The organism is Brachybacterium sp. (genome assembly GCF_052095815.1).
Taxonomy (GTDB): Bacteria; Actinomycetota; Actinomycetes; order Actinomycetales; family Dermabacteraceae; genus Brachybacterium.
In genome coordinates, this window is record NZ_JBQDLF010000002.1 from 1 (window position 1) to 56689 (window position 56689).

52 protein-coding genes and 2 tRNA genes (1 of these 54 cut by a window edge) are annotated in these 56689 nt (G+C 67.4%); 27 read left to right on the forward strand and 27 right to left on the reverse strand.

Features of this window, described 5'->3' with window-relative positions; all coding sequences use genetic code 11:
* Positions 1-190 precede the first annotated feature (190 nt).
* The 9 genes from ACTH43_RS00965 (at position 191) to ACTH43_RS01005 (ending at position 5089) form a co-directional block, all read left to right on the forward strand.
* Entirely contained in the window at positions 191-604 is a 414-nt protein-coding gene (locus ACTH43_RS00965) for a (R)-mandelonitrile lyase (protein WP_441443059.1), read from the forward strand.
* Positions 605-1139: 535 nt separating this feature from the next.
* Positions 1140-1601, forward strand: a complete 462-nt coding sequence (locus tag ACTH43_RS00970) for a VOC family protein (protein ID WP_441443060.1) — start codon at positions 1140-1142, stop codon at positions 1599-1601.
* 203 nt (positions 1602-1804) lie between these two features.
* Positions 1805-2203 (forward strand): GntR family transcriptional regulator, encoded by a 399-nt coding sequence (locus ACTH43_RS00975; RefSeq protein WP_441443061.1) that lies wholly within the window; start codon positions 1805-1807, stop codon positions 2201-2203.
* Position 2204: 1 nt separating this feature from the next.
* A complete protein-coding gene (locus ACTH43_RS00980) occupies positions 2205-2921 on the forward strand; it encodes an ABC transporter ATP-binding protein (RefSeq protein ID WP_441443062.1) in 717 nt (238 codons plus the stop codon).
* Entirely contained in the window at positions 2918-3742 is an 825-nt protein-coding gene (locus ACTH43_RS00985; protein ID WP_441443063.1) for a hypothetical protein, read from the forward strand. The genes ACTH43_RS00980 and ACTH43_RS00985 overlap by 4 nt, the downstream gene beginning before the upstream one ends.
* Positions 3743-3864: 122 nt before the next feature.
* Positions 3865-4065: an SDR family NAD(P)-dependent oxidoreductase gene (locus ACTH43_RS00990; RefSeq protein ID WP_441443064.1), complete on the forward strand. Its 201-nt coding sequence runs from the start codon at positions 3865-3867 to the stop codon at positions 4063-4065.
* The gene (locus ACTH43_RS00995; protein ID WP_441443065.1) at positions 4062-4325 is read left to right on the forward strand and encodes an SDR family NAD(P)-dependent oxidoreductase; all 264 of its coding nucleotides are present in this window, start codon (positions 4062-4064) and stop codon (positions 4323-4325) included. The genes ACTH43_RS00990 and ACTH43_RS00995 overlap by 4 nt, the downstream gene beginning before the upstream one ends.
* Before the next feature lie 6 nt (positions 4326-4331).
* Complete coding sequence (locus ACTH43_RS01000; protein WP_441443066.1) at positions 4332-4547, forward strand: hypothetical protein; 216 nt, start codon at positions 4332-4334, stop codon at positions 4545-4547.
* A 206-nt stretch (positions 4548-4753) separates the two neighbouring features.
* Positions 4754-5089 (forward strand): MazG-like family protein, encoded by a 336-nt coding sequence (locus tag ACTH43_RS01005; RefSeq protein WP_441443067.1) that lies wholly within the window; start codon positions 4754-4756, stop codon positions 5087-5089.
* On the opposite strand, the gene ACTH43_RS01010 is transcribed toward ACTH43_RS01005, so the two are convergent.
* The 5 genes from ACTH43_RS01010 to ACTH43_RS01030 form a co-directional block, all read right to left on the reverse strand.
* Positions 5086-6705, reverse strand: coding sequence for a hypothetical protein (locus tag ACTH43_RS01010; RefSeq protein WP_441443068.1), 1620 nt, complete (start codon positions 6703-6705; stop codon positions 5086-5088). The two genes, ACTH43_RS01005 and ACTH43_RS01010, sit on opposite strands and share 4 nt — an antisense overlap.
* 182 nt (positions 6706-6887) lie before the next feature.
* Positions 6888-6955, reverse strand: a tRNA-Lys gene (locus tag ACTH43_RS01015).
* 103 nt (positions 6956-7058) lie between these two features.
* Entirely contained in the window at positions 7059-8747 is a 1689-nt protein-coding gene (locus ACTH43_RS01020; protein WP_441443069.1) for an ATP-dependent nuclease, read from the reverse strand.
* A gap of 172 nt (positions 8748-8919) precedes the next feature.
* Positions 8920-13779 carry a DEAD/DEAH box helicase gene (locus tag ACTH43_RS01025; RefSeq protein ID WP_441443070.1) on the reverse strand — a complete coding sequence of 1620 codons (4860 nt, stop codon included), beginning with the start codon at positions 13777-13779 and terminating at the stop codon, positions 8920-8922.
* 53 nt (positions 13780-13832) lie between these two features.
* A complete protein-coding gene (locus ACTH43_RS01030; protein WP_441443071.1) occupies positions 13833-14573 on the reverse strand; it encodes a hypothetical protein in 741 nt (246 codons plus the stop codon).
* 97 nt (positions 14574-14670) lie between these two features.
* Here ACTH43_RS01030 and ACTH43_RS01035 point away from each other — a divergent pair, with 97 nt between their 5' ends.
* From ACTH43_RS01035 to ACTH43_RS01065, 7 genes are all read left to right on the forward strand, one after another.
* A complete protein-coding gene (locus ACTH43_RS01035) occupies positions 14671-15090 on the forward strand; it encodes a plasmid replication, integration and excision activator (RefSeq protein WP_441443072.1) in 420 nt (139 codons plus the stop codon).
* 107 nt (positions 15091-15197) lie between these two features.
* Positions 15198-16637 carry a hypothetical protein gene (locus tag ACTH43_RS01040; RefSeq protein ID WP_441443073.1) on the forward strand — a complete coding sequence of 480 codons (1440 nt, stop codon included), beginning with the start codon at positions 15198-15200 and terminating at the stop codon, positions 16635-16637.
* Positions 16634-18109 (forward strand): replication initiator, encoded by a 1476-nt coding sequence (locus tag ACTH43_RS01045; RefSeq protein WP_441443074.1) that lies wholly within the window; start codon positions 16634-16636, stop codon positions 18107-18109. Before ACTH43_RS01040 ends, ACTH43_RS01045 begins: the two co-directional genes overlap by 4 nt.
* Positions 18084-18269, forward strand: a complete 186-nt coding sequence (locus ACTH43_RS01050; RefSeq protein ID WP_441443075.1) for a helix-turn-helix domain-containing protein — start codon at positions 18084-18086, stop codon at positions 18267-18269. Before ACTH43_RS01045 ends, ACTH43_RS01050 begins: the two co-directional genes overlap by 26 nt.
* The gene (locus ACTH43_RS01055) at positions 18266-19390 is read left to right on the forward strand and encodes a tyrosine-type recombinase/integrase (protein WP_441443076.1); all 1125 of its coding nucleotides are present in this window, start codon (positions 18266-18268) and stop codon (positions 19388-19390) included. Before ACTH43_RS01050 ends, ACTH43_RS01055 begins: the two co-directional genes overlap by 4 nt.
* Positions 19391-19446: 56 nt before the next feature.
* A complete protein-coding gene (locus tag ACTH43_RS01060) occupies positions 19447-19860 on the forward strand; it encodes a hypothetical protein (RefSeq protein WP_441443077.1) in 414 nt (137 codons plus the stop codon).
* A 10-nt stretch (positions 19861-19870) separates the two neighbouring features.
* Complete coding sequence (locus ACTH43_RS01065; protein ID WP_441443078.1) at positions 19871-20338, forward strand: HD domain-containing protein; 468 nt, start codon at positions 19871-19873, stop codon at positions 20336-20338.
* Between the two features lie 220 nt (positions 20339-20558).
* Here the strand turns inward: ACTH43_RS01065 and ACTH43_RS01070 are convergent.
* Together ACTH43_RS01070 and ACTH43_RS01075 are read right to left on the reverse strand one after the other, a co-directional pair.
* Positions 20559-20630, reverse strand: a tRNA-Lys gene (locus tag ACTH43_RS01070).
* A gap of 128 nt (positions 20631-20758) precedes the next feature.
* On the reverse strand, positions 20759-22267 hold the full coding sequence (locus tag ACTH43_RS01075) for an alanine/glycine:cation symporter family protein (RefSeq protein WP_441443079.1): 1509 nt from the start codon (positions 22265-22267) through the stop codon (positions 20759-20761).
* A gap of 275 nt (positions 22268-22542) precedes the next feature.
* Here ACTH43_RS01075 and ectA point away from each other — a divergent pair, with 275 nt between their 5' ends.
* The 3 genes from ectA (at position 22543) to ACTH43_RS01090 (ending at position 25079) form a co-directional block, all read left to right on the forward strand.
* The gene (ectA, locus tag ACTH43_RS01080; RefSeq protein WP_441443080.1) at positions 22543-23160 is read left to right on the forward strand and encodes a diaminobutyrate acetyltransferase; all 618 of its coding nucleotides are present in this window, start codon (positions 22543-22545) and stop codon (positions 23158-23160) included.
* A gap of 93 nt (positions 23161-23253) precedes the next feature.
* Positions 23254-24573 (forward strand): diaminobutyrate--2-oxoglutarate transaminase, encoded by a 1320-nt coding sequence (gene ectB, locus ACTH43_RS01085; RefSeq protein WP_441443081.1) that lies wholly within the window; start codon positions 23254-23256, stop codon positions 24571-24573.
* Between the two features lie 113 nt (positions 24574-24686).
* Positions 24687-25079, forward strand: a complete 393-nt coding sequence (locus ACTH43_RS01090; RefSeq protein ID WP_345076709.1) for an ectoine synthase — start codon at positions 24687-24689, stop codon at positions 25077-25079.
* A gap of 108 nt (positions 25080-25187) precedes the next feature.
* Here the strand turns inward: ACTH43_RS01090 and ACTH43_RS01095 are convergent, their stop codons facing one another.
* Both ACTH43_RS01095 and ACTH43_RS01100 read right to left on the reverse strand, forming a co-directional pair.
* Entirely contained in the window at positions 25188-25556 is a 369-nt protein-coding gene (locus ACTH43_RS01095) for a GRAM domain-containing protein (protein WP_441443082.1), read from the reverse strand.
* Complete coding sequence (locus ACTH43_RS01100) at positions 25553-26260, reverse strand: hypothetical protein (RefSeq protein WP_441443083.1); 708 nt, start codon at positions 26258-26260, stop codon at positions 25553-25555. The genes ACTH43_RS01095 and ACTH43_RS01100 overlap by 4 nt, the downstream gene beginning before the upstream one ends.
* A gap of 97 nt (positions 26261-26357) precedes the next feature.
* Here ACTH43_RS01100 and ACTH43_RS01105 point away from each other — a divergent pair, with 97 nt between their 5' ends.
* A complete protein-coding gene (locus ACTH43_RS01105; protein WP_441443084.1) occupies positions 26358-27011 on the forward strand; it encodes an IMPACT family protein in 654 nt (217 codons plus the stop codon).
* A 73-nt stretch (positions 27012-27084) separates the two neighbouring features.
* On the opposite strand, the gene ACTH43_RS01110 is transcribed toward ACTH43_RS01105, so the two are convergent.
* Positions 27085-27408 (reverse strand): hypothetical protein, encoded by a 324-nt coding sequence (locus tag ACTH43_RS01110; protein ID WP_441443085.1) that lies wholly within the window; start codon positions 27406-27408, stop codon positions 27085-27087.
* 223 nt (positions 27409-27631) lie between these two features.
* Positions 27632-27916 carry a GlsB/YeaQ/YmgE family stress response membrane protein gene (locus tag ACTH43_RS01115; RefSeq protein WP_441443086.1) on the reverse strand — a complete coding sequence of 95 codons (285 nt, stop codon included), beginning with the start codon at positions 27914-27916 and terminating at the stop codon, positions 27632-27634.
* A gap of 261 nt (positions 27917-28177) precedes the next feature.
* Between ACTH43_RS01115 and ACTH43_RS01120 the strand changes: the two genes are divergently transcribed.
* A complete protein-coding gene (locus ACTH43_RS01120) occupies positions 28178-32122 on the forward strand; it encodes a Pls/PosA family non-ribosomal peptide synthetase (RefSeq protein WP_441443087.1) in 3945 nt (1314 codons plus the stop codon).
* A 49-nt stretch (positions 32123-32171) separates the two neighbouring features.
* A complete protein-coding gene (locus ACTH43_RS01125) occupies positions 32172-33494 on the forward strand; it encodes a M1 family metallopeptidase (RefSeq protein ID WP_441443088.1) in 1323 nt (440 codons plus the stop codon).
* A gap of 134 nt (positions 33495-33628) precedes the next feature.
* Here the strand turns inward: ACTH43_RS01125 and ACTH43_RS01130 are convergent, their stop codons facing one another.
* On the reverse strand, positions 33629-34147 hold the full coding sequence (locus tag ACTH43_RS01130; protein ID WP_441443089.1) for a 4'-phosphopantetheinyl transferase family protein: 519 nt from the start codon (positions 34145-34147) through the stop codon (positions 33629-33631).
* A 117-nt stretch (positions 34148-34264) separates the two neighbouring features.
* Positions 34265-35233: a class 1b ribonucleoside-diphosphate reductase subunit beta gene (gene nrdF, locus ACTH43_RS01135; RefSeq protein ID WP_441443090.1), complete on the reverse strand. Its 969-nt coding sequence runs from the start codon at positions 35231-35233 to the stop codon at positions 34265-34267.
* 438 nt (positions 35234-35671) lie between these two features.
* Here nrdF and ACTH43_RS01140 point away from each other — a divergent pair, with 438 nt between their 5' ends.
* Positions 35672-37120, forward strand: coding sequence for a DUF418 domain-containing protein (locus ACTH43_RS01140; RefSeq protein WP_441443091.1), 1449 nt, complete (start codon positions 35672-35674; stop codon positions 37118-37120).
* A 24-nt stretch (positions 37121-37144) separates the two neighbouring features.
* Here ACTH43_RS01140 and ACTH43_RS01145 read toward each other — a convergent pair whose 3' ends face one another.
* From ACTH43_RS01145 to ACTH43_RS01155, 3 genes are all read right to left on the reverse strand, one after another.
* Entirely contained in the window at positions 37145-38551 is a 1407-nt protein-coding gene (locus tag ACTH43_RS01145) for a GntP family permease (protein WP_441443092.1), read from the reverse strand.
* 151 nt (positions 38552-38702) lie between these two features.
* Positions 38703-39482 carry an anaerobic ribonucleoside-triphosphate reductase activating protein gene (locus ACTH43_RS01150; RefSeq protein WP_441443093.1) on the reverse strand — a complete coding sequence of 260 codons (780 nt, stop codon included), beginning with the start codon at positions 39480-39482 and terminating at the stop codon, positions 38703-38705.
* Positions 39479-41386: a ribonucleoside triphosphate reductase gene (locus ACTH43_RS01155; protein WP_441443094.1), complete on the reverse strand. Its 1908-nt coding sequence runs from the start codon at positions 41384-41386 to the stop codon at positions 39479-39481. Before ACTH43_RS01155 ends, ACTH43_RS01150 begins: the two co-directional genes overlap by 4 nt.
* A 340-nt stretch (positions 41387-41726) precedes the next feature.
* Here ACTH43_RS01155 and ACTH43_RS01160 point away from each other — a divergent pair, with 340 nt between their 5' ends.
* Complete coding sequence (locus ACTH43_RS01160; protein WP_441443095.1) at positions 41727-42062, forward strand: PadR family transcriptional regulator; 336 nt, start codon at positions 41727-41729, stop codon at positions 42060-42062.
* Positions 42059-43078 (forward strand): permease prefix domain 1-containing protein, encoded by a 1020-nt coding sequence (locus ACTH43_RS01165; RefSeq protein WP_441443096.1) that lies wholly within the window; start codon positions 42059-42061, stop codon positions 43076-43078. The genes ACTH43_RS01160 and ACTH43_RS01165 overlap by 4 nt, the downstream gene beginning before the upstream one ends.
* A gap of 42 nt (positions 43079-43120) precedes the next feature.
* Here the strand turns inward: ACTH43_RS01165 and ACTH43_RS01170 are convergent, their stop codons facing one another.
* The 5 genes from ACTH43_RS01170 to ACTH43_RS01190 all read right to left on the reverse strand — a co-directional run bounded on the left by ACTH43_RS01170 (position 43121) and on the right by ACTH43_RS01190 (position 49220).
* Positions 43121-43885, reverse strand: a complete 765-nt coding sequence (locus tag ACTH43_RS01170; RefSeq protein WP_441443097.1) for a hypothetical protein — start codon at positions 43883-43885, stop codon at positions 43121-43123.
* Between the two features lie 130 nt (positions 43886-44015).
* Entirely contained in the window at positions 44016-46148 is a 2133-nt protein-coding gene (gene nrdE / locus ACTH43_RS01175) for a class 1b ribonucleoside-diphosphate reductase subunit alpha (RefSeq protein ID WP_441443098.1), read from the reverse strand.
* A gap of 5 nt (positions 46149-46153) precedes the next feature.
* Entirely contained in the window at positions 46154-46552 is a 399-nt protein-coding gene (gene nrdI, locus ACTH43_RS01180; RefSeq protein ID WP_441443099.1) for a class Ib ribonucleoside-diphosphate reductase assembly flavoprotein NrdI, read from the reverse strand.
* A 21-nt stretch (positions 46553-46573) separates the two neighbouring features.
* Positions 46574-46828: a glutaredoxin-like protein NrdH gene (gene nrdH / locus ACTH43_RS01185; RefSeq protein WP_345076650.1), complete on the reverse strand. Its 255-nt coding sequence runs from the start codon at positions 46826-46828 to the stop codon at positions 46574-46576.
* Positions 46829-47501: 673 nt separating this feature from the next.
* On the reverse strand, positions 47502-49220 hold the full coding sequence (locus ACTH43_RS01190) for a Gfo/Idh/MocA family oxidoreductase (RefSeq protein WP_441443100.1): 1719 nt from the start codon (positions 49218-49220) through the stop codon (positions 47502-47504).
* Between the two features lie 254 nt (positions 49221-49474).
* On the opposite strand from ACTH43_RS01190, the gene ACTH43_RS01195 reads away from it, so the two are divergent.
* Together ACTH43_RS01195 and ACTH43_RS01200 are read left to right on the forward strand one after the other, a co-directional pair.
* Positions 49475-50116 carry a lysophospholipid acyltransferase family protein gene (locus ACTH43_RS01195; protein WP_441443101.1) on the forward strand — a complete coding sequence of 214 codons (642 nt, stop codon included), beginning with the start codon at positions 49475-49477 and terminating at the stop codon, positions 50114-50116.
* Positions 50117-50344: 228 nt separating this feature from the next.
* Positions 50345-50728 (forward strand): universal stress protein, encoded by a 384-nt coding sequence (locus ACTH43_RS01200; protein ID WP_441443102.1) that lies wholly within the window; start codon positions 50345-50347, stop codon positions 50726-50728.
* A 187-nt stretch (positions 50729-50915) separates the two neighbouring features.
* Here ACTH43_RS01200 and ACTH43_RS01205 read toward each other — a convergent pair whose 3' ends face one another.
* From ACTH43_RS01205 to ACTH43_RS01230, 6 genes are all read right to left on the reverse strand, one after another.
* Positions 50916-52409 (reverse strand): catalase, encoded by a 1494-nt coding sequence (locus ACTH43_RS01205; RefSeq protein WP_441443103.1) that lies wholly within the window; start codon positions 52407-52409, stop codon positions 50916-50918.
* A gap of 94 nt (positions 52410-52503) precedes the next feature.
* Positions 52504-52989, reverse strand: coding sequence for a Fur family transcriptional regulator (locus ACTH43_RS01210; protein ID WP_441443104.1), 486 nt, complete (start codon positions 52987-52989; stop codon positions 52504-52506).
* A 105-nt stretch (positions 52990-53094) separates the two neighbouring features.
* Positions 53095-53913 carry a carbohydrate ABC transporter permease gene (locus ACTH43_RS01215; RefSeq protein WP_441443105.1) on the reverse strand — a complete coding sequence of 273 codons (819 nt, stop codon included), beginning with the start codon at positions 53911-53913 and terminating at the stop codon, positions 53095-53097.
* On the reverse strand, positions 53910-54857 hold the full coding sequence (locus ACTH43_RS01220) for a carbohydrate ABC transporter permease (RefSeq protein ID WP_441443106.1): 948 nt from the start codon (positions 54855-54857) through the stop codon (positions 53910-53912). Before ACTH43_RS01220 ends, ACTH43_RS01215 begins: the two co-directional genes overlap by 4 nt.
* A gap of 7 nt (positions 54858-54864) precedes the next feature.
* Positions 54865-56160 carry an ABC transporter substrate-binding protein gene (locus ACTH43_RS01225; protein ID WP_441443107.1) on the reverse strand — a complete coding sequence of 432 codons (1296 nt, stop codon included), beginning with the start codon at positions 56158-56160 and terminating at the stop codon, positions 54865-54867.
* Positions 56161-56277: 117 nt separating this feature from the next.
* Positions 56278-56689: the 3' portion of an SDR family NAD(P)-dependent oxidoreductase gene (locus ACTH43_RS01230; RefSeq protein WP_441443108.1), read on the reverse strand. Its footprint extends 362 nt past the window's final position; 412 of the gene's 774 nt are visible here — the last part of the coding sequence; its start codon lies beyond the right edge, outside the window; the stop codon is at positions 56278-56280.

Here is a 56689-nt window from a genome sequence, read left to right on the forward strand (position 1 = left end):
CGACGCGCCCACCCCGCGTTCCGCATCTACCCCCTCAGCTGCGAAGAGCCGGATAAATGGCCACTGTGGAGGAACGGTCGCAGGTTTTCACTCACCGCAAGTCCCTACTTGCCACTCGGCGAGGCCTTGCACTTCACGCCGCCCGGGTATCTGATGGGCACCACCACTCCCCCGCCAGCAGGAGGACCAGATGGATAAGCTCGACCGCCCGCCGACGACCACCGGCCCGGAGACGTCATTCACCGGCGAGGTCCTCCTGGATGCGATCCGCGGCCCGCGCGGTGAGTCGCGGGCAGCGATGAACCATGTGCATTTCGCTCCAGGCTCCCGGACCCACTGGCACTGGCATCCGGTGGGCCAGACGCTCTACGGGACCGACGGCACGGGTTTGGTGGTCACCCGCGCCGGGGAGGTGCTCACCCTCGAGCCCGGCCGCACCGTCTGGATCCCGCCGCGCGAGGAGCACTGGCATGGCGCGCTCAGCGCCTCCCCGATGTCCCACATCGCGGTGCAGGAAGCCGATCAGGACGACGAGACCGTGATCTGGCTCGAGCCGGTGAGCGACGAGGAGTTCGCTCGGGCGAACGCCGCCGTCGGCGCCTGACCTGACAGGCCCCGACCTCCCCCACGACCCCGGGCACATTTGTCGACCATCCGGTCTGCTCCCGCTGCGACCTGCACGAACACCCCGTAGGGGCCGTTCAGGCATGCTCGGAATAGCCGCTTCAGCACACGGTCACCTACGTTGGTAGCCCCCGTCGGAGACTCCGGTGGGTTGCCTCGACCGAAGGAGATCGCCATGCGCAAGGCCGTCCTTCCCATCAGCCTCACCACCATTCTGCTGATCATCATCATCCTGCTGCTCGTGCTCTGATCTGCACGTGCTCACGCAGCCTGAGCAGAGTCACCACCCCGCACAGGGCATCGGCAGCGCCGGTGCCCTGTGCGCTGTACCGGCAGACGGGCGACGGGCGCCGGGCGACGGGCGACGGGCGCCGGGCACTGTCTGCCCGCCGAGCCGACGCAGACTCTGCGGACAGGCCCTGTCCGCACAGCAGCGGACGATAGGGGCACAGCGGCACACTGCCACCCTTCACCAGCCGAGCACCCCACGGACCCACACCCCGGGAGAGCACCCCATGAGCGCCACCGTCCAGATCACGTTCGATGCCCGCGACCCGCGCACGCTCTCGCTGTTCTGGAGAGAGGTGCTCGGATACGTGCATCCGGGCCCTCCCGGCATCGCCCTGTCACCGGGCTCCGATCCACTGGCGGCGTGGGACGACTTCCTCGCGGCGAGCGGCGTGCCCGAGGAGCAGCGCAACAGCGCCTCCGCCCTCGAGGATCCCGACGGGGCCGGGCCGCGACTCTTCTTCCAGCAGGTCCCGGAGGGCAAGGTCGCCAAGAATCGGATGCACCTCGATGTGCGCACCGCACCGGACCTCCGCGAGGAGGAGCGGATGGCCGCGCTCGAGGAACGGTGCGAGCAGCTGCTCGCGCTCGGGGCCACGCGAGTGCAGCGCCACGAGCCCGAGCCGCCGATGAACATCGGATTCATCGTGATGGCCGATCCGGAGGGCAACGAGTTCTGCCTCGACTGACACGGCGGGACTGACACGGCTGAACTGCCTCGACTGGACTGACACGGCCGGACTGACCCGACTCGACTGACCCGGCTGGACCGACCCGTCTGAGCCGTCCCTCCACGCCGCCCCGGACTGCGCTCCCCGGTCCGGGTCTTGACCGCGCCCTACAACTGTCCTACTGTATTAGCCACCTAATACATTGAGACAGGGAGTCGCTGATGCAGTTCGACAGTTCACTCCCGATCTGGATGCAGCTGGTCACGGAATTCTCCCGACGGATCGTCGTCGGCCAGTGGCCCGCTGGAGTCAGGATCCCGGGTGTGCGGGGGCTCGCCGCCGAGCTCGGCGTCAACCCGAACACGATCCAACGGGCTCTGTCCGAGCTCGAGCGCGAGGGGCTCTGCCGCTCCGAACGCACCTCCGGCCGCTTCGTCACCGAGGACGCCGACCGGATCGACCGGCTGCGAGCCGACCTCGCCGAAGGCGCCGCAGACGACTTCATCCAGCACGCCCACGGCTTCGGCATGGGACGCGTGCAGGCCCAGCAGCTCCTCTCCGAGAGATGGGAACACCATGACCACGACAGCAACGGCAGACCCCAGACTGAGGGAGCCTGAGATGACCACCCCCGCACAGATGCGGCATCCTCTGATCTCCACCAAAGGGCTGACCAAGACCTTCGGCCGGATCACCGCGATCGACTCGCTGGATCTCGAGCTCACAGGCGGCCGGATCATCGGCCTGCTGGGCGAGAACGGATGCGGCAAGACCACGCTGATGAAGATCCTCGCCGGCGTGATCAGCGACTACCAGGGAGAGGCCCGTATCGCGGGCCTGGTCCCGGGCCCGGCCTCCAAGGCAAAGGTCTCCTTCCTCCCCGACACCAGCTTCCTGCCCGACGGGGCCCGAGCGCGCTACTGCGTGGACCTGTACAGCGACTTCTTCGAGGACTTCGACGCCGCGAAGGCCCACGAGCTCCTGCGGTTCTTCGGACTCGACGAGTCGATGCGCCTGAAGGCGATGTCCAAGGGCATGCGGGAGAAGGTCCAGATCGCGCTGGCGATGTCCCGCCGGGCCGAGGTGTTCCTGCTGGACGAGCCGATCAGCGGCGTCGACCCCGCCGCCCGCCAGATCATCCTCGACGGGATCCTGGGCACCCTCGAGGAGGACTCGCTGCTGCTGATCTCCACCCACCTGATCCACGACCTCGAGCCGATCCTCGACTCGGTGGTCATGATGCGGCACGGCTCCGTGGTCCTCGCCGGCGAGGCCGACGACCTCCGCGCCGCGCACGGGGCCAGCCTCGATGAGATCTTCAAGGAGACGTACCGATGATCACCACCCTCATGAAGCACGAATGGCTGCGCACCCGTGGGCTGCTCGGCACCATCGGCGCGATCGTCCTGCTGCTGGTCGCTGCGGGCACCGCGCTGACCGCCACCGGCTGGCCCGTGATCTCCCTGATCGGAATGCTGATGGTGGTGGTCCCGCTCACCGGGCTGATCCCGGCGCTGCAGATCGCCCTGACCATCCATTACTGGCAGTCCAGCTACAGCCGCACCGGATACTTCACCCAGTCCCTCCCCGTGCGCGGGGCCACGATCTATGCGGCCAAGCTGCTATGGGCGCTGCTGATCTCCCTCGCCGGGCTGCTGGTGGCCTTCGGCCTGCTGTTCGCCGCCTGGCCCGTCATCGGCGGGCAGATGGGGACCGATCGCAACCCCTTCTCCGTCATCCAGCAGCTGTGGAGCACGGGCGCGGCGGTCACCTCGACGCCGCTCCTGATCGCCGGCATCGTGCTCTTCGTGGGCATGATCCTGGTCTGGCCGATCCAGTACTTCTTCGCCGCCTCGGTGGGCAGCGAGACCCCGCTGAACCGGCTCGGCCTCGGCGGCCCCGTGGTGGTCTTCCTCGGTCTCTACCTCGCCTCGCAGGTCCTCATCTTCCTCGGGATCGCCGCCCTCCCCTGGGGCATCGCGATGGTCGACGGGAGCCTCGGGGTGGTGCACTGGTCCGTGTTCAGCGAGATGGCGGCAGGATCCACCAGCACGGACGACATCATGCCGATCGGGTTCCTGCCGGTGATCCTGCTGATGACGCTGGTGTGCCTCGTGCGCAGCGTCCACTCCTGGAGGAGCAAGGTCAGCCTCGTATGAGGAGCGTGATGCCCGAGGGCTTGGATGCCTGAGGAAACGCACGACGGAGGGCCGCCCCGACGAGGGGGCGGCCCTCCTACTTCGCTGAGGAGCATTCGAACCGCCTCCCGAGGAGTACGAGGATGTACCACGGAACACCCCTGCGCGAGGCCCGCGTGCTCATCACCGTCCGCGAGCAGGTCGCCGCCGCCGCACTGGTGGCGGGCCCGCAGGACGTGGTGATCAACAATGCCGGCATCATCACCGGCACGCGGCTGCTGGAGGCGAGCGACGAGGACATCCGCCGCACCTTCGAGCTGAACACCCTTGCCCTGTTCTGGTGACGCGCGCCTTCCTGCCCGGGATGCTCGAGCGCGAGCACGGCACCATCGCCAGCGCCGCGGGGCTGGCCGGGGTCGCCCGGCAGACGGACTACTCCGCGAGCAAGTGGGCCGCAGTCGGATTCACCGAGTCGCTGCGGGCTGAGCTGCGGGCGGACTCCAGCGCCGTGGGGACCTTCGTGATGTGCCCGTTCGACATCGACACCGACATGTTCGAGGGGGCGAGCACGAAGTTCCCCCGCCTGCTGCCGATCCTGACGTAGCAGGAGGTGGCACGCAGCGCGCTCACGGCGATCGAGCGCGGGAAAGAGCAGATCATCACCCCGTGGCTCGCCCGGCTGCTCCCGGCGGCGCGGATCCTGCCGGTGCGGCTCTTCGACCGCGGCCTGGATCTGCTGGGCGTCAACCACACGATGGACGGCTTCGTGGGGCCGGGTCCGTCCAGTTCGCAGGGTTCAGGGCGAGCAGCACGACCAGCACCATGATCACGGCGGCGACGATGCCGAGCACGGAGAAGCTGGTGGCGACCAGGAGCGGGCCACCGGTCGCCGGCCGCAGTCGCACTCCCCCGCGATCCGCCGGGCGCCGGCGCCGTCCCGCTGGGGGCGCAGCTCGCAGCGCAGACGGTGCACCCTCTAGAACTGCTCTCGACGGGCGCATGCTCGGCGCCGCTATGCAGGAGACTGGCCGCATGGACTGCCACGACACCGCACACGGGATCGCCGAGCTCAGCCGCTGGATCGACGACGGCAACGCGCACCGCGATCCGGAGGCCGCGACCTGGGCCCGGCTGGCGAAGATCACCGAGGAGGCCGGCGAGGTGGTCTCCGCGCACATCGGTGCGACCGGCCAGAACCCGCGCAAGGGCGTCACCCACAGCTCAGCGGATGTCGAGGAGGAGCTGCTGGACGTGGTGATCACGGCGCTGGCGGCGCTCGAGCACCTGCGCGGTCACGATGAACGGTCGTTGGCGCTGCTCAGCGACAAGGTCGCCGCGACCTTGCGCCGCGCCGGCCTGCGGGACTAGTCACTCGCGCGGCGCGCCCGCGCTGAGCGTCGGAACCAGTTCACGAGCACCCCGGGCACGAAGCGGTCCACGAACGGCGCGCCGAACCGGGCGAGGACCTCGACCAACAGCCCGAGGAAGAACGCGACCAGAGGCATCCAGAGGGCGAGGCCGACGTCGACGACGACGTTGCCCATCATCCCCATCCGGGCCTGGGTGCTGGTCCAGACCAGCGCGAGCAGGATCACCGAGCCTCCGAAGTAGGCGAGCGGGAGCGCCGCCCAGGAGGCGGCCTGCGCGAGGATGTTCCCCTTCACGAGTTCGCGGTCCCGGTTCCACAGCAGCGCGACCGCCGCCGGCATCAGCAGAGCGATCAGCACCATGGGAATCCATCCGTACCAGGGCAGGTCGAAGAACCACAGGAACTCGTTGGAGCGCTCCAGCCCGAAATCCTCGACGTTGCCCTGCAGGTTCATATGCACCGGCACGGACAGCATCCCGAGCCCCGGCAGCAGGGCGAGGCCGGTCAGTCCCCAGATCGGGAGCGAAAGCAGGAGGGGCAGCACGGATCGCGCCTCCCCGTCGATGATCATCGCGATCGCTCCGCCGACCACGATCAGCACCCCGACCGGGATGGCGAATGCCAGGGCGTGCACGAGCGCGAGCCGGGGCGCGGCGGCGAGATCCGCCGCCAGCGGCCACCAGGCGGGCTTCTCGCTCCCCGCCACATGCCCCAGGAACAGCGGCAGCGCGATGAGTGCCCAGGTGCCGAAGAACATGTCGGCCCCGGCGGAGTGCATCGAGAGCGCCATCCCCAGCGAATCGTCCTCGATCGCGAACGCGGTGACGCGCGTGGCGATCACGGCGAAGATCGCCACTGCGAGCCCGGAGAAACCCGACCACAGCAGGGCGCCGAGCGCTCCGTTCGAGCTCCAGCGGCGCTGGACGAGACGCGCGGCGAAAAAGGCTGTCGCCACCATCGCGACGGTGATCAGGAGCGGCAATCCCCGCCAGCTCATCGTGGCACCGCCCAGGAAACCCAGGCTCAGTTCGATGTCATAGGAGCCGAAGGAGGCGAGGGAGACCAGCTGGAACGGGATTCCCACCAGGCCCACGATCGCCCGCCACCCGCCATCTCCCGAGGGCGCGGTCGCGCCGCCGGTCGGCGAGGTGGTACCCCCGGCCAGATCGCCGGTGTCGAGGGTGAGCACGACGGCGATGGCCGAGACGATCACCAGCAGCGCAGCACCGAGGGCGATGACGTAGGCGAGCGCGCCGACCACGAAGGTGGGGAGAGGGTTGCCGATACCGAACCGTTGCAGGGCGGCGCCGGCTTGCGCCGCAGACAGTGTCTGCGTCCCCTGGGCGTGGGGCGGTGCCTGCGGGTGCGGCGGTGCCGCCGACGCTGACGGGGCGGAGGCTGCCCAGGGCCCCGGCGAGGCGGACGGCGCCGAGCTGAACGGGGCTGGCGATCCGGGCGGCGGGCCGGATGGCGGGCCCGGCGGGACGGAGCCGTAGGGCTCGGGAGCCGGCGGGACCTGGCCGTACCCATACGTTCCGGAATGGTTGCCCGGCTGTCCGCTGCCCGGATGGCCCTGGTCTCCCCTATCGCCGTAGGGATGGTTCGCCTGCGACATGTGTTCCCCTCTCGCGTGACCGGCCTTCGTGGGCGCGGTCCTGTACCCCGGTATCGAGCCTAGCCGGTGGCACGTTTCCGAACCGAGGCAGGCACCATCGAGGTCAGGGGACGGAGGAGAAACGGAAAACCCTCAGACCTGGGCGATACGCCATCCGTCGCTCCAGCACAGGGGGCTAGTCGTGGGCCCGGAGGGGATCGAACCCTCGACCCGCGGATTAAAAGTCCGTCCGCACCGAGGTGATCTGCCCTGTTCCCGCAGGTCAGCGCATTCACCCAGCATGAGCGGTCCGACTAGGCGCCATCGCGTTGCTGTCAGCGTTGCTGTCAACCTCACCCCACAACTGCTCCGAGTTAGTCAGTGCGTCCCAACCTGAGGTCCTGCCGGGCAAGAGCCTGATCCACCGGGCTCACAAAGCCAATCCAGCGAGATCTCCAAGAAAGTTCATCAGCATCTTCCGCACCCTCAGCCCAACTCATCATCAATCCCTGAAAATTTCGTTTCTTGTCGTCGCGCAAGACGAACGAGATCAACTCTCCATCAGTCGCCACGGCGAAATCGGAAAACCAATTCGGGTATTCGCTATTCGCGCGAACGATCCAGTCATCAGGAAAAAGCCCTTCTATCGCGAACCCTCGTCGCACTATCGCATAATCAAGATTCGCTTGCCAAGAAACACCCTTATTGCCAAAGAAGCCGTTCAGGTCCCGTCGCTCCTTCTCTCCGGCGTCATCGCCATCGAAGATCGTGACGAGACTTCGCTCGTCACAAATATATGGATACGTCGCTCGTAGCCATCCGGCAAGGGCCCTCACTCCACCGAAATCCAAGACATGAGCTTCCCGCAGGTTCGGGACCGCCAGATCTTCTTCGGGAACCAACCCCAAGAACCACCGTAGGAGCTCTCTATCTGACTTGCCTTCAACCGCAACGTTGTATCTGCGCAGGTTAAAGAAGTCAGAAAACTTGACACCCAATCCACGCCGAATAGACTCGGTCGCCTTAACGTATGAATCAAACGTCTCCGCCCGGGTTCTACCCTCAGACATTGACGTCCCGATGATTCGACTTGGCTCGTCCGGAACGAACGCGAGAGAATGCGTGGTAAGAACGATTGTAGAAATTTCGGCCACTCTGCGCAATATTCCGTAAACTTTAGACATGAGTTCAGGATGTAGATACGACTCTGGCTCCTCAAGCAGCCATACCACCCTCTTACCGCGCTGCAACTCCTCTTCCGACACCCACCGGAGTGCGGCAAAAAATGCCGTACTTTGAATGCCCTGACCTTTCTGCGATAGCTCAGTGTCGACAGGATCTGAAAGCCTAAACTCGAAGCTCTTGAAGAGTGCCCGGAGGTCCTGCTCGGGGATGTCGAACGAGGCGGCTATGCCCTCCAGCCCGGCACTCGCCATCTCTCGGTTAATGCGATCCGATACACTCCCGAGGGAACTCTTAAGAGATTCAATCTGGGGCATTACGGCATCGGCCGCGACTACCCGAAGAAAAGGGTTAAGTACTTCGTCAAACAATTGCCGAACGGACTTTTCGGACGGGACATAGTGACAGGAGAACTGTTCCAGAATATCCAAAACCAACTGGCGCTGCGCACGCGATATCTGGGTTTGAACTGCGCGGTCGTCCGGCTTTTTCGTATTGGGGAGAAACTGATAGGTAGGAGCGTCAGAAGGCGAGAATACCAAACTCAAGCCAACCGTATTCCCGCGTCGCTCAATTTCGTACAGCTCATAGAGCCTGTCGAGGCTTGCAATTATATGCACGTCCGTCGTGGATTCAGGATCGAACGAGAACGTCGCATGCAAACTAGTCTTGCCTGTGCCGCCGCCGAACGTAAAGTCGCGATCACGACTGTAGTTGTAGAGGTTATTTGGGCCAGTAAAGAACATTTGGACTGCGCGGAGCAGATTTGTTTTGCCGCTGTTATTTGGTCCAACCAGTGTTAAAAACCTATCAAGGGGAAGCTCAATATCAGTCTGTCCCACGGTGCGGAAGTAGCGCACCCTCATGCTGACTAGATCCACGTATACTCGTCCTTTCCAACATCACCAAGAAACCTACAGCCCGAGTGGGACGGCGACACCTGTTATTCGTCGCGCAGTCGCCGCGCGCGGGTCGGGCCCGCAGCGCAGCGAGGACAACGTCCGCCGCGTGACTGCGCGCGGCGAAGCCGCCTTGAAGGAGTAGGGAAAGTCCTCACAGCGTGGCGCGGCCCTGGGATCGGGCGGCCGGCTGAAGTGCGGGCAGTGCCTCGGTGATCTCGACGGTGCGGACGGACACGGTGATGACCTTCTGCAGAAGGTCGAGGATGTAGCGCGGGTTCCCGTGCTCGATGCTCCACTGGTTCGGGTCATTGACGACGCCGGACGCCTTATCGGTGGTGATCTGGTACTGACGGATGAGCCACTCGATGCCACTGCGAGATCCGAGCTGGTATCGGTAGGCTGCCTCGGGGATGCCACGGACGGTGATCGAGCCGTTCACAACGAGAGAGTCAGGCGCATCGGCAGCCTTCGTCCCGGTAGGGAAACGCATCTTCTGCACCCGGTAGTAGTCCTCCTCAGCGCCGATAGGTGGCTGCTCACCGCCGACTACCTCCAGGGGGTAGGCCTTAGCGTCCTCATAGTCTGCGTGAAGGTGGAACAACTCGCGTCCAGCCCTGGTGAAGCTCTCGTAGGCGTCAGTGGGGACACCAGGAATGCGGGGCAGCATCTGCTTGAGCTCGCCGGCGTAGCGCTCGCGGTACTCGGGAGAGTGGAGTAACCCATAGACGAAGAAGAAAATGTCGTCCTTGGAGACGCTGCCGCCGTGCTGCTCGCGCATGACCGCCAGCATCTCGTCTGAGACGTTGTCCGTACGTCGATAGCCGTCTACGACGTCGCCGTCGAGTCCAAGGTCGAGTTCGTCGTCCGGGAGTGGAACCCAGGTGTAACGAGCGAAAAATTGTCCACTCGAGGAACCCCATTGCGCAAGGTCGGGGACAAGCCGGGAAGCTAGTGCGGAGAAAGACTTGTCAGAACCGGGGGCCGTTACATAGAAGCCATAGTTCTGATGGCCTTCAGTTGGGAAAAGCTGCTCAAGGCGATAGACCATGTCGTTGTAGGCACGGTCAAAGTAAACGTGCTCCCGGGTGAAGGGCCTATAGAGACCGACGCGGTACGCCGAGTCTCGATGCTCGATTTTGCGCCGACGCGTCACGTTGTTCTTATCCGCGCGGTTCCAAGAGAGTTTGGTCGGGTCGTAGTCGGGTGTGTATCCAGGCTGCGCTGCGCGAGCGACCTCAGAGTTGTAGAACTCGATCGAGCGCTTTACGTTCGCTCTGACTTCGGCCTGCGAGAAGCTATATACCCATGAGTCACGCGCCGTGGCGAGGCCTCGCGAATAGATCTGGAAAACGGCAGGTTGCGGGTCAGCCTTCTTGTTGTCGCCGAGAGTCGGGTAGTTCAGATAGTCCTCGTCGCGCTGGTTGATCCAGTCGCCGTGCTTGTTAGGTTCGATCTGGTGCCACGGGACAGTCTCGAGGGTGGCCTCGTTGACGATGGCGAGCTTGCTCTTGGCGGTCAGGTAGTCGCCTATGTCGCGGTAGTGAATGGTTGCCGGGCCATTGTTGTCCTTGGTACGGACGAGGAGGAAGATCGCGACGGTGTTTCGGCTACCGGATCCGAAGACCTTGCCACCTTCTCTACGGCTGGTCTCACCGGCGGTGCGCTGGTTCCCACGGAGGTTGAAGACGTAGATCGAGGTGAACTCGTCGGTGAGCGTCTTGCGGACACCAGCGGCAGTGTTGCCGTCGATCCAGCCGCCATTGGTGACGAGCCCGATCACGCCTTCGTCGCCGATGCGGTCGCTGGCCCAACGGATAGCCCGCATGTAGGAGTCGTAGAGGCTGTTCTTGTTCGTCGCCTCTGTGAGGGCCGCGAAGGTGTCTCGCACCCGCGCGTCGAGCGTCCGGTACTTGACGTTGGCGTTGTCGTCGTTCCCGGAGGTCTGCCCCACGGAGTAGGGCGGGTTACCGACGATGACGCGGATATCGAGCGCCTTCTGGGCCTCCGCACGGGTGTTGTTCGTGGGGAACACGATCTCGTCGGTGAGGTCGCCGTCTTCGGTGAGCTGGAACGTGTCTGTCAGGACGATGCCGTCGAACGGCTCGTACGCCTCGTCTGTCAGCTCGACGTCGTCGGCTGCGGCCTGGAGGTCGTGGAAGGTGGTTTCGATGTTGATCGCAGCGATGTAGTACGCGAGAAGCAGGATCTCGTTGGCGTGCAGCTCGCTCGCGTACTTCCGAGCGAGGTCTTCGGGGCGGATGAGGCCGGACTGGAGGAGTCGGACGATGAAAGTGCCCGTACCCGTGAAGGGGTCCAGGACGTGCACGCCCTCGTCGCTGATGGAGTGACCGAACTCCTGCTTCAGAACATCGTCGACGGAGCGGAGGATGAAGTCGACGATCTCGATCGGTGTGTAGACCACGCCCATAGCGTCGGCGGTGGAGGGGAAAGCATTCTTGAAGAAGGATTCATAAAGCTCGGTGATGATCTTCTGTTTGCCCTCGGCGTTGTCTATCCCCGCAGCGCGAAGGCGCACAGACTCATAGAACGCCTCCAGGGAAGCCGCCTCGGCATCGACATGCATCGCGGTCAGCGAGGCGACCATACGATCCATGACCTGCGAGACCGGGTTCTGAGCAGTGAACGCGTACCCCTCGAAAAGTGCGTCGAACACGGGCTTGGTGATCATGTGCTGGGCGAGCATCTCGATCGCACCGTCCCGGCTGATCGACTCGTTGAGGTTCCGTCGCAGCGCATCGAGGAACACCTCAAACTGGCGGGAAGCTGCCGTATCCGGGTCATCCACCAGGTTCGTGATGCGGGAGATGTGCGCGCCGGCGATGGCGGCGATGTCCTTGGCCCACTGGTCCCAGTAGGTGCGGGAGCCGACCTTCTTGACCATGCGCGCATAGATCGCGTTGCGCAGCTCGTCCATCTGCGACAGCTTGAGATCCAGGCTGCCCTGTGAGGGCTTCGTGCTGGACTCGGAGCCTCCCTCGTCATCCTCGTCGCCAGGGAAGCCGACTCCGATGACGTCGACCTTGGAGTCGCGAGTCTTGTTGAGCTCGACCTTGTTGACCATCGCGTCGAACCGCTCGTCGTGAGCGCGCAGTGCCTGGAGCACGTCCCAGACGACCTGGAAGTTCTTGTTGTCATCCAGCGCCTTCTCCGGCTCCACCCCGGCCGGGACAACAACTGGCAGGATGATGTAGCCGTACTTCTTGCCCTGGGCGAGGCGCATCACGCGACCGACTGACTGCACAACGTCCACAACGGACCGACGGGGGTTCAGGAACATCACCGCATCCAGCGAGGGCACGTCCACGCCCTCGGAGAGGCACCGGGCGTTGGAGAGCACTCGGCAGGTGTCTCCCTCGGTGTCCTGCTTGAGCCAGTCCAGCAGCTCGGTCCGCTCCATCGAGTTCATCGACCCGTCAACGTGCTTGGCCTCCACGCTGAGGACGTCCCCGGGGTCCTCGGCTTCATGGTTCTCGACGTAGGCGCTGACCACCTCAGTGAATTGCGAGGCGACCTTCTTGGAGGACTTGATGTCTCTCGCGAAGGCGACTGCACGGCGCATCGGCTGAGCATCAAGTCCGAAGGTGTGCTCGGCGTCGCCTCTCTTGGCGAGACCGTTCCAGCAACCGATCAGCCTGGTCGCGTCGTCGAGGGTGAGCTCTCCGTCTTGGGCGAAGGCGTCCTGCATCGCCTCGTTCACGGTCTCCTGGTTCACCGTGAGGATGAGGACCTTGTAGTCCGTCAGCATCCCCATCCCGACGGCGTCCCCGAATCCAAGCCGGTAGAACTCCGGACCGTAGACGTCTTCGTCGTCCATCGATGCGAGTACAGCCTGTGCCTTGCCAGCCTTCGACTTGGAGGCATCGTCGTAGATCCGCGGAGTCGCGGTCATGTAGAGCCGCTTGTCCGCCTTGAGGTACTCCTCGTCGTGCACGCGAACGAAAGCTGATTCTTCGGTGCCGGCCAGAGTGGCGCCCGTGGTGCGGTGGGCTTCGTCGCACACCACCAGATCGAACGGCTCCAGTCCGGCGATCTTCTGGGCCTGGGAGACCACGTCGATGGACTGGTAGGTCGCGAACACGACTCGCACCCCGTCGCCGTCCACGCGGGCTTCCCTCATTCGCTGCGCGAGTCGCTGGGGGTCCGTGGTCGCGGGGAGCGCGAGGTCGACGACAGAGATCTCCGCGGAATCCTCTGTGGCCTTCTTGCCCCGCGATGCCTTCGCATCGGAGCAGACCGCCATTGCCGTGATGCCCAGCTCGGTGTTGTTGGACCACTCCCGCAACGCCTGAGACAGCAACGCGATCGAGGGAACGAGGAACAGCACGCTGCCGCCCGCGCCGACGTACTCCTCGGTGAGGCGCAGAGAGGTGAACGTCTTGCCCGTGCCGCAGGCCATGATCAGCCGGCCACGGTCGGACGTCTCGAAGCCCTCGACGACGTCGTCGATTGCCGTGCGCTGATATGGCCGCAGATCCGATGAGCCGGACAGCGACAGGACCGTCGGCGTCTCTGGGTTGAAGGTGGCCCAATCGACCCGGGACTGCTCGAAGTCCTCGAGTCCCAGCCGGCGCACCGGCACTGACTGCTCGCGGATTGTCTCCTCGGCGGTCGCGCCCCAGTGCGTCGTCGTCGACACCACGAGACGCTCCGTGAACCCGCCCCGTCCCGACGCCGCCAGGAACTTATCCAAGTCGCCCTTGGAGACCCGGTGCGAGGGGGCGTAGAACTTGCACTGGATCGCGGTCAGTCCGCCATCACGCCGCTCAGCGACCAGGTCGATCCCGGAGTCATGACCCCACTTCTCGGGCCACTGGTCCCACATCCACACCTTCGCGAATTGCGCTGACCACAGCGGATCGGTCTGCAGGAACGACGCCGTGAAGCGCTCGAACTGCGTTCCCTGATCCGCTGTCGACGTCGCCCGGTTGTACAGGTCATCCAGGAGCTTCATCGGGGAGAGCGTGGCAGTCATGCCTTCAGTATCGGACATCTGCAGGGGTCAACGTCACCATTCGATCGAAGCGGAATAGTGCGGGTGATGCTCTAAGCGGCCTCAGCCGCCTCCACGGCGGACCGCTCGAACTCGAAGTACTCGGCGTGCTCAGCGTCGAGCTGCTCGAGGGTGAGTTCGATAGCACGAGGACTGTGCTGCGTCAACGGAGTGCGATCGTTCGCCGTAGAGGCGCTGACCTGCGCGTACCCGCGAAAGGGATTCGGGTCGAATGCTGACTCGACGAGCGTGGTCTCCTGCCAATCCTTGCCATGGAGGACGCTCGCCGTCTCCTCGATGATGCCTCGTAGCCGGGCTCGAATCTGAGTGCGCAGCAAGTAGTCGCGCGCGGATTGCGCATTGAGGCCCTCGATATGGCCGTCTCTCACGGAGGTGAAGCCGAGCTGCACGACGTCGAACGGGATCCGTACGTCGAGCATTGCTTGCACTGCCTTCACGTGGGCTGCGGTGTACCTGCGCCGGAGATTCCCCGGCGTGACGCGCTGCCAGCTGGCGACCTCCTGAAGGCTCGGCCGCTCGGTGGCGACGGCATGCGCGTAGGCCGTCAGCAGACTCCTGAGGTCTTTGACGACGAGTTCAACCGCAGTCGCGTAGCCCAACGAGGCCATCAAGAACAGCTCGTCGCGGAACGTGGACAGCCTGAGTTCCTCTTGCGCCTGGGTCGCCAACGACGAGACTTCGCCTCGCAGCTGTTCCGCCAGTTCTCGGACCGGCGCAGGAAGGTCGAGAGCGTCGCCTACCTGCACGTTCGTTGTGTAGAACTCCTGAGCCATGACCCCAGCATACGCGATTCCGACTTCGGTCACTTGACATACGTCAAGTGCTACATGTCTACTGGGGGTCCGTTCCTACTTCAACAAGGAGGCCAACATGGCAGTCCAGACCCGTTTCCCCATCCAGATGGAGGACGTGTTCCCCCAGGGTGCGTACATGATCGGCGAGGTCCTCGCCGCTGACGACTTCGACAAGAAGAGGGCCGGCGAGGTCGACCCCCAGCAGCGGGACAAGATCTCGGGCCAGCGTGTCTGGCAGGTCCGGGTGCTCGATCCGGATCCCGAGAGCCGCAAGGGACAGGCCGAGGTGACCGTGAAGGTCTCCTCCGATCACCAGCCTGTTCCGCCCAAGGGTCCGACCACCGGCCCGTTCCGCGCCGTGGCCTTCGAGGGACTCACCCTCACGCCGTACGTGGACCAGAACGGGAACTTCCCGAAGATCGCGTACTCGCTGCGCGCGTCCGGCTTCGCCGAGGCCAAGGCATCCGCGCGTACCTCGAGCACCGAGGCGGCGTGATCATGGAGCGGAAGGCGATGCGTCTGTTCAATGTCGCAGCGATCGGGATCCTGCTCTGGCAGGTCGTCCCGCTCGGCTGGCAGCTGGCGTTCGGGGGTGCGTGAGCAATGCACACCGCCTCCCTCGCCTTCCGCTTCGGCTTCGCCGAGCTGCACTGGATCGTGACGGCCCTGTGGGGTCACATGCGCTGGTTCCACCGGTTCTGGTTCGTCGTCGCGATGTTCACCTGGCTCGCGGCCGATCTCCTCGGCAGCTGGAAGCCCTTCGCCGTCGTCGGCGCGATTGCGCTCTACTTCGTGCTCTGGGCTCGGCTCTACCCGGAGACCTACTTCCGGGCTATCTCCCGTCCCCTCTCGCGCCGGGAACTCTGGCTCGACCTGCTCGAGACCTGGCCGCTGCTCATGGAAGAGTGCGGGCTCTCCTCGGTCACCATCGATCGTGCGGGACAGAAGCACACCCACTTTCCGACCATTGCGAGCAAGCGTTGGCACCGCAACGAGCTCGTCCTCATCCCGGGGCTGCTCACCGGTCAGACGGTGGAGGACTTCCAGTCCGTCGCGGAACGTCTTCGGACCACCGTGGGCGCGACGAACATCCGTGTGATCGGGGACCTCTCCCCCACCCTCAGCTTCACCTTTGGCGATGCCCTCGCTGAGACCGTCTACCGCGGGCTGCCCGAAGCAGAAGACCCCTGGGACGGCCGTTCGGCGTGGATGGGCATCGACACCCGGGACGAGGACTGGTGGCTCCGTGTTGCGGGCACACACACTCTCGTCGCCGGCTCCTCCGGCTCCGGCAAGGCATCGCTCGTCTGGGGCGTCACCATCGGCCTCGCACCCGCCATCGCCCGCGGAGAAGCGGAAGTCCACGGCATCGACCTCAAGGGCGGCGTCGAGCTGGGCATGGGCAAGGACTTGTTCACCCGCTACGCCGTGACTCCCGCTGAAGCCGTGGTGGTGCTCGAAGAAGCGGTCGACGCTATGAGCGCCCGCCTCGAACGGATGGCCGGGAACTCCCGCCAGCACACGGCAAGCGCCGATGAGCCTTTGGTCGTCGTCCTGATCGACGAGGTCGCCGCCCTGACGTCGTACATCGAGGACCGCGACCTCAAGGGCCGTGCACGCACCGCGATGTCGCTGCTCTGCTCCCAGGGGCGCGCCGTCGGCTACACGGTGGTCGCCTGCCTCCAGGACCCGCGCAAGGAGACGATCCCGAATCGTGGCCTGTTCACGCAGATGGTCGGACTCCGCCTTCGGGATCGCGAGGAGACCTCGATGGTCCTCGGTGACGGTGCGGTCGCTTCCGGGGCCCTCTGCCACAAAATACCGATGGCTTCTCCCGGCATCGGCTACGTCGTTCCCGAAGACGGCTCGGAACCGATCCGCGTCCGTGCCGCCTTCGTCGATGACGACCTGATTCGGGCTGCGGCTGCAAGGTTTCCCGCCCCGTCAACAATTCCCGTCGTCGTCCCGGAGCCGGCGGAGAAGCCCCGCAGCTCTAGGTCTCGTCCTCGCACCAAGCCCGATACGGAAGGAGCAGCATCGTGAGCGACACCGATCTCTACTCCCTCGACGTGAACGACCCCACCGCGTTGAAGCGGATGCTCTCCGACGGCTTCGAGGACTGGTCCAAGCAGGCCGCCTCGACGGGGTTCTGCTCCCGCCCGGTGCGCCTCTTCGGGCAGGCACGCACCTTCGACCGCCGGTCCGGACAGCACCTCCACACGTTCGACAGCCGCGACCTGCCGGACAGCGTGCTCTACGTCCGCTGCGGCAATCGACGCGCCTCCCGCTGCCCCTCGTGCTCCCACGAGTACCAGGGCGACATGTGGCACCTCCTCTCGGCAGGCGTCTCCGGTGGGGACAAGGGGGTTCCCGAGAGCGTCTCCACCCATCCGTTGGTGTTCCTCACTCTGACGGCCCCGTCGTTCGGCTCGGTGCACTCGTCGACTCGTCCTGGCGCCCAGCCTCGGCCGTGCACGGTCAACGCAGCACCTGGGCTGTGCGAACACGGTCGCACTCGTCGCTGCGCTGAGCATCACGACGCCGAAGATGCTCGCGTCGGTCAGTCACTGTGCCGGGACTGCTACGACTACGAGGGGCAGGCGGTCTGGCAGTGGCATTGCCCCGAACTGTGGCGGCGGTTCACGATCCGGCTGCGCCGCCTTGTCGCGGCCCACCTCGGCATGAGCGAGAAGGCCTCGAGAGATCTCCTTCGCGTGCAGTTCGCCAAGGTCGGGGAGTACCAGAAGCGCGGGGCGATCCACCTGCACGCACTCGTTCGTCTCGACGGCGCTCCGACGGACGAAAAGCCCTTCCCCTCCCCCGCCGTCGACGTCCCCGCCTCCTGGCTCGCGGAACGCTGTCTCGAGGCCGCGCGGGACGTTGAGGTCGATGCTGCCCCTGTCGACGCCTATGACTCCGCTCGCGTGCTCCGCTTCGGACGTCAGGTCGACGCCCGACCCGTCCAGCGCCACGCCGACGATGGTGGCGACGTCTCTCCCGAGATGGTGGCGGCCTACCTCGCCAAGTACGCCACCAAGTCGGCCGGCGATGTCGCCACAGAGGGCACGCCGAACCGCCACCTGAAGCAGCTTCGGGAGACCTGCCTCGAACTGTGCGGCCGGGCGCTGCTTGATGAGGGGTTCTCCAGTCCCTACGTACTGCTGGGGAAGTGGGCCGATGCCCTTGGTTTCCGCGGGCACTTCGCCAGCAAGTCCCGTCGGTTCTCGACCACCCTCGGCTCACTCCGCGATGCACGGCGCAAGTACCACCGCGACCGCGAACAGCTCGAGACCGGCGACGACCCGGCCACGACCGATGACTTCCTCGGATCCGCTGAGCACACCGTCGTGATCAACGAATTCCGCTTCGTCGGCCAGGGCTGGCTCACCACCGGTGATGCCGAACTCGCCCGCTCTGCCGCCGACGCAGCACGCGAGTGGAAGGACGCTCGCCGCGCTGCACTTCGCCCCCACGAGAAAGGAAAGAACCATGGAGAAGCTCTGCTTCACAGCTGACGAGGTCGCTGATCGGCTCAGCGTCTCGAAGACCCGGGTGTACGACCTGATGCGCTGCGGCGAGCTGCCCAGCGTCAAGCTCGGTCGGTCCCGGCTGATCAAGGCCGTCGATCTTCTCGAGTATGTCGAGAACCTCGAACCGGCCCCCGTCGTCGCATGAGCCGCGCGAACGGTGAGGGCAGCATCTACCGGCGCAAGGATGGTCGGTGGGCCGGTGCTGCGTACGTCCTCACTCCGGACGGTGCCCGTAAGCGGAAGACGGCGTACGGGAATACCCGCAAGGACGTGAGCACCAAGCTCGCCAAGATGCAGGAGAAGTCCCGCTCGGGCATCGCAGCAACACCCGGCCGGCTCACCGTGAAAGCGTTCCTGGAAGCGTGGATGCGTGATGTGCAGGAACCTCGTCTGAGCCCTGCGACATACCAGACGTACGAGGGCTACATCCGGAACCACATCGTGCCCGCGTTGGGGTCAAAGCCGCTGGGGCAGCTCACCGCCTCGGACCTGAGGGAGTTTCTCGGCGCGAAGACTCGTGAGGGCAAGAGCGCGGCCACGGTCAAGCAGATCCACGCGATCATCCGCTCCGCCCTCCAGCACGCGATGCGTGAGGACCTCGTCCCGAGGAACGTGGCAAAGCTGGTCGTGGTCTCCAATCCCGTGCGCCAGGACGTCGAGCCGCTGACTCCGGAGGAGGCGAAGAAGCTCCTGATAACAGCGAAGGGGCACGATTGGGAAGCCCTGTGGACCCTCTACGTCGGGCTCGGGCTGCGACGAGGTGAAGCCCTTGGGCTCCGGTGGAGCGATGTCGACCTCGAGAACGGTCGCCTGCGGGTCGTGCAGTCCCTTCAGCGCTCCAGAGGCGAGCTGCGCCTGAAGAGCCCCAAGACGGACACCTCGCGCCGTCGGATCGTGCTTCCCGCCTTCTGCATCGACGCACTCACCCGGCACCGCGCCTCCGAGCGAGAGAAGCTTGCTTCGCTCGGGCTGCCCGTTGACCCGACAATGCTCGTCTTCACCTCCCAGGCCGGCACCCCGATCGAGCCCCGCAACGTGAACCGCGCCTTTGAGCCACTGCTGAAGAAGGCGAAGCTGCGCCGGGTCAAGCTGCATGACCTCCGCCACACCTGCGCGTCCCTGCTCCTCGCTGAAGGCGTCGCTCCGCGCGTGGTCATGGAGCTGCTGGGGCACTCCGCCATCGCGGTCACGATGAACACCTACTCGCACGTCATCCCGGCGCTGCAGGACGAGTCCGCGCAGCGGATGGATGCGCTCTTCAGATAGCCTCTCTGCGGCTGCTACACCATGCGAACCATACTGTCAACACCAAGGCGGAAACATTGAAGACCCAACTGAACATGACCGACACCAGGGTCTTGGGAAGCCCGTCGCCTGCTCACGCACCGTGGGCTGAATTCCCCTTCCCGGCCTACTGGGTCGATCACTTCCCCTCCAGCTCGTCGAGCCTGCCGGAGTTCATGGCCGTCGTGTACGACGAAGCCCAGTCGGCGCTATGGCTGGAGGCGATCAGCGATCTTGATGACGCCCTGACGAAGGCACTCGCAAGAACAAAGGCAGAGGGTGCCGGGCATGCGGTGGTGTACCGCTACGCAATCGCTCCGGGGGCCGTCGGCGCCAACTCACCCTCGGACTACTCCGTCTTGATCGACGGCTACTACGACCTGTCGGCCGCCGGTTTCGCCCATTGGGTGAGCGCCGTGGAGATTGCCGACACTCCCCCGACAATCGTTTAGGAGAAACACTGTGGAACTCAACGGCACAGACCTGCTCGACCTCGCAGAATCGCTCGCCCGTGATGCGCACGCCGGCCAGACCGACAAGCTCGGCAATGACTACATCGATCACCCGCGCCGCGTCATGGAGCGTGCACTGTTCATGGCCCCGTCGCAGGACCGCTTCGACTGCGCTGCTGCTGCCTGGCTGCATGACGTCGTCGAAGACTCGGATGTCTCGCTCGACGACCTGCGCCGGCAGGGTGTGCCCGATCGCGTCGTCGATGCTGTCGACCGCCTGACCAAGCAGCCCGGCGTCTCCCGAGCGGACTACTTCTCGCGCATCCGCGAGCATCAGATCGCCCGAATCGTGAAGGCTGCCGACCTCGCCGACAACTGCGACCCCTCGCGGTTCTCTCGGCTCCCGTTCCCCACTCAGTACCGTCTTTCCACCAAGTACTCCGAGTCCTGGGGACTGCTCATGGGAATGACCGCGTAGTCGCGGGCATCTCGAGCACCTGCCTCTGGTGGCAGAAGATCATCCCCACGCCAAGGACAGGCGTGGGGATCTTTCGTTCACGGGGCTGCGGGCTCCGTCGACGCCCAGCTGCTGTCACCCCTCGTCCCGCGCAGCACACACAGCCGCGTTGCTGTCAGCGTTGCTGTCATTGCCCATTTTGGGGCGAGGCCCGCAACCACGAACTGGGCTCCGACCAGGGTGGGCCCGGAGGGGATCGAACCCTCGACCCGCGGATTAAAAGTCCGATGCTCTACCACTGAGCTACAGGCCCGTGCCCGCCGAGCGGGCCAGATCATCTTAACGGCGCGCGAGCGGTGCCGAGGACGCCGGGGAGGCGGGCGTGGCCCACCTCCCCGGCGTCGGACGGCGCACCACCGGCGCAGCGCACCCCCGGGCGGCTCAGCGAGCGCTGGCCGGCTCCCGCTCCCGCACGTAGTCGCTGACGTCCACATCCTCCCAGACCTCGACGTTCTTGATCTCCGGCAGGTCGGAGGCCAGGAAGATGGGGTCCAGGCCCTGGGCGCGCTGGGCGTTGTAGTGCTTCAGCAGCGTGACCGCCGTGGGCGTGAGGATCGCGATCACCACCAGGTTGATGAGGGCGATGAACACCATGGACACCCCGGCGATGGTCCAGGCGAGGTCCACCGCAATCACGGAGCCGAGGAACACCAGCGCCACCACGGCGACGCCGAAGGCAACATGCCAGCCGCGCTTGGCGGTCAGGAAGTGCATATTCGCCTCGCCGTAGGAGAAGTTCCCCAGCACCGAGGTGAAGGCGAGCAGGAACATGATCACGGCGAGCAGCACCGCGGCCCAGGAGCCGAGGTTGGAGGCCAAGGACTCCTGCACCATCATCAGGCCCTCTCCGCCGACGGAGACGTCGGGGAAGGAGACCAGCACGATGAACCCGGTGATCGAGCAGATCAGCAGGGTGTCGAAGTAGACGCCGAGGGTCTGCACCAGGCCCTGCTTGACCGGGTGGCTCACCGAGGCGGTGGCGGCGACGTTGGGGACCGAGCCCATGCCGGCCTCGTTGGAGAGCATGCCGCGCTGGACGCCGTTGACGATGGCGGCACCGATGCCGCCGCCGATGACGGCCTGCGGGTTGAATGCCTCGGTGACGATCTGGCCCAGCACCCGGGGCAGCTCGCCGAGGTTCATGCCGACGATGATGATGCCGATGATCAGGTAGATCAGAGCCATGATCGGCACCATTCTCTGCGCGACCGAAGCCACCCGGCGCATGCCGCCGAAGATGATCCCGGCGGTGAGCAGCGCGAGCACCACGCCCAGCACGATCGGGAGCCAGGACAGGCCCTCAGGATCGGTGTAGAGCGCGACGGCGCCGGAGACGGCATCGACGATGGTGTTGGCCTGCAGCGAGGTGAAGGCGAAGGCGAAGCAGAAGATGAACAGGATCGCGAAGAACGCACCGAAGCCGCGACTGCCCAGCCCGCGGTGGATGTAGAACGCGGGGCCGCCCTTGTAGGTGTCCGCAGAGCGGGTCTTCCACAGCTGCGCGAGGGTGGACTCGATGAAGCTCGCCGCACCGCCGACGACGCACATGATCCACATCCACAGCAGCGCGCCCGGCCCGCCCAAGAAGATCGCCCCGGCCACGCCGGAGATGTTCCCGGTGCCCACGCGGGCGGCGGCGGAGACCGAGAAGGCCTGGAAGGCGCTGAGGGACTTGGTGCGCTCGGTGCGCTTACGCCCGCTGCCCACCGGCTCGCGCTGCGCCTTCTGGGTGATGGCGCCGAGCATCGCCGGGATCATCCGCAGCTGCACCGCACCGGTGCGGATCGTGAAGTAGAGACCGAGCACCACGACCACGGGCATCCCTGCCCAGGTCCAGAGCCAGCCCTCAGCATTTCCGAGGAACTCGTTCAGTGTTTCGAGGGGGTTCATGGGCACGAGAGTATCGAGGCGGCTCACGCAGGGACCGGACCCGCTCCCTGCTCGATCACCCGGCGAGACAGCGTTGTACCCGCGCGTGTACAGGCACGCGAAGCTGTGTCCCGCATCGCGCTCACGTGACGCACACCACAGCCGCTGTACGCCGGGTACGCGAATCGCCTGCTCAAAGACGGCATCGCCCCAGGTCGCCATGAATAGTCCACAGTTGTCCGACAATCTGATTCCCGGACGCCGGACAGTCACAGTTGCGTCACGACACTCCGAGGATGGCCCCCCGCAACCCCCCGGGGGACTGCACAAGCGTCACCGCTCTCGATACCGTTGACGGCGATATGGGCCCGTTGATGACGCACAGCGCAGACCACCCGTCCACCTCCGAGAAGACGACCGGACCAGGCTCCGACCTGGAATTCCGCCCTCCCACCATGGAGGAGGGCGCCGCCATGTGGCGGATCGCCCGCGACAGCGGCACGCTCGACCTGAACACCTCCTACGCCTACCTGCTGATGGCCCGCGACTTCGCGGCGACCACCCGCCTGGCGGTGCGTGAGGGAGAAGCTGTCGGGTTCGTGCTCGGCTACCTGCGACCTTCAGCGCCGCAGACCCTGTTCATCTGGCAGATCGCCGTGGACGAGTCCCAGCGCGGGCAGCGCCTCGCCGCCCGCCTGCTCGACGCCCTGCTGGCGGACCTCCCGCAGGTCGCCACGCTGGAGACCACCATCACGGCGGACAACGCCGCGTCCCAGCGGCTGTTCGCCTCCTTCGCCGAGCGCCATGGCGCCGAGCACACGATCGAGCCCCTCATCGAGGAAGCGCACTTCCCCGACCCCGGGCACGGCGCCGAGCTGCTGCACGTGATCAGCGGACTGCACGCCGGGACCTGAGCCCGAATCCCCACGAACCACCCGTCGGCGCGGGCGCTTCCGTGCGCCCACGCGCCATCCACAGACCAACGAACCACCACCCAGGGAGATGTCATGACCATGACTGCACCGACCGAGACCACCGTGAAGCCCGAGCTGACCGACGAGGTCAGCGCCCCCACCGTCGACCCGACCGAGCTCGAGTCCGGCGTCCGCAGCTACTCGCGCGGCTGGCCCACCGTGTTCACCCACGCCAAGGGCTCCGTGCTGACCAGCGAGGACGGACGCGAGTACATCGACTTCTTCGCCGGTGCCGGCACCCTGAACTACGGGCACAACCACCCCGAGCTCAAGAAGGTCGTCATCGACCACTACCTCGAGGATCGGGTGGTGCACGGCCTGGACATGTTCACCGACGTGCGCCGCGAGTTCCTGCAGACCTTCGACGCGAAGATCCTGAGGCCCCGCGGCCTGGACTACAAGGTCGCCTTCCCCGGCCCCGGCGGCACCAACGCCGTCGAGGCGGCGCTGAAGCTGGCCCGCAAGGTCACCGGGCGCGAGTCCGTCATCAGCTTCACCAACGCCTTCCACGGCATGACCCTCGGCGCCCTGTCCGTCACCGGCAACTCGATGAAGCGCGGCGGCGCCGGGATCCCCCTGGTGCACGCCACCCCGATGCCCTTCGACGACTACTTCGGCCAGGTCGTTCCGGACTTCATGTACCTCGAGAGCCTGCTCTCCGACGACGGCAGCGGCCTGAACAAGCCCGCCGCCGTGATCGTCGAGACCGTCCAGGGCGAGGGCGGCATCAACGCCGCCCGCGCGGACTGGCTGCGCGGCCTCTCCGCGCTGTGCAAGAAGCACGACATCCTGATGATCGTGGACGATATCCAGATGGGCTGTGGCCGCACCGGAGGGTTCTTCAGCTTCGAGGAGGCCGGGATCGAGCCGGACATGGTGACCCTCTCGAAGTCCATAAGCGGCTACGGCCACCCGCTCGCGCTCACGCTGATCAAGCCCGAGCTCGACATCTGGGAGCCCGGCGAGCACAACGGCACCTTCCGCGGCTTCGGCCCCGCCTTCGCGACCGCCACCAAGGCGATCGACCTGTTCTGGAGCGATGACGAGCTCGAGAAGTCCACCATCGCCAAGGGCGCCTACGTGGAGAGCCGCTTCAACCGCATCGCCGCCAAGCACCTCCAGCACGAGCTGATCGTCAAGGGCCGCGGCCTCGCCCGCGGTCTGCAGATGCCCGATGGCGAAATCGCCGGGAAGATCGCCGCCCGCGCCTTCGAGGAGGGCCTGCTGGTGGAAACCTCCGGCCCCTCCGACGAGGTCGTCAAGCTGCTGCCCGCGCTCACCATCCCCGATGAGCTGCTCGCCCGCGGCCTGGACATCATCGAGGCCGCCGTCGACGAGGCGCTCGCCGCCTGAGACCGCTCTTCCGTCGGCCCGCCTGCACCAGAGGGCGGGCCGACGGTCTGCGCCGGGCACCGAACGCCTGCGCAGAACCCCTGACCTGGACCATCCACCGGAAGGACACCCCCATGCTCGTTCGCTCGCTCGCCGAGGTCGAAGGCACCGACGCCGACATCAAGTCCGACACCTGGCGCTCCAAGCGCATCATCCTGGCCAAGGAGGGCGTGGGCTTCTCCGTCCACGAGACCACGCTGTACGAGGGCACCGAGAGCTACTTCTGGTACGCCAACCACATCGAGGCCGTCTTCATCACCCACGGTGAGGGCGAGATCGAGGACCTGGCCACCGGTGAGGTGCACCAGCTCGCACCGGGCACCCTCTACCTGCTCAACGACCACGACAAGCACAAGGTGCGCGTCCGCAAGGAGATCCGCTGCGTGTGCGTGTTCAACCCGCCGGTCACCGGCCGCGAGGTCCACGACGAGAACGGCGTGTACCCGCTGATCACCGAGGACGCCTGAGCACGGCAACGGTTGAGCGCTGAGCCTCAGCGCCCCGCATGACGGAGCCCGGCAGGACCGATGTCCTGCCGGGCTCCGTCATGTCCTGCGTCGTGTCCAGCGGCGGATTCAGCGGGCGGGTGCTCCGCCCCCGCGGGCATGGGTGATCGCGGCGATCCAGGCGGCCCGGCCGGTGACCACGAAGCTGCGCACCGTGCCGTCCCGCAGGGCGATGGCGATCGAGTTCGGCAGCAGCGGAAGCACCCCGAGCAGCTTCGTCCAGGCGGTGCCGACCTCGGCGACCAGTGAGAGCGGCAGCTCTGAGGGGCCGCTGCGCACATTGAACGAGTGAGCGATGAACACCAGGCGCGCGGTGGTCAGGAACAGCTTCCCGCCCGCCGTCTCGGCGCCGCGCTGCATGTTCGCACTCCCGCTGCGCACGAGGGACTCCCCCGCGGCGAGGGGGAACGGGAGGACCGCGGGATCCTCGATGCTCACGCCGTGCGCCGACGCACGATCAGCAGGATCACACCGATCGCCAGCAGCAGGAAGCCGAGTGCCCCGCCGCCGATGCCCAGGAAGATCCCGCCGACTCCGGCCAGGATCCCTCCAACAGAAGCCGGCGGGCCGACCGCGACAGGGGTGCCGCCGCAGTCGATGGTGTATTCGCCGCCCTCTTCCGCAGTGAAGGAGTCGACGGACACCCAGCTCGTCTCGCCGTCCTGGAAGCTGCTGCTCTGCGAGGTGCCTGCACCGACTGCAGGACCGTCCACCATGCAGGTCGGGGTCGGTGTGCCCTCCTCGACGTAGATCTGGAACGTCTCGTCGGCCTCGGCGATGACTGTGCCGCTGCCGCTGTCGAACTCCTCGAGCTCGCTGATGTCACCGATGGCGCCGCCGATGCCTACCACCGCCAGGATCACGCCGATGATCACGCTGAGGGCGAGGATCACGGAGCCGAGGATGATCAGGACCTTCGGCGCCTTGGACGGCTTCTTCACGGGTGCGCCGGGGCCGCCCTGGGGCGCGGAGTAGCCGGCGCCGGATCCTGCATAGCCGCCGTCGGGCGCGGAGTAGCCGCCCTGGGGGCCGGTGCTCTGGCGCCCGGGCTCGCCCGGGGAGGGCATGCCGCCCTGCGCGGGGATGCCGTGCTGGGGGGACAGCGGGCGGGACGATGGCTGCTCAGAGGGAGGCTGGGTCACGGGGAGCTCCTGACGTTCTCGAGGGCGACGGGGCCAGGCTACCGTCCGCCTACCGCCCGCCCGCAAGGCCGCTCCCCTGCGGCCTAGACTCGCCTTCATGCCCGATCCCTTCGTCCTCGCCGCCGATGTCGAGACCGAGCTGGTCGAGAAGCGCTCCCGGTTCCTCACCCGGCTGCACCGTGTCCAGGAGGTCGAGCAGGCCGATGTTCTGCTGCGCGCGGCCCGGACGCAGCACCCCGATGCCCGCCATCACTGCACCGCCCTGGTGCTGGGCGAGACCGCGGAGCGGGCGGAGATGCACCGCTCGAACGACGATGGCGAACCGTCCGGGACCGCGGGGATGCCGATGCTGCAGTCCCTGCTGCATGCGCGCCTGGTGGACACCTTCGCGATCGTGATCCGCTACTTCGGCGGGGTGAAGCTCGGTGCGGGAGGGCTGGTGCGCGCCTACACCGCCGGGGTCGAGCTGGCGGTCACGGCGGCGACCCTGCTGCGCCGCACCGAGCTGGTGATCGCGCAGATCGAGGTGCCCCCGGCGGAGGTCGGCATCGCCGAGAACTCGGTGCGCCTCTGGGCCGCCGCCCGTGGCGCTGCGGTCGTGCCGACGCAGTACTCCGCCCGCAGCGCGCTGCTGACGGTGCTGGTCGCGCCCGAGAACTTCGACGAGCTCGCGGCGGACACCGCCCGCTGGTCCTCAGGGCGCCGCACCGTCGAGGACGCAGGGCGGCGCACGGCCGACGTCCCGCTCTGAGCGCCCGGGGCTTCGAGCACCGCGAGCTCCGAGCGCTGGCGGCTCCGCGCACCGGGGGCTCTGAGCTTCGTGCTCAGATGTCGTCCTCCGCCGGAGGCCCGCCCTCGTTCTCCCAGTTCTCCAGCCGCTTCACGGTGCGCGGATTGAACTTCTGACGCACGCCATGGCCGAAGCCGGCGTGCTCATCCGCCGGCAGCAGTTCGATGCCAAACTCCTCGAGCGCGACGTGGAGCCGCTGCTCCTGCTCCGGTGTGAGGACGCGGAGCCCGCGCTCCAGGCCACGCAGGTGCTCGACCTCCAGGCCCGACTGCTCGGAGAGGTCGAGGAGGGAGACCTGGGCGAGGGCCCGCGCAGCCCGGGCCAGATCCGCGGTGATCAGGGGCGCTGTAGTGGTCATGACTCCAGACTGGCTCATTGCGCAGGAAAGCACCAGGGCACAGCCGGGCAGGACCAGACGGGAGCCGGCCGGGGCGGGGCGGGGAGAGCAGGCGGGAGCGGGATAGTGCGCACGAGAGCGTGCAGGCCGGGGCATGACAACGGCGCCGCCCCGGAAGATCCGGGACGGCGCCGTCGAGGGTGCGGCGCCCTTAGGCGCACGCGTCAATCAGTCAATCAGAAGCTCAGGCGCGGTTCTTCGTCGCGAGGCTGTAGATGAACATGACGATCAGGGCGCCGATGACGGCGAGCAGGATCGTCCAGAGGCTCCACGGGTTCTCCATGATGCCGCTGATGCCCGAGCCACCGAGGAGACCGCCGATGAAACCGCCGACGATCGCGCCGATGACGCCGAGGACGATGGTCGTCCCGAGTCCCATGGACTGCTTGCCGGGCATGAGGGCCCGAGCGATGAGACCGATGAGCGCGCCGATGATGATCCAGGAGATGATGAGTCCGATGAGGCCCATTGTCGAATGTCCTATCTACGAGGGGAAGAGAAGGGTACAGCCACACCATTCTGGTCGTTTCCCCTCGCCTCTTCGCGCAGGACTGTGAACACGCTGGTCACAGAGGCGACCGAGTGGTCCATAAACCGTTATTGAAACTTGGGTCACCTTGTGTGCGGGAACTTCGGGGAGCCCCGATTACCCTCTTCTCGCGTCTCGCCCACCACCCGCTGGTCCGCTCCTGGACGGTTCCGCGTCATCTTGAGGGGACACACTTCTGCTGTGAATGACTTTGCACATCTCCTGCCCGAGCTGCTCGCCGGGAACAGGGCGCCCGCGCCGACCACTTTGGTGGCGCTCTTCCGCCAGGTCGTGGCGGAGTCCGGGGACGCCCCCGCCGTGGACAGCGGGCTGGACACCCTGACCTATTCCGAGCTGGACCGGGCCGCGACCGAGCTCGCCGCCCGCCTCGCCGACCAGGGCGTGCGCCCTGGCGACAAGGTGGGGGTGCGGATCAAGTCCGGCACCACCGATCTGTACGTCGCGATCCTCGGCATCCTGGTCGCCGGCGCCGCTTACGTCCCGGTCGATGCTGACGATCCCGATGAGCGCGCCCGGGTGGTGTTCGAGGAATCCGCGTCTGTCGCCGTGATCGGCAACGACCTGGTCATCACGCCCACTGCCGTCGGCCGCGCAGCCACCACAGATGGCGACAATGTTGGCGACACTGTTGGCGAGACAGCTGGCGACACAGCTGGTGACGCGACCGTCGGGCTGCGCGAGGTCGAACCCGGGGACGATGCCTGGGTCATCTTCACCTCCGGCTCCACCGGGAAGCCCAAGGGGGTGGCGGTCACCCACCGCAGCGCCGCCGCCTTCGTGGAGGCCGAATCACGGATGTTCCTTCAGAACTCCCCGATCGCCCCCGGCGACCGGGTGATGGCCGGGCTCTCCGTGGCCTTCGACGCGAGCTGCGAGGAGATGTGGCTGGCCTGGGCGTACGGAGCGTGCCTGGTGCCCGCGCCGCGCTCGCTGGTGCGCTCGGGCGTGGACGTCGGCCCCTGGCTGTCCGCCAACCGCATCAGCATCGTCTCCACCGTGCCCACCCTGGTGTCGCTGTGGCCGGACAGCGCACTGACCGAGGTGAGACTGCTGATCATGGGCGGGGAAGCCTGCCCGCCCGAGCTCGCGGCGCGGCTCCAGGCCCCTGGCCGCGAGGTCTGGAACACCTACGGCCCCACGGAGGCGACCGTCGTGGCCTGCGGCGCGATCCTCGACGGGACCGACCCGGTGAGAATCGGACTGCCGCTGGATGGCTGGGACCTCGCCGTGGTCGATGCCGAGGGGCGGCCCGTGCCCGCAGGCGCCTCCGGCGAGCTGATCATCGGCGGCGTGGGCCTGGCCCGCTACCTCGATCCGGAGAAGGACGCGGAGAAGTACGCCCCGATGCCGACTCTCGGCTGGGACCGCGCCTACCGTTCGGGCGACATCGTGCAGAACGACCCCGCGGGGCTGCTGTTCGCAGGCCGGGCCGACGACCAGATCAAGCTCGGCGGCCGCCGCATCGAACTCGGCGAGATCGACGACCAGCTGCTGCGCCTGCCCGGCGTGGTAAGCGCCGCTGCCGCCGTGCGCTCCACGAAGTCCGGCAACCAGCTCCTGGTCGGCTACCTCACCGTCGACGCCGGCTATGACGCCACGATCGCCAAGGAGCTGCTGCGCCAGCGGATGCCCGCCGCGCTGGTGCCGCGCCTGGCGGTGATGGACGAGCTGCCCACCCGCACCTCGGGGAAGATCGATCGCGACGCGCTGCCCTGGCCGCTCGCGCGCCGCGGAGCACCTTCAGCGGCATTGTCCGGCACCGCCGCCTGGATCGCAGAGATCTGGGGCGAGGTGCTCGGCGCCGAGGCCACCTCCGGAAGCGATGACTTCTTCGACTTCGGCGGCGGCTCCCTCACCGCCGCGCAGGTGGTCAGCCGGCTGCGGGAGAAGCATGCCGAGCTCGCCGTCGGCGACATCTACGCCCATTCCACCCTCGCCTCCCTGGCCGCGTACCTCGACGAGATGGGCACCTCCGCGGTGGCGAGCGACCGCACCGTGGCGCCGCTGCGACGCCGCACCCAGGTCGCCCAGCTGCTCGCGCTGGTGCCGCTGCGGGCGCTCGCGGCACTGCGCTGGATCACCTGGCTGATGCTCGCCTCCACCCTCGGCGCGGCCCTCACCGATCTGCCCTGGCTGGTGGCCTTCCCGCTGTGGCTGGTGATCCCGCTGGCCGTGGTGATGCTGCTGCCGCCCGGTCGGATGATGCTCGCCGCACTGCTGGCACGGGTGCTGCTGCGCGGGGTGCGGCCGGGCAGCCACCCCCGCGGCGGCCGAGTCCATCTGCGGCTGTGGCTGGCGGAGAAGGTCCAGGAGGAGCTCGGGGCGACGAACCTCGCCGGCGCCGCCTGGTTCCCGCTGTACGCGCGCCTGCTCGGGGCGCGCCTCGGCAAGGACGTGGACCTGCACACCCTGCCCCCGGTGACCGGGATGCTGGAGATCGGTGACGGCGCCTCGATCGAGCCCGAGGTCGACCTCGCCGGCTACTGGATCGATGGCGACCGGCTGCGGATGGGACAGATCCGGATCGGCGAGCGCGCCCGCGTCGGGGCCCGCAGCCTGCTCGGTCCCGGCGCGAAGATCGGCCCGGAGGCGGAGGTCGCGCCCGGCTCCGCCGTGCTCGGCACCGTCCCGGCGGGCGAGTTCTGGTCCGGCTCCCCGGCCGAGCGCCAGGCGAAGGCCCGCGGTCCCTGGTCCACCGACGCCCCGCGGCGCCGTCCGCTCTGGCTGCTGGCCTTCGCCGCGCTCTCCGTCCTGATCGCCGCTCTGCCGGTGGTGGCGATGCTGACCGGCGCGGCGGTGCTGCTGCCGGCCGTGCATGACACCGACAGCTTCGGTGCGGCGGTGCTCGCCGCGCTGCCCTGGCTGCCGCTCGCGGCACTCGCGGGCTTCGGCGCTCTGATAGTGCTGGTCGTGGTGCTGACCCGGTTGCTGGCGCTCGCGATCCGGCCCGGTCACCACCCGGTCCGCTCCGCGGCCGGGGTGTCCATCTGGGGGACGCTGCGCCTGCTCGACGAGGCGCGCACCTGGCTGTTCCCGATCTATGCCGGGGCGCTCACCCCGCTCTGGCTGCGCCTGCTGGGCGCCAAGGTGGGCAAGGGCGCGGAGATCTCCACGGTGCTGCTGATCCCGAGCCTCGTGCAGGTGGGTGAGCATTCCTTCCTGGCCGACGACACCTTGGTGGGCTCCTATGAGCTGGGCGGCGGCTGGATCCGGGTGGAGCACGTCAAGGTCGGCAAGCGCGCCTTCGTAGGCAACTCCGGGATGCTCGCCGCCGGGCGCAAGGTCCCCAAGCAGTCGCTGGTCGCGGTGCTCTCTGCCGCGCCGCGGCGCAAGACCGCGAAGGCCGGCACCTCCTGGCTGGGCAGCCCGCCCCGCAAGCTGCGCCGCACGGAGGGCGAGCACGACTCCTCCCTCACCTACGACCCGCCCACCGGCCTGCTCGTGCAGCGCGGGCTGGTCGAGACCGGCCGCATCGTGCCGCTGCTGCTGGCCCTGCTGCTCCCGGTGGCCGTCGGCGCAGTGCTGTTCGCGCTGCTGCTGCAGGACAGCTGGGGAGTCATCGCCGCGGTGGTCCTCGGCGGTCCGGTGATGCTCGCAGCCGGAATCCTCGCCGCCGGGATCACGGTGGTGGCCAAATGGATGATCATCGGCAAGCACCGTCCGGGCGAGCACGCCCTGTTCACGCCCTATGTGTGGCGCTCCGAGCTGGCCGACACCTTCACCGAGGTGCTCGCGGCCCCCTGGTTCGCGAATATCACCGCCGGCACCGCGGCGCTGAACCTGTGGCTGCGACTGCTCGGTGCGAAGATCGGGCCGGGCGTCTGGTGCGACCCGTACTGGCTGCCGGAGACGGACCTGGTGACCCTCGGCGCCGGCTCCACGATCAACCGCGGCTGCGTGGTCCAGACCCACCTCTTCCAGGACCGAGTGCTGAGCATGGACACCGTCACCCTGGGCGAGGGTGCCACCCTGGGCCCCGGCGGCGTGATCCTGCCGGCGGCGTCGATCGATCGGCACGCGACCGTCGGCCCCGTCTCGTTGGTGATGCGGGGCGAACGCGTACCACCCGGCACCCGCTGGACGGGCAACCCGATCGGCCCCTGGGAAGAAGAGGACGGCGCATGAGCACCCTCCGTCGACGAACTGTGAGGAACGAACGGGAGGAGATGGACGCATGAGCGCTACTGCCACGGGCAGCGATCCGTACGTCCCCCGGCATGGGGACTCGAACTTCGAGGTGCTCCACTACGACCTGAACCTCGCCTACCGGGTCGAGGGAAATCGGCTGGACGGGGACGCGACGCTGACCTGCCGGGTCCTGGAGGAGGCCGACGCCCTCCACCTCGACCTCCACGGCCTGCATCCCCAGAAGGTGTTCGTGGACGGCCGGGCGCACGGCTTCACCCATCTGCGCGGACGGCTCACGGTGAAGCTCCCGCTGAGCCTCGGAACAGAGCTGACCGTGCGGGTGAAGTACTCCGGCAAGCCCCGCCCGGTGTCCACGCGGGCCCTCGGCTCGGCCGGCTGGGAGGAGCTGGAGGATGGCGTGATCGTCGCCGCGCAGCCGCATGGAGCGCCGACCTGGTTCCCCTGCAACGACCGCCCCGACAACAAGGCGACCTACGCGATCACGCTCTCGGCGCCGCCCGGGTACACCGTCGCCGTCTCCGGGGAGCTGCAGGGCACCAGCCGCAAGGGCAACGCGGTGACCTGGTCCTACCAGCAGACCGTGCCGATGCCGACCTACCTCGCCACCGTCCAGATCGGGCGCTACCGAACGCTCGAGCAGGCGGGCGCACCGGTGCCGGTGCGCACGATCGCCCCGCGGGAGCTCAGCGTCGCGGACCTCGAGGGCTCCTTCGCCCTGCAACCCGCGATGCTCACCTTCTTCACGGGTCTGTTCGGGGACTACCCCTTCGCCTCCTACACCGCGGTGATCACCGAGGACGAGCTGGAGATCCCGCTGGAGTCCCAGGGACTGTCGACCTTCGGCAGCAACTTCGTGGACACCGCCTGGGAGAGCGTGCGACTGATCGCGCACGAGATGTCCCACCAGTGGTTCGGCAACTCGGTCACGCTCGAGCGCTGGCAGGACATCTGGCTCCATGAGGGCTTCGCCTGCTACTGCGAATGGCTGTGGGCAGAGGAATCCGGGGTCTCGACCGTCCGGGCGGAGGTCGAGAAGCACCACACGCTGCTGGCCGACCTGCCGCAGGACGATCTGCAGCTCGCCGACCCGGGCCCCGCGCTGATGTTCGACGACCGGGTCTACAAGCGCGGCGCCCTCGCGGTGCATGCGCTGCGCCTGCACCTCGGGGATGCACGTTTCTTCGAGATCATCAGGGGCTGGCTCACGGAGCATCGCGCCGGCAGCGTGACCACCGAGCTGTTCCTCGAGCATGTGCGGCGCGAGGCCGGCGAGGAGACCGCCGCGCTGCTGTCGCCGTGGCTGTTCGAGACCGCGCTGCCGCCGTGCCCGGTGGCCGTCAGGGCGTGATAGTCGGGGCCCGGGCTCCGCTCGCCTGGGTGTCCGGCCGTTCAATGAATTGCGTATCCGCAAATCTCTCAACAAGCGGACATCACACCAAGCGGGCAGTCCACCACGCGGGCAGGTCACCCCGCCCTCGTGGATCAGAGCCGGGCGAGGGCGGCGACGTGGCCGGGCGGCGCCGGCAGGTCCTCCACCGCGAAGTCCGCCAGGCGCAGTTCACTCATCGGGGTCTGCATCCCCGTCCCGAGGGCCTTGAGCACCGCCTCCTTGCGGGCCCAGAGCACGGCGCGCTCTGGCGGGTCCGCGCGTGCAGCGGCGGCCCGTTCGCTCGGATGCAGCATCAGCTCCGGGTCCCAGCCGCGGCCGACGGCGGCGATCGATTCGAGGTCGACGCCGACGGGTCCACCGGGATTCACCGCCGTCATCAGGTGCTCCCCGCAGCGGGTGAGGCTCACCGGGACCTCGTCCCGTCGGCCCCGCGCTCGGGCCCAGGGACGGCCGTGCGACGAGGAGCCGCAGCGCGGACAGGAACGCCCCACCAGCACGTCCGTCGGCGGGAGTCCGAGCAACTCGGCGACGCGAGCGCGCAGGATCGCATCCGGATCCTCCTCCAACCGATGCAGGCGGACGATCCCGGCGGCGTCCAACGGTGCTGTCATGCCGCGCCCTTCTGTCTGCGAGCCTATCTGCGAGCCTGAGTGCGAGCCTGCCAGTGACGTCCTCGACATGCAGGACGGGCCGGGCGTGATCGCCCGGCCCGTCCTGTCATGAGGGGATCAGAAGTCCCAGTCGTCGTCTTCGGTCTCGACGGCCTTGCCCATCACGTAGCTCGAGCCCGAGCCGGAGAAGAAGTCGTGGTTCTCGTCGGCGTTCGGGGACAGCGCGGAGAGGATCGCCGGGTTCACCTGGACGGAGTCCTGCGGGAACAGACCCTCGTAGCCGAGGTTCATCAGCGCCTTGTTGGCGTTGTAGCGCAGGAAGACCTTGACGTCCTCGGTCCAGCCGACGGGATCGTAGAGGTCCTCGGTGTAGACCTCTTCGTTCTCGTACAGCTCCAGCAGCAGCGAGAAGGTGTAGTCCTTCAGCTCCGCCTTGCGCTCGGCCGAGAACTTCTCGACGGCCTTCTGGTACTTGTAGCCGATGTAGTAGCCGTGGACGGCCTCATCACGGATGATCAGCCGGATGATGTCCGCGGTGTTGGTCAGCTCGCCGTGGCTGGAATAGCGCATCGGCAGGTAGAACCCGGAGTAGAACAGGAACGACTCCAGCAGCACCGAGGCGATCTTCCGCTTCTCCGGATCGTCACCCTCGTAGTAACCCATGATGATCTGGGCCTTCTTCTGGAGCTGCGTGTTCGTCGCACCCCACTCGAAGGCCTCGTCGATCTGCTTGGTGCTGGCCAGGGTCGAGAAGATCTGGCTGTAGGACTTCGCGTGCACCGATTCCATGAACGCGATGTTCGTGTACACCGCCTCCTCATGGGGGGTGACGGCATCCGGGATCAGGGAGATCGCGCCCACGGTGCCCTGCACCGTGTCCAGCAGGGTGAGCCCCGTGAACACGTGCATCGCCATCGTCTGCTCCTCGGGGGAACGACGGCTCCAGGACTGGATGTCGTTGGACAGCGGCACCTTCTCGGGCAGCCAGAAGTTACCGGTCAGGCGGTCCCAGACCTCCTGATCCTTGGGATCGGGGATCCGGTTCCAGTTGATGGCCTGGATCGTCGCGTTCAGGTGGTCTTTCACCGCAGCCTCACTGTCGTCGAAGGGGTCGTCCGGTCGGCGCAGAGGCGCACGGGACCGTTCTCTTCCAGTCTAGGCATCGGCCCGCGCTCGGCGGGGGCCCGGCAGGCCGACGGGGCGGTGGCAATGCCCACCCCGGTCGGCGCTCGGCGTCCCTTGACTCCCGTGCTTGTCTCGGGGCGGGCGGCCGGGTCAGACGACGGCGGTCATCCCGCCGCCGACGTAGAGCTCCTGGCGAAGGCGGGGTTCTTCGGGCCAACGCCTCGGCGGGGGTCTGAGCGGGGGTGCTCTGGACGATGTCGGCAGCTGGCTCGAGAGATGACGGGAGACCGACCTTCGTCGCGTGCCGGCGACCCGCAGGCGCAGGTAGGTTCGAGGCGCTCCACCGTCGGGGCCGCTCCGTCCCGGCACCGCCCGCCAGACCAGACCGAAAGGCCCGTTGTGAGCAGCTCGGCCGCCCCGTCCTCGGACCAGACCTCGCCTTCAGCTCCGGCCCGCGCGGGCGCCGCACGCCCGCACGCCGCCCCCCGTTCCCTGGCCCCGGACATCGCCCGCGGGCTGATGCTCGCGCTGATCGCGATCGCGAACGTCTCCTGGTTCCTGTGGGGGCATGAGGGCGGCGTCGGGATGACCCCGCACGTGCCGGCGCTCGGCCCGGCGGATTCCGTGGTGCAGTTCGTAATGACGGTCGCGGTCGATCACCGGGCGATGCCGCTGTTCGCCTTCCTGTTCGGTTACGGCATGGTGCAGTTCTACCGCTCGCGCATCGATCGCGGGATGGAGCCGCGGATCGTGCGACTCATGATGCGCAGGCGGCACTGGTCGATGCTGCTGCTCGGCTTCCTGCACGCGGCGCTGCTGTTCTACGGGGACATCCTCGGCGCTTATGCGGTGGCGGCCCTGCTGGGGGTGTGGCTGCTCTTCGGTCGGCGCACCCGCACGCTGATCATCTGGGCGAGCGTGATCGGCGGGGTGATGGTGTCCTACGCCGTGTTCAGCATCGTCGGCGCGCTGGGGATCATGTTCTTCGCCCCGCCGGAGGTGCTGATCGACATGCAGCAGGGGGCGACCACACCCTTCGCCAACGACTGGTTGCGGGACCTCGCCTACGCCCAGCCGTACCTGGTCTCGATGCTGACCCGGGCCGGGATGTGGGTGGTCAGCATGGTGCCGGCCGCCGCCTTCGGCGCCCCGCTGCCGATCCTGCTGGGCTGGATCGGCGCCCGCGCCCGGCTGCTCGACGAGCCCTGGCGCCATACCCGCACGCTGCGACGCCTCGCAGTCTCCGGTATCGCGATCGGCTGGCTCACCGGCCTGCCCGAGGCCCTCGTGATCATCGGCGTCCTGCCGGTGCCGGAGGCGTTGAGCTGGACCTTCCTGGGCCTGACCTCCGTGGGAGGGATCTGCTGCGGGATCGGTTACGCAGCCGCTTTCGGCCTGCTCGCGATGCGCCTGGAGAAGCGGCCCACGGTGGAGGTGACGCCGGAGGCGGCGCCCGACAAGGCTCAGCGCAGAGCCGTGCGCGCCGAGCGGGCTGCGGCCCATGCGGCGCTCTCCCCTGCTGAGCGCGCCTACGGCGCCCTCGCCGCGGAGGCCCCCTCCACGGCGGCGGCGCCGACCGGGCTCGTACGGGCGCTCTCGGCCGTCGGCCAGCGCTCGCTGACCTTCTACCTGTTCCAGTCGCTGCTGCTGGCACCGCTGCTGGCGGCCTGGGGCCTGGGGCTCGCGCCGCACCTCAGCACCGCGTCCGCCGTCGCTGTCGCGCTCGGCGTCTGGCTGCTCTCGCTGCCGCTCGCCGCCTGGATGGACTCCCGGGGATTGCGCGGGCCCGCCGAGGTCCTGCTGCGCCGGATGACCTACGGGAAGCACGATCCGCGGGGCCGGTCCTGACCGGTCCGGCCCCGTGGCGTGACCTCAGGCGATCGCGGACGCGACGCCGAACAGCACCAGCGACAGGATGAAGCCGACGATGGCCATCGCACCCTGGATCAGGGTCCAGGTGGACAGGGTCTGCTTCATGTCCATCCCGAAGAATCGGCTGACCAGCCAGAAGCCCGAGTCGTTGACGTGCGAGAAGCCCACCGAGCCGGCGGACATCGCCATCACGATCGCCACGACCTGGAGCTGGGAGAAGTCGCTGGCGGCGATCACGCCCACCATCAGCGATGCCGCCGTCGTCAGGGCCACGGTGGCCGAGCCCTGGGCGATGCGGACGATCTGGGCGATCAGGAACGCCGCCACGATCACCGGCAGTCCGATGTCGTTGAGCGATCCGGCGACCGCATCACCGATCCCGGTCACTCGCAGCACCCCACCGAACATGCCGCCGGCACCGGTGACCAGCACCACCGAGCAGATCGGCCCCAGTGCGGAGTCGGTGATCTTCTCGATCAGGTTCCCCTTCTTGCCCGCTCCCCAGCCGAGGACGAACATCGAGACCACCACAGTGATCAGCAGCGCGACCGGAGTCTCACCCAGCAGGCGCAGTCCGGAGACGACCGGGTCGGCGAGGAACGCCTCCGGATCCGGCCGTGCGGCGCCGGCGGTGTTCAGCCCGGTGTTGAGCAGGATCAGCAGCAACGGCAGGATCAACAGGCTGATGATCGTGCTCACCCGTGGGTTCGACTCGAAGCCGGTCTTCTCCGACGTGCTGTCGAGGATCGTGGGGATCGGGACGTCCAGGCGCATGCCCAGTCGCGGGGCCAGCAGGATGCCGACCAGATACCAGATGATCACTGCGAATACGATTCCGACGAGCATCACCAGGCCGATGTCGGCGCCGACGATGCTGGAGGCGGCCACCGGGCCGGGGTGAGGCGGGGCGAAGATGTGCATCGCGCTGAACGCCACCGCCGAGGGCAGGGCGATGGACAGGAACGATCCGCCGACACGGCGCGCGACGGCGTAGATGATCGGCAGCATCACCACGAGGCCGGCGTCGAAGAAGATGGGGAAGCCCATCAGCAGGCTGGCCAGCGACAGGCCGAGGCCGGCCCGCTTCTCCCCGGCCAGGTCGATCATCCGGTCGGCGAGCAGCTGCGCACCGCCGGAGGTCTCGATCATCCGCCCCAGCATCGCGCCGAGCGCGACCAGCAGCATCACGTTGCCGAGCGTGGAGTTGAATCCGAAGCCGAGGGCATCCATGAGGCTGCCGGGGGCGATGCCGGCGATGAGCGCCGTGCCGATCGAGGTGATCATCAGGGCCAGGAAGGCGTGGATCTTGAACGCCATGATCATGACCAGCAGCACGGCCACGGCGGAGACTGCCAGGATCAGCAGTCCCGCCGTGCCCAGCTCCCAGTTCAGGACGAGGTCTTCCATGAGGGGCTCCTAGCGGAGGAGGGGAAGAGACGTCGCGCCCCTGGGACCGGGACGCGGCGGTGAGGGTTGCTCGTACCGCATCCTAGGTGCTGGTCGTCACGGCGCCGAGCCCGGTGGTGGCGGCCGCGGCGCCGTCGTCGCGCCCGAGTCCTCAGGTGCGGGCCCTGACCTGTACCCCTTCTTCCTTGCCCCGCCGGGTGGCGGCGTCGGCGATCTCCTCGAAGCGCTCGGGCCAGTCGGGGGCCCGCGCCAGCTGCGCGGCGAAGCCGGCGTCGGCGCCGTCGGGTCGGGCGCGCTGCAGCACCAGCGCGCCGCCCCCGGCCTGCGCGACCAGGCGCACGACCTGCAGCACCTCGGCCTGCAGCGCGGGGGTGACGGTCATGCGCAGCTCGTGGTCGACGCCCGAGTTGAGCAGCATGCCCAGGGACCGCTGCACCTTCGTGGCGGCACCGGCGCGACCCACCAGCGCGGGATAACCGGCCGGCGAGGCCTTGACGTCGAAGCCCACCCAGTCCACCAGCGGGGCCTCGCTCCGTGCCCCGTCCCGGTCCTGGCCCAGCAGTGCCGCGAGCCGGCCCGGGTAGGCGCCGCCGGTGTGGAGCCCGACGGCGAACCCGGCTCCGCGCACCCGGCGGGCGGCGGGCACCAGGGCGTGCTGCATGGTGGCCTCTCCCCCGCTGAACACCACCGCGTCCAGCAGGCCGTGGCGGCGGCCCAGCAGCTGCTCGAGCTGCGCCCAGCCCACTGCGCCGGGGGTGCGCGGGTCCAGGATCGCCGTGTTGTGACAGTAGGTGCAGGTCCACGGACAGCCCTGGCAGAACACGGTCGCGACCAGGTGCCCCGGCCAGTCCACACTCGACAGCGGCACCACACCGGCGATCTGCAGGTCCTCGGCGGCGACCGCAGGCACCACAGCGCCGTCGGCGCTCACGCCGTGCCTGCGGCCAGGCGCTGCTGCTCGGGCACGACGGACCCTGCCCCGACGCCCGAGGCGGCCTCGGTGAAGAAGGTGCGCTCGGCGTACTCGCCCTTTTTGCCAATGTTGAAGGACGCGACGGGGCGGAAGTAGCCCATCACCCGGGTCCACACCTCACAGGCCTGCCCGCAGCGCTCGCACTCGAGGTGCTCGCCCGAGAGGTACCCGTGGGTGGGGCAGATCGAGAAGGTCGGGGTGACGGTGAGATAGGGCAGGCGGAAGCGGGTCAGGGCGCGCCGCACCAGTTCCTTGCAGGTGGCCGCAGAGCTCATCGCCTCGTTCATGTAGAGGTGCAGCACGGTGCCGCCGGTGTACTTCGCCTGCAGCTCCTCCTGCAGCTCGAGCGCCTCGAAGGGGTCCTCGGTGGCGCCCACCGGGATCTGCGAGGAGTTCGTGTAGTACGGGTTCTGCGCGGTGCCCGCGGTGAGGATCCCGGGGAAGCGAGCACGATCCTCCTTCGCGAAGCGGTAGGTGGCACCCTCGGCCGGAGTCGCCTCGAGGTTGTAGAGGTTCCCGGTGGCTTCCTGGAACTCGACCATCCGCTCGCGCACGTGGTCGAGGATCCGCAGGCACATCGCCTGCCCCTCCTCCGTCATGAGGTCGAGGCGGTCGCCGGTGAAGTTCCGGAGCATCTCGTTCATGCCGTTCACTCCGAGAGTCGAGAAGTGGTTGCCGAGGTGGCCCATGTACCGCTTGGTGTAGGGGTAGAGCCCGGAGTCCATCAGCTCCTGCACGGTGGTGCGGCGCCGCTCCAGGGTGTCCTGGCCCAGCTCCAGCAGGTGGTCGAGCGCGGCGATCAGCGCCGGCTCGTCCCCGGCGTGGAGGTGGCCGAGCCGCGCCATGTTCACGGTCACCACTCCGATCGATCCGGTGAGCTCCGCCGAGCCGAACAGGCCGTTGCCGCGCTTGAGCAGCTCGCGCAGGTCCAGCTGGAGGCGGCAGCACATGGAGCGGATCATCCCGGGATCCAGATCCGAGTTCAGGAAGTTCTGGAAGTAGGGCAGCCCGTACTTCGCAGTCATCACGAACAGCGCCTCGGCGTTGTCCGAGTCCCAGTCGAAGTCCTCGGTGATGTTGTAGGTGGGGATCGGGAAGGTGAAGGCGCGACCGTCCGCGTCCCCCTCGGTCATGACGTCGAGATAGGCGCGGTTGATCAGGTCCATCTCTGCGCGCAGCTCGCCGTAGGTGAAGTCCTGGACCTCGCCGCCGATCAGCGGGCGCTGCTCGCGCAGGTCCGCGGGGCAGGTCCAATCGAAGGTCAGGTTGGTGAAGGGGCACTGGGAGCCCCAGCGGCTGGGGACGTTGAGGTTGTGGATCAGCTCCTGCATATGCTGGCGCACCTGCTCGTAGCTCATCGAGTCCAGGCGCACGAAGGGCGCCATATAGGTGTCGAAGGAGCTGAAGGCCTGCGCCCCGGCCCATTCGTTCTGCAGCGTCCCCAGGAAGTTCACGATCTGCCCGCAGGCTGAGGAGAAGTGCCGTGGCGGACGGGAGCCGATCGCGCCGGCCACCCCGTTGAAGCCCTCCTCGAGCAGGGCCCGCAGGGACCAGCCGGCGCAGTAGCCGGTGAGCATGTCGAGGTCGTGGATGTGGAGGTCGCCCTCGCGGTGGGCTCGGCCCGCCTCCGGACTGAACACCTCCTCCAGCCAGTGATTGGCCATCACTTTGCCGGCGGCGTTGAGGATCAGCCCGCCCACCGAATATCCCTGGTTCGCGTTCGCGTTGACCCTCCAGTCCGAGCGCTCCACGTACTCGGTGACGGTCGCGACGGGGTCGATGAGCTGCCGCGCCGTCGACTCGACAGGCAGTGGCCCGGCGGGGGCTGCGGACCGGGCGGGGGTGGGTGCGAACGCGGTCATGGGTTCTCTCCTGAGAGGTGAGGGGGTGGGGCGGGGAGAGACCTCGGGGCAGAAGCCGGGAGGCGGTCGCCGACGAGGGCGATGAGCACACGCTAGGCAGGAACCACAACATCTAGTGCTCGCGACGCGCGGCGCACACAAGCTCTAGTGGTCTTCGCGCCCGCACGCCGTCCTCCACGGGACCGAGGTCCCGACCTGGGCTCCCCGAAATCCCCCGAATACCCCCCTTGCCGTACTACGGCTGCCGTAGTACGTTATGCGCATTAGTGCGGCGGACCCACCTGTCATGCATATCCGTCGCATGCGTACCCCCACCATCCAGAGGAAGAGAGGAGCCGATGTGATCGGAGCCGACGCCATTCGCGGGCACATCGATCTGATCCTGCTGGCGATCCTCGAGACGCAGCCCTCCTACGCCTACGAGATCTCCAAGACCATCACCGATCGCTCCCGCGGCGAGTACGTCATCAAGCAGACGACCCTCTACACCGCGGTCAAGCGGCTGCAGTCCCAGGGCCTCCTCGACAGCTATGAGGACGCCTCCCCCACGGGCAAGCCGCTCACCTACTACAAGCTCACTCCCGACGGCCTCGACCAACTCGGCCTCAAGCGCGATGAATGGCGCAGCACCCGAGCACTCGTGGACCACTTCACGGAAGGAAAGGACGCCTCGTGAACGTCATCGATTCCTATCTGGACACCCTCTTCGCCCCCTACCCCGAGACTCCGCGCCTGCGGGAGGCCCGGACCGAGCTGCGCGCCATGATGGAGGACAAGCTGCAGGGCCTGATCGAGGACGGCCTCCCCGAATCCCAGGCCGTCGGCCAGGTCATCGCCGAGTTCGGCACCCTCGAGGAGGTCGCCCCGGTGCTGGGGATCAGCGCCGAGCTGGGCCGCGCCGCCGCCGCACCCGTGGTGTCGCCGGCCGCCCCTCTGGAGCTCGAGCGCGCCCGCGCCTATGTCGAGGCCGTGCGCCGTTCTCAGTGGATGCCTGCCGCGGGCTTGGTCCTGTTCGTGCTCAGCGCGGCGCCGCTGCTGCTGCTCCTCGCCGCCACCGGCGCCCAGGAGGCGTCCGCGGGCTGGGTGATCGGCGTCGGCGTCACCGCGGTGCTGGTGATGGTGAGCCTGGGCCTGCTGCTGATGATGGCGCGGAATGCGCGGCTCAGCGACTTCGAGGACATCGACGAGGGGGGCTTCACCCTCACTGCGCAGGTGCGCAGCTACGCGCAGGAGATCCACCGAGAGCACCGCCGCAGCACCCTCCTCGCCACCGCCGTCGCGATCACGCTATGGATCCTCAGCGCTCTGCCCACCCTCCTCTCCGCGCTGCTCACGGACGGAGAATCCCCCGCCACGCTGTACGGCGTGAGTGGGACGCTGGTGATCGTGGCGCTGGGCCTCGCGATCATCGCCAGGGCCGGGTGGTCCGACTCCGCGACCAGCACGCTGCTCCAGCAGAAAGAGGAGAACGAGACCCTCGAGCACAGCGACAGCCCGGCGGTCCGCGTAGTGGCGGCGCTCTATTGGCCGGTCATGCTCGCGGCCTATCTGATCTGGAGCTTCGGCTCCGGCGACTGGGGACTGACCTGGGTGATCTGGCCGGTGGCCGGGGTGCTCTACGGCGCGCTGAGCGGTCTCGGCGTGGCGCTGCGCGGGGACGATAGTGCCCGAAAGCACGGCGGGAGCAGCTGAGAGTTCGGATCCGAACTGGCGAGAACTCTGCGGCACACGCTCTCACGCCTGCGCGGACGCCCAGGACTGCCGCCGGGTCTGCGGCAGGTTCCCGCAACACATGCAGAGTGGTCCGCCCATCGGCTCGTCAACCGCCTGCCCTTTGCCCCACGTCGTGCCGGGTCGACGCCAATGCAGACCCCAAGGATCGGTGAAGCAGAACTCAGGATTCGCGACACGGTCGGGCTCGAGCATGCCGATGGCGTTCCAGTTCGTGACCTCGATTGTTCCGCTGACGCTCTCGTGCGGAGCCAGGGTCCCCACCGCGACGCCCTGGAAGTAGTCGTCCAGGGTAGTGAGGGAGTCCAGGTCATATCGACTCTCGTTGTCGTCGTCCAGCTGGTGGACCACGATCTTGACGTTGGTGACCGGGAGCGATGAGTGGTTCGACAGCTCATACGTGTAGACGAGGACCCGTTCTCGACGTCCATTGCTGATGCGTTCCCGCCATTCGCTGCGCAGTGAGATCGATCGCCGCACGACGTCCTTCTTCTCCTCGCCCCGGAGCCGTTCCGAGTCACGGTGCTGACGGACCTGCCACGCCGCGACGAGGAGCGAGAGTCCGGCGAAGAAGAGCCCGACGACAGTTGCCACTGCCTGCGCCCAGGTCCCCACATCGCCCCACACCACTGCATACGGAACAAGGCCAGAGAAATACGCCCAGAGCAACAGTCCGATCAGTGCCGCTTCGAAGCCGATAACCCCGAGCAGCACGATCGCCAGCCACCTGGAACGGCGGCCGCTGCACCACGATCGTCTCTCCCTCATGGTGCGTAAGGATATTCGATCACGATCGGGAGGGCTCCGGAGCTCACGTCGTCTCCACCGACGAGAACGCCAGGGCCCGGGCGAGGATCTTCCTCGTCCGGGCCCCGGCGTCATCTCAACGGGCGAGAGATCAGAGCATGCAGCTGACGCAGCCCTCGACCTCGGTGCCCTCGAGCGCCATCTGCCGCAGGCGGATGTAGTAGAGGGTCTTGATGCCCTTGCGCCAGGCGTAGATCTGCGCCTTGTTGATGTCGCGCGTCGTGGCGGTGTCCTTGAAGAACAGCGTCAGCGACAGGCCCTGGTCCACGTGCTGCGTGGCCTCGGCGTAGGTGTCGACGATCTTCTCGTAGCCGATCTCGTACGCATCCTGGAAGTACTCGAGATTGTCGTTGGTGAGGTAAGGGGCGGGGTAGTACACCCGGCCGATCTTCCCCTCCTTGCGGATCTCGATCTGGGAGGCGATGGGGTGGATCGAGCTCGTGGAGTTGTTGATGTACGAGATCGAACCGGTCGGCGGGACAGCCTGCAGGTAGGCGTTGTACATGCCGTGCTCCGCGACCTCGCCACGCAGCTGCTTCCAGTCCTCCTGCGAGGGCAGGTGGGCATTGGACTCGGCGAACAGTGCACGCACCTTCTCCGTCTTCGGCTCCCACGCCTTGTCGATGTACTTGGCGAAGTACTCGCCAGTGGCGTACTTGGAGTTCTCGAAGTCGTAGAACTTCTCCCCGCGCTCCTTCGCGATCCGCATCGACGCCTTGATGGCGTGATAGGTGACCGAGTAGAAGTACATGTTGGTGAAGTCCAGGCCCTCGTCGGAGCCGTAGTAGATGCGCTCGCGCGCCAGGTAGCCGTGCAGGTTCATCTGCCCGAGCCCGATCGCGTGGGACTTGCGGTTGCCCTCGGCGATGGTCGGCACGGAGTCGATGTCCGAGGTGTCCGAGACTGCGGTCAGGCCACGGATGGCCGTCTCGATGGTCTGGCCGAAGTTCGGTGAATCCATCGCCTTGGCGATGTTCAGCGAGCCCAGGTTGCAGGAGATGTCCCGGCCCATCTCCTCGTACGTCAGATCGACGTTCATGGTCGAGGGGGTCGAGACCTGCAGGATCTCCGAGCACAGGTTGGAGTGCGTGACCTTGCCGGCGATGGGATTCGCCCGGTTCACGGTGTCCTCGAACATGATGTACGGGTAGCCGGACTCGAACTGGATCTCCGCCAGGATCTGGAAGAAGTCACGCGCCTGGATCTTCTTCTTGGAGATGTTCGGGTTGTCGACCATGTCCCGGTAGACCTCGGAGACGTTGACGTCCGCGAAGGGCTTGCCGTACTCGCGCTCCACGTCATACGGGGAGAACAGGTACATCGGCTCGTTCTTCTTCGCGAGCTCGAAGGTGATGTCGGGGATGACCACGCCGAGGGAGAGGGTCTTGATACGGATCTTCTCGTCGGCGTTCTCGCGCTTGGTGTCCAGGAAGCGCAGGATGTCCGGGTGGTGGGCGTTGAGGTACACCGCACCGGCGCCCTGGCGGGCCCCGAGCTGGTTCGCGTAGCTGAAGGAGTCCTCGAGCAGCTTCATCACGGGAATGACGCCGCTGGACTGGTTCTCGATGTGCTTGATCGGCGCACCGTACTCACGCAGGTTCGAGAGCAGCAGGGCCACGCCGCCGCCGCGCTTGGACAGCTGCAGAGCGGAGTTGATCGAGCGGCCGATCGACTCCATGTTGTCCTCGATGCGCAGCAGGAAGCAGGAGACGAGCTCTCCACGCTGTGCCTTGCCGGCATTGAGGAAGGTCGGGGTCGCGGGCTGGAAACGGCCGTCGAGGATCTCGTCGACCAGGTTGCGGGCCAGCTGCTCATCACCGCGGGCCAGACCCAGGGCCACCATCACCACACGGTCCTCGAAACGCTCGAGGTACCGCTCGCCGTCGAACGTCTTCAGGGTGTACGAGGTGTAGTACTTGAAGGCGCCCAGGAAGGTCGGGAAGCGGAACTTCTTGGCGAAGGCCTGCTCCGAGAGAGACTCGATGAAGGAGAAGTCGTACTGCTCGAGGACCTCGGGCTCGTAGTACTTGTTCTCGACCAGGTAGTCCATCTTCTCGCGCAGCGAGTGGAAGAAGACGGTGTTGGGGTTCACGTGCTGCAGGAAGTACTCCCGCGCCGCTTCCCGATCCTTGTCGAACTGGATCTTCCCGTCCGGTCCGTACAGGTTCAGCATCGCGTTCAGCGCGTGGTAGTCGAGCCGCTTGTTGTGCTCGACCGGGGGCATCTCGGTCAGTGTCGCCAAAACTCTTCCAATCCGTCGTGGACCCGCGTCACATCGCGCGGAGTGCCGAACAGTTCGAACTTGTACATATGGGGGACCTCGCACTTGCGGGCGATGATGTCGCCGGCCAAGCAGTAGGCCTCTCCGAAGTTGGTGTTCCCCGCACCGATCACGCCTCGGATGTGCTTCCGGTTGCGTTCGTCGTTGAGGAACTTGATGACCTGCTTGGGGACGGCGCCACGGCCGTTGCCCCCTCCGTAGGTCGGAACCACCAGGACGAAGTCCTCGTCGACGACGAGGTGCTCATCCCGGGGGTAGAGCGGGACCCGGCGTGCCGGCATCCCGAGCTTCTCGACGAAGCGCTTGGTGTTGCCGGACACCGAGGAGAAGTAGACGAGGTTTGCCACGCCGACGCCTCCCGGGCCCGATCAGATGGCGGTGGCCTGGCGCTGTGCGCCGGCACCCACGAGGGTCTTGATCTTGTCGGGGCGGAAGCCGGACCAGTGGTCCTGTCCTGCGATGACCACGGGGGCCTGGAGGTACCCGAGGTTCATGATGCGCTCGCGTGCCGCGTCGTCCTCGGTGACGTCGACGACGTCGTAGGCGACGCCCGCCTTGTTCAGGGCGCGCTTGGTCGCATCGCACTGGACGCAGAGGGGCTTCGAGTACACGGTGATGTCCAAGGGAGGGGCCTTTCACGAGCGCCGCGCCGGGGCGCAGGACGGGAGCTTCACGGGTTGTCCGGGGGAGGTCCGAAGGACCGTGCCGCCACGCTCCGGAGCCGTGGATCAGGGGCGCAGCGATGAGTTCCGGTGCGCCGCCCGACCTCCGGTGACCCGGTACGGTGCGACTGCGTCAACACTACACCTAGTGGTGACCCGGCGCGACGACCACAAGATGTACTGAGTTACAACACTGTCATCCACAATCGACTGTTGATGGGCTGTGGATAGATCTGCAGGGTTGGGGACGAAGGGCTGGGCCACGCACGAAATCCGAGGATGCGTGCACAGAGCAGTGTGGATGAGGGGTCCGACAGCCCGTTCCTGCGGTGGATGACGCCGCTCCCCGCGACCTCCCGCAGCGCGAAGTAGTGAGGTAGGTCCCCGGCATGTCCGAGAGGACGCTCGGCGTGTCGTCGGCGTGTCCCGACAGTCGGCTCGGCGTGTCGTCGGCGTGTCGTCTTCCGGGGCCGTCGGAGGGTCCGACACGGGCCCACTGCGAGATCCGCGCGAGCCCCGGCGTTGCCCGCGCCCGCCCGCGTCATCCCCTCTGGGATCCGGGATCGCCTGGACGCGAGAACCCCCGCGGCCCAGTGGGCGGCGGGGGTTCTCAGCACTCGTGCGCGGTCAGGAGTCAGGAGCGAGGGTCCTCTGGGGCGGGAGCCGCCAGCGTCGGGCCGTCGACCGCAGGGTCGCCAGCCGCAGGGTCGCCAGTTGCATGGGCGCCAGCCTCAGTGCCGTCAGCCGCGGGGGCGTCAACCTCAGGGCCGTCAGCCGCGGGACCATTCGGCGCAGGAGCCTCCGGCGCTACGCTGCCAGCCGCGCCGTCGGCCGGGGTCTCCCCGCTCAGATGCCACACGTCGACGACCTCCTCCCCCTGCGCATCTCCCAGAGGCTCCGCGCTCTCGGGCGCGGCAGCTGTCGCATCGGCGGCGAGGGCCGCGTCGTCGGTTGCCGCTGGATCGTCATCGGCCGTCGCCGTCGCGTCGTCGTCGGCTGCTGTTGCTGTTGCTGTTGCTGTTGCAGCTGCGGTTCCAGGGGCCTCCGCTGCGGGCTCGGCGATCTCCACGATCAGCTCGGGTTCGCCCTGGGCGGTCGCGCCACCCACAGCAGCTGGCTCAGGCGCCTCGTCCTCCCGTGCCTCGCCCTCCACTGCCTCATCGCCCAGCACCTCATCACCAGGCGCTGCGTCGTGAGCCTCGTCGTCGGCGGCGTCCTTCTCAGCCTCGAGGCTGCGACCATCCGCGCCGACAATGCTCGAGAGCACCTCGCGCAGCAACGTCACCTGGGCTGCCGCCTCGGCAGCACCCGAGACCGGCTGCTTGCCCTTCTCCACGAAGGCGTGGAAGGCCTCCCACATGAGCTCCACCGCCCCCTTGGGAGCCGTGGTCGAGGTCTCCTGGACCACGCCCGACTTCTTCTCCCGCAGGGAGATCGTCGAGCGGACGTCGCTGTGCGAGGGGGCGGGCAGCTCCACGCGCATCCGTCGTCGCGCCGAGAGCACCTGCACGCTCTCGGAGTACTCCGGGGCGAACGGCAGGTAGTGCCACACCAGGCGCACCTGTGCCCCGCCGTCCAGCTCGCCGAGCAGCTCGATCGAGCCGGGGATCACTCCCTTGGGCCAGTGCCTCACCGCGACCAGGCGCGCGATCGGGCCATAGGCCGCCTCGATCACGGCCATCTGATGCGCCACGCCCGTCAGCAGGCCCTTGACATAGAGATCACGGTCGCGCTGAGTCGCACCCGCGCCCGCGCCCGCCTCGACCGCGGCCTGGAGGGCCTTGCGCCGCTGCGAGCGCACCTCGGTGGGCAGATCGTACGAGGCCGTGGTCACGTGGGCACTGCCGAACAGCGGCTGGCTCGCAGGCATCAGCACCTCGTGATCCACCATCCGCAGATCCTTGACGGGGATGTGCTCGGACATGCGGGTCACGGAGTCGTCGTACTGCTGGGGATAGGCCATCATCAGCAGGCGTCGGCCCGTCATCCGCTCGAAGCCGGCGACCTGCTCGACCTCGTCTGCGGAGAAGCCCACCGGCGGCTCCACGAGCACCGGGATGCCGCGGCGCATGAGCGTCAGCAGGTCCTCGACATGCAGCCCGTCGGTGGACAGCAGCGCGGCGTCGATCGCGAGGGTCTTGGCGCGCACCGCCGCGATCAGATCCGCGACCGTCTCGTAGCGCTTGTCCTCCTCGATCCCCCACACCTCGGAAGACTCGCGGCGCCGACGCGGGGAGTGATCCACCAGCGCGGCGATCGTGAAACGGTCCCAGCGCCTGCGCAGCACCGGGAGGTGCACGGCCTGGGCCATGGTTCCGGCGCCGATCACGGCAATGTTCAGGGTCTTGGGCATCGACTGGCTCCTCGGGCTCGGACGGGGTCGGCGGCAGCTCCGCGGGATCCTCGGCGGGCGCCGGGCCGTTCCGACAGTGCGCTCCGGACGGCACGGAGCGCACGCCTGTTCTACCACACCCCGGTGATGCCGGGCCGAGCCGCTCCCCCGGCGCGACCTGCGACGCAGGGACGGAGGTCACGCGGCGATCGGCACAGGAACCACCGGACCAGGATTATCGTGGGGCGCGGATCAGCACGTCTCAGGAGGACCACGTGGCAAGACGCTTCTACTTCGGCGCCCGCAACATCTCGCGCCCCTTCGTCAAGCTCTTCTGGAACCCTCGGGTCTCCGGGATCGAGAACGTCCCGCGCGAGGGCGGTTTCGTGATCGCCTCCAACCATCTCGCCAACATCGACAGCTTCGTGCTGCCCGTGGCGCTGCCCCGGCAGATCCGCTTCGTCGCCAAGGACACCCTGTGGACGCAGAAGGGGATCCGCGGGCGCGTCCTGCGCTGGTTCTTCGAGGCCGTCGAGGCAGTCCCGGTGGATCGCGAGGCCCTGTCCTCCGGGAAGGGTGCCCTCCAGGCCGGGCTCACGATCCTCCGCGACGGCGACGGCTTCGCGATCTATCCCGAGGGCACCCGTTCCCGGGACGGCCTGCTGCATCCGGGGAAGCAGGGCGCCGCCTGGCTCGCCGTCGAGTCCGGCTGCCCCGTGATCCCCGTCGGACTCAAGGGCACCCAGCACATGTTCTCGCGGCTGCTCCCCCACCGCGGCGCCATCACCGTGCGCATCGGCACCCCGATCCACCTCGAAGACATCGACCCCACCGCGTCCAAGGGAGTGCGGCGCCGGATCCTGAACGCCAGAATCATGGACGAGATCCAGAAGCTCTCCGGCCAGCGTCGCGCATAGGCACTGCCTGCCTATCGTCGCCCGGGCCGGGCTCGTCGTCGCACAAGTCGGGCCCTGCAGGCGCACGAGTCGTGCCCTGCAGGCGGACGGGTCTGACCCTGCTGGCATACCGGCCAAGGGCCTTATCGCCGCCGGTCCCCCCGCATACCGCCCGGCGACCAGTAGGATCTGGCCAGGCCGCGCACACCGAGCGGCGGCCGCCGCCCGGACCCCACCCGAGGAGAGCAGATGGCCGTCGTCGTCGGATTCATCCCCACTGACGTGGGTTTCAAGGCGCTGTCCGCAGCCCGCGACGAGGCGGAGCAGCGAGGTGGGCCGCTGATCGTGGTCAACGTTCTGCGCGAGGGGGTCGGAGCGGATCCCCGTCACGCCGACGAACAGCAGCTCGAGATCGCTCGTGACCAGCTGCGGCACGCCCGCGTGCGGGTCGCCTTCCGCCAGGAGACCACCGACGACGACATCGCCGATGTGCTGCTGCAGGTGCAGGAGGAGGAGAAGGCGGAGCTGCTGGTGCTGGGAGTGCGCCGACACCAGGAGCTCGCCCGTCACCTGCTGGGCCTGACCGTCCAGAAGCTCCTGCTCTCCGCCGACTGCGAGGTCCTCGTCGTCTGAGCCGACCCCGGTGAGCCGACTCCGGCGGGCGGCAGGCACGAGGCACGGCAGACACGTCAAGCACGAGGCACTGCAGGCGCGGGGCATGGCAGTCGCGGGCCACGGCAGTCGCGGGCCACTGCAGGCAGCAGACATGAAAGGGCCGGGCCGGGGCATGTCGCCCCGACCCGGCCTTGACTGCTGTGGATCAGGCGTTCAGCGGATCCCCGCCGGGCTGCTCGTCACCCTTGGCGGTGTTCACGGCCAGCGCGATGCGCTCACCGATCGTGGTGTCGACGTTCTTCCAGTACTGGAGGGCCTTGCTCAGCACCGGCTCCTCGACCGTGCTCAGCGCACCGGAGACGGTCTCGACGAACTGGTCGCGCTGGGCGTCGTTGTACACCTCGCGCACCAGGATGCCGGGCTGGATGAAGTCGCTGTCCTCGGCGTGGAGGGTGTACGCGGCGCGCACCATCTCGCCATCGGCCTCCCAGCCGTTGTCGACCGGTCCCTGCTCGTCCTGGTAGGCGCGACCGTAGGAGTTCGGCGCGTACACCGGTGCGTCCCCGCTGTGCAGGAACTGCATGAACCCCTCCTTGTCGTAGGAGTTCGTGGGGACCACCGGCTGGTTCACGGGCAGCTGGTTGAAGTTGGTGCCGATGCGGTGGCGCTGTGCGTCCGGGTAGGAGAAGACGCGGCCCAGCAGCATCTTGTCCGGGGAGACGCCCGTGCCCGGCACGGTGTTGCCGGGGCTGAAGGCCGCCTGCTCGATCTGCGCGTAGTGGTTCTGCGGGTTCTTGTTCAGGGTGAACTTGCCGACCTTGATCAGCGGGTAGTCCGCGTGCGGGACGGTCTTGGTGAGGTCGAAGATGTTGAAGCGGTAGTTCTTCGCGTCCTCATAGGGGATCACCTGGACGGACATGGTCCAGCTGGGGTTCTCGCCGCGCGCGATGGCGTCGAAGAGGTCCCGGCGGTGGTAGTCGCCGTCGGAGCCGGCCAGCTTCTCGGCCTCCTCGTTGCTGAGGAACTCCATGCCCTGGTCGGTGTGGAAGTGGTACTTGATCCAGAACTTCTCACCGGACTCGTTGACCCACATGTAGGTGTGCGAGCCGTAGCCGTTCATGTGGCGCCAGGACTTGGGCAGGCCGCGCTCACCCATCAGGTAGGTCACCTGGTGCGCGGACTCCGGGGAGTTGGACCAGAAGTCCCACTGCATCTGGTTCGAGCGCAGGCCCGAGTCCGGGGTGCGCTTCTGGGAGTGGATGAAGTCGGGGAACTTCATCGGGTCGCGCAGGAAGAAGATCGGGGTGTTGTTGCCGACGATGTCGAAGTTGCCCTGCTGGGTGTAGAACTTCAGCGCGAAGCCGCGCACATCGCGCCAGGTGTCTGGCGAGCCGAGCTCACCGGCGACGGTGGAGAAGCGGGCCAGCATCGGGGTCTTGCGACCGGGCTGGAAGAGGTCCGCCTTGGTGTACTGCGAGACGTCCTCGGTGACCTCGAGCTCGCCGAAGGCACCGGAGCCCTTGGCGTGGGGGCTGCGCTCCGGGACGCGCTCGCGGTCGAAGCGGGCGAGCTTCTCGACCAGTGCGACGTCGTGGAGCAGCAGCGGGCCGTCGGCGCCGAGGCTCAGCGAGTGCGCATCGGACTCGCGGGGAGCGCCGGTTTCCGTGGTGCTCGGGATCGTGGGATCGAAGTCGGTCATCTGCATCTCCTGGGTGGTGGGGGATTCTGACAAGCTGTGAGAAAAAGTTCGGATACGGGGGCCGGGAAGGATTCCGGAGGTCATCGGCCTCGGATCAGGGAGCGGGGGTCGAGGCGGGTCCGGCGGAGATCGAGGACGCCGACGCCGACGTAGTCGCCGCCGCGATTGCCCGGCATTCCGAGCAGACGCCCCGATAGACGACATCTGCGATCTCGATGTCGAAGCCGTGGGAGTCGTGCGGGGTCAAGCAGGGCGCCTCTCCGACCGCGCACGGGACATCCTCGAGCCGGCCGCATTCGCGGCAGACCAGGTGGTGGTGGTTGTCGTGGCGATGCATCTCGTACTGCATGCTGCGACCGCCCACCGACACCCGACGCAGCAGATCTGCATCGGAGAGGGCGTTCAGCACGTCATAGACCGCCTGGCGGGACACTGTCCCCAGGCTCTCGCGGACGGACCGGGCGATCGTCTCCGCATCGGCATGCGGGTTCGCCTCGACCGCCGCCAGCGTCGCGAGCCGCGGAGCGGTCACGCGCAGACCAGCGCCCCGGAGGGCGGAGGTGTGAGCGGTGGTCGTCATGGCTCTACCATAGCGCCCTGTCTGGACTATCTCAAGAAAGCGTCTAGGTCCGGACAGGGTGTGGGGCGTCCGGAGAGAGCGGGGCCGGGACGCACACGCAGCGGTTCAGCCCTTGGTCGCCCCTGCGGTCAGCCCGGAGACGATGTACTTCTGCGTGAACAGCGCCATCACGATCACCGGCAGGGTGATGATCACCGAGGCCGCCATCAGGCCGCCCCAGTCCACCGAGGAGTACGCGATGAAGTTGAAGATCGCGACCGGGAGGGTGCGGGTGCTCTGGCTGGCCAGCACCAGCGCGAACATGAAGTTGTTCCAGGAGAAGATGAACGCCAGGATCGAGGCCGTCGCGATGCCCGGGGTGGACAGCGGCAGGGCGATCCTCGCGAAGACCCCGATGTTGGTGAGGCCGTCGACCAGGCCGGCCTCCTCGAGGTCGCTGGGCAGCGACTCGAAGAACGACAGCATCACCCAGGCGATCAGCGGCATGGTGACGAACATGTGGGAGATGATCAGCGGCGCATAACCGCCCACCCAGCCCAGCATCGCGAACACGTAGTAGAACGGCACCAGCAGGGACACCCCGGGGATGATCCGGGCCACCAGCAGCATGCCGGATGACCGTGACATCCCGTACTTCGCCATCACATAGGCGGCGGGGACTGCGAGCAGCAGCGACAGGCCGACGGCGGCGACGCCGACGACCAGCGAGTTCAGCATGAACAGCCCGAACTGCGCCTCGGTCATCACCCGGACGAAGTTGTCCAGCGTCGGGGTGAAGCGGAACAGGCGCGTGGGATCGGTGATGTCCAGGCTGGTCTTGATCGAGGACAGGCCCATCCACAGCAGCGGGAACAGGAACACCAGGGCGATGATGCCGATCGCGACATAGCGCGCCACGTTCTTCAGGAGCTTCTGCCGCCTCATCCGCGATCACCGCTCTGGGCAAAGCGGAACAGGGCCCAGGAGGCACCGACGATGAGGAGGAAGAAGACGACCAGCACGGCCGAGGCGATGCCGTACTCGTTGTACTCGAAGAACAGCGAGTAGGACAGGATGTTCAGCGTCTCCGCCTCATGGAACGAACCGCCGCCGCGACCCTTGGTCGCGTACAGCAGGTCGAAGGTCTTCAGCGCATCGATCGAGCGCAGCAGCACGGCGGTGACCACGACCGGCATCAGCTGCGGCATCACCACGAAGCGCAGCCGCTGGAAGAAGTTCGCCCGGTCGATCAGGGCCGCCTCCTCCGGCTCCTCCGGCAGGGAGGAGAGCCCGGCCAGCAGGATCAGCGTGACCATCGGGGTCCACTGCCAGATGTCGACGAACATCAGGGTCGGCATCGCCTGGGTCGGGGAGGAGATCCACCCCTGGGGCGGGATGCCGAACCAGCCGATGAAGGTGTTCACGAAGCCGATGGTGGGCTCGAACAGCAGCAGCCACATCATCGCCACAGCCACCGGAGTGGCGACCAGGGGCAGCAGGATCACGACCCGCACGAAGCCCTGCCCGCGGAAGGGGCGGCGCAGCAGCAGGGCGATCGCCAGACCCAGCAGGAACTCCACACCCACGCAGATCACGGTGAAGTAGAGCGTCCGCCAGACGGCCGGCCAGAACCGGTCCAGGCCGGTGAAGACCTCGACGTAGTTCGCCAGGCCGACGAAGCCGAAGCCTCGCTGCAGGGAGCCGCTGGCGTCCGTGAGCGACATGATCAGCGTGTAGATCGCGGGAAACACGACCATCACGATGGTGAACAGGAGGGCCGGGAGCGCGAACAGCCACTTCATGTGCCGGTTCGCCCAGCCGGAGAAGCCGGGCGCCCCACCGGACACGGTGTGTCCCGTCGGCCGCCCGATCTGGGAGTCGGCCGTCATGGGAGGCTCAGCCCTCCTCGTCGAGGAAGGCCTGGTATTCAGTCTGCGCGGTGGTGATGGCCGCGTCGAGGTCGCCGCCCTCGATGCCGATCGGGATCGGGGCGCCGACGATGTCGCGCGCCTGCGAGACCTCGACCACGACCGGCCGGTCGTGGTCCACGCCTTCGGTGAGCGAGGCCTTGATGGTCGCGGTGAGGTTCTCGGGGAAGGCGGAGGTGGCGTCGGGGTCGTCCCAGACCGAGGTCCGGGCTCCGGCGACGCCGGCCTTGCTGATCTCGGTCATGATCTCGGCGGAGGTCGCCCATTGGATGAACGTCCAGGCGTTCTCGGTGTTCTCTGAGGCGGCGTTGATCGCGAGTGCCCAGGACGGGATCGAGTACGGCTTCGAGCCGGCGTCCCCGGCGGGCATCGGGGCGACGGCGAAGGTGTCGCCGATGCGCGACTGGGTCTCGTCGATCATGTTGTTGTAGAACACGCTGGCGTCGGTGTAGAAGGCGGCCTGGCCCTGCTGGAAGATGGCGCTGGCCTCCTTCCAGCTCATGTTGGTGGTGCCGGGAGGGCCGTAGCTGCGCAGCAGGTTGGTGTACATCTCGTACGCGGCCCGGGCCTCGGGGGTGTCGATGGTCGCGGTTCCGGCGGCGTCGTCCCAATCTCCGCCGTAGCCGTACAGGAAGCTCGAGAACTGGGTGACCGCCGCGGCGCGCTGCCCGCGGGCGACGAATCCGAAGACCCCGTCGTTCGCCTCCTGGATCGCCTTCGCGGCCGCCTCGAGGTCATCGAAGGTGGCGGGGACCTCGAGCCCGGCCGCCTCGAGCAGGTCGGTGCGGTAGTACATGACCTCCTGCTCGACCACGATCGGGACGCACACGATGCCCTCGTCGGTGGTCGCGGCGCCTTGGGCTTGGAAGTCGTCCCAGTTCCAGTCGCTCGCGCCGCTGACCTGGTCATCCAGCGGCAGCAGCCAGCCGTTGCGGGAGAACAGCTTGCCCTCCTGCAGGGGGCGCAGCATCGCGACGTCGATGTCGGAGGCGCCCGAGTTGAGCTGGACCTTGTACTGATCGGAGAGCTGGTCCTCCCCCAGCGTGGTGAGCTCGACCTTGAGGCCGCTCTCCTCCTCGAAGCGGGGCAGGAGATCCTTGACCACATCGGTCCACGGATGGTTCGAGAGGGTGAGCATCAGCGTGCCGCCCCCACCGCCACCTCCGCCGGACGAGGAGCCGCCTCCGCAGGCGGCGAGGGCGAGGGTGCCGGCTCCGAGGCCGGCACCGGCGAGAAGCGAGCGACGTGTGGGACGAGCGGACATGACAGCTGCTTTGCATCAGCATGCGCGTCGAACCAGACTCCCACACGCCGTGACGAACCTCACGTCGACTCCCCCTCTGGGGAGGTCACTATCCGGTGACGACGCCGCGGGTGACCCTCAGGGCATGCGCCAGGCCGCCCCCGGGTCCTGGGTGGCGAACTTGCCGCCGCTCACGTCGAGCAGTGCACCGGTGATGTAGCCGGAGAGGTCACCGGCCAGGAACAGGCAGAGGTTCGCGACGTCCTCTGGCAGCCCCCAGCGGCGAATGCTCAGCTGGTCCAGCTTCGTCGCCGCCGCGGACTCGTCGAGCGCGGAGAAGCCGTTCATCGCGGTGGGGATCATGCCGGGCGCGTAGGCGTTCACGGTGATCCCCCAGGGGCCCAGCTCGCTCGCGAGCACCCGCGTCATCTGCACCACGGCGGCCTTGGAGGCGCCGTACGCCGCCGCCTCGACGCTGGGGATGATCGCCGCGAACGATGCGGCGTTGATGATCCGCCCCGACTGCTGCCGTTTCATCATCGGGATGACC

Bases quoted from the DNA above. Each gene is read 5' to 3' on its own strand.
- ACTH43_RS00965 (WP_441443059.1), top strand. From the start codon at position 191: ATGGATAAGCTCGACCGCCCGCCGACGACCACCGGCCCGGAGACGTCA.
- ACTH43_RS00970 (WP_441443060.1), top strand. From the start codon at position 1,140: ATGAGCGCCACCGTCCAGATCACGTTCGATGCCCGCGACCCGCGCACG.
- ACTH43_RS00975 (WP_441443061.1), top strand. From the start codon at position 1,805: ATGCAGTTCGACAGTTCACTCCCGATCTGGATGCAGCTGGTCACGGAA.
- ACTH43_RS00980 (WP_441443062.1), top strand. From the start codon at position 2,205: ATGACCACCCCCGCACAGATGCGGCATCCTCTGATCTCCACCAAAGGG.
- ACTH43_RS00985 (WP_441443063.1), top strand. From the start codon at position 2,918: ATGATCACCACCCTCATGAAGCACGAATGGCTGCGCACCCGTGGGCTG.
- ACTH43_RS00990 (WP_441443064.1), top strand. From the start codon at position 3,865: ATGTACCACGGAACACCCCTGCGCGAGGCCCGCGTGCTCATCACCGTC.
- ACTH43_RS01005 (WP_441443067.1), top strand. From the start codon at position 4,754: ATGGACTGCCACGACACCGCACACGGGATCGCCGAGCTCAGCCGCTGG.
- ACTH43_RS01010 (WP_441443068.1), bottom strand. From the start codon at position 6,705: ATGTCGCAGGCGAACCATCCCTACGGCGATAGGGGAGACCAGGGCCAT.
- ACTH43_RS01025 (WP_441443070.1), bottom strand. From the start codon at position 13,779: ATGTCCGATACTGAAGGCATGACTGCCACGCTCTCCCCGATGAAGCTC.
- ACTH43_RS01030 (WP_441443071.1), bottom strand. From the start codon at position 14,573: ATGGCTCAGGAGTTCTACACAACGAACGTGCAGGTAGGCGACGCTCTC.
- ACTH43_RS01035 (WP_441443072.1), top strand. From the start codon at position 14,671: ATGGCAGTCCAGACCCGTTTCCCCATCCAGATGGAGGACGTGTTCCCC.
- ACTH43_RS01040 (WP_441443073.1), top strand. From the start codon at position 15,198: ATGCACACCGCCTCCCTCGCCTTCCGCTTCGGCTTCGCCGAGCTGCAC.
- ACTH43_RS01050 (WP_441443075.1), top strand. From the start codon at position 18,084: ATGGAGAAGCTCTGCTTCACAGCTGACGAGGTCGCTGATCGGCTCAGC.
- ACTH43_RS01055 (WP_441443076.1), top strand. From the start codon at position 18,266: ATGAGCCGCGCGAACGGTGAGGGCAGCATCTACCGGCGCAAGGATGGT.
- ACTH43_RS01075 (WP_441443079.1), bottom strand. From the start codon at position 22,267: ATGAACCCCCTCGAAACACTGAACGAGTTCCTCGGAAATGCTGAGGGC.
- ectA (WP_441443080.1), top strand. From the start codon at position 22,543: ATGGCCCCCCGCAACCCCCCGGGGGACTGCACAAGCGTCACCGCTCTC.
- ectB (WP_441443081.1), top strand. From the start codon at position 23,254: ATGACCATGACTGCACCGACCGAGACCACCGTGAAGCCCGAGCTGACC.
- ACTH43_RS01090 (WP_345076709.1), top strand. From the start codon at position 24,687: ATGCTCGTTCGCTCGCTCGCCGAGGTCGAAGGCACCGACGCCGACATC.
- ACTH43_RS01105 (WP_441443084.1), top strand. From the start codon at position 26,358: ATGCCCGATCCCTTCGTCCTCGCCGCCGATGTCGAGACCGAGCTGGTC.
- ACTH43_RS01110 (WP_441443085.1), bottom strand. From the start codon at position 27,408: ATGACCACTACAGCGCCCCTGATCACCGCGGATCTGGCCCGGGCTGCG.
- ACTH43_RS01115 (WP_441443086.1), bottom strand. From the start codon at position 27,916: ATGGGCCTCATCGGACTCATCATCTCCTGGATCATCATCGGCGCGCTC.
- ACTH43_RS01125 (WP_441443088.1), top strand. From the start codon at position 32,172: ATGAGCGCTACTGCCACGGGCAGCGATCCGTACGTCCCCCGGCATGGG.
- ACTH43_RS01130 (WP_441443089.1), bottom strand. From the start codon at position 34,147: ATGACAGCACCGTTGGACGCCGCCGGGATCGTCCGCCTGCATCGGTTG.
- ACTH43_RS01145 (WP_441443092.1), bottom strand. From the start codon at position 38,551: ATGGAAGACCTCGTCCTGAACTGGGAGCTGGGCACGGCGGGACTGCTG.
- ACTH43_RS01155 (WP_441443094.1), bottom strand. From the start codon at position 41,386: ATGACCGCGTTCGCACCCACCCCCGCCCGGTCCGCAGCCCCCGCCGGG.
- ACTH43_RS01170 (WP_441443097.1), bottom strand. From the start codon at position 43,885: ATGAGGGAGAGACGATCGTGGTGCAGCGGCCGCCGTTCCAGGTGGCTG.
- nrdE (WP_441443098.1), bottom strand. From the start codon at position 46,148: ATGCCCCCGGTCGAGCACAACAAGCGGCTCGACTACCACGCGCTGAAC.
- ACTH43_RS01190 (WP_441443100.1), bottom strand. From the start codon at position 49,220: ATGCCCAAGACCCTGAACATTGCCGTGATCGGCGCCGGAACCATGGCC.
- ACTH43_RS01200 (WP_441443102.1), top strand. From the start codon at position 50,345: ATGGCCGTCGTCGTCGGATTCATCCCCACTGACGTGGGTTTCAAGGCG.
- ACTH43_RS01205 (WP_441443103.1), bottom strand. From the start codon at position 52,409: ATGACCGACTTCGATCCCACGATCCCGAGCACCACGGAAACCGGCGCT.
- ACTH43_RS01210 (WP_441443104.1), bottom strand. From the start codon at position 52,989: ATGACGACCACCGCTCACACCTCCGCCCTCCGGGGCGCTGGTCTGCGC.
- ACTH43_RS01215 (WP_441443105.1), bottom strand. From the start codon at position 53,913: ATGAGGCGGCAGAAGCTCCTGAAGAACGTGGCGCGCTATGTCGCGATC.
- ACTH43_RS01220 (WP_441443106.1), bottom strand. From the start codon at position 54,857: ATGACGGCCGACTCCCAGATCGGGCGGCCGACGGGACACACCGTGTCC.
- ACTH43_RS01225 (WP_441443107.1), bottom strand. From the start codon at position 56,160: ATGTCCGCTCGTCCCACACGTCGCTCGCTTCTCGCCGGTGCCGGCCTC.